47 protein-coding genes and 1 tRNA gene (1 of these 48 only partly in view) are annotated in these 57465 nt (G+C 68.9%); 19 read left to right on the top strand and 29 right to left on the bottom strand.

The features are described 5' to 3' along the window. A protein-coding gene (locus N177_RS13590; protein WP_160170932.1) for an ATP-binding protein crosses the window boundary here: on the bottom strand, positions 1-1503 show its 5' portion. The gene continues 951 nt to the left of window position 1, outside the view; the window shows 1503 of its 2454 coding nt (coding positions 1-1503); the start codon lies at positions 1501-1503; its stop codon lies beyond the left edge, outside the window. Positions 1504-1555: 52 nt separating this feature from the next. Beyond that, positions 1556-3706 (bottom strand): putative bifunctional diguanylate cyclase/phosphodiesterase, encoded by a 2151-nt coding sequence (locus N177_RS13585; protein WP_023432934.1) that lies wholly within the window; start codon positions 3704-3706, stop codon positions 1556-1558. Positions 3707-4001: 295 nt separating this feature from the next. Between N177_RS13585 and N177_RS13580 the strand changes: the two genes are divergently transcribed. Then, positions 4002-4403 carry a response regulator gene (locus tag N177_RS13580; RefSeq protein WP_040485816.1) on the top strand — a complete coding sequence of 134 codons (402 nt, stop codon included), beginning with the start codon at positions 4002-4004 and terminating at the stop codon, positions 4401-4403. Here N177_RS13580 and N177_RS13575 read toward each other — a convergent pair. The 4 genes from N177_RS13575 to N177_RS13560 are packed head-to-tail and all read right to left on the bottom strand — an operon-like array spanning position 4384 to position 8723. Next, positions 4384-5397, bottom strand: coding sequence for a sensor histidine kinase (locus N177_RS13575; RefSeq protein ID WP_040485815.1), 1014 nt, complete (start codon positions 5395-5397; stop codon positions 4384-4386). The genes N177_RS13580 and N177_RS13575 overlap by 20 nt on opposite strands. Positions 5398-5432: 35 nt before the next feature. After that, positions 5433-5888 carry a response regulator gene (locus N177_RS13570; RefSeq protein ID WP_023432931.1) on the bottom strand — a complete coding sequence of 152 codons (456 nt, stop codon included), beginning with the start codon at positions 5886-5888 and terminating at the stop codon, positions 5433-5435. Further along, the gene (locus N177_RS13565; protein ID WP_023432930.1) at positions 5881-8100 is read right to left on the bottom strand and encodes an ATP-binding protein; all 2220 of its coding nucleotides are present in this window, start codon (positions 8098-8100) and stop codon (positions 5881-5883) included. The genes N177_RS13570 and N177_RS13565 overlap by 8 nt, the downstream gene beginning before the upstream one ends. After that, positions 8097-8723: a biliverdin-producing heme oxygenase gene (locus N177_RS13560; RefSeq protein WP_023432929.1), complete on the bottom strand. Its 627-nt coding sequence runs from the start codon at positions 8721-8723 to the stop codon at positions 8097-8099. Before N177_RS13560 ends, N177_RS13565 begins: the two co-directional genes overlap by 4 nt. A 187-nt stretch (positions 8724-8910) precedes the next feature. Here N177_RS13560 and N177_RS13555 point away from each other — a divergent pair, with 187 nt between their 5' ends. Both N177_RS13555 and ligD read left to right on the top strand, forming a co-directional pair. Then, the gene (locus N177_RS13555; protein WP_051402394.1) at positions 8911-9915 is read left to right on the top strand and encodes an ATP-dependent DNA ligase; all 1005 of its coding nucleotides are present in this window, start codon (positions 8911-8913) and stop codon (positions 9913-9915) included. Next, the gene (gene ligD, locus N177_RS13550; protein WP_023432927.1) at positions 9912-10805 is read left to right on the top strand and encodes a non-homologous end-joining DNA ligase; all 894 of its coding nucleotides are present in this window, start codon (positions 9912-9914) and stop codon (positions 10803-10805) included. The genes N177_RS13555 and ligD overlap by 4 nt, the downstream gene beginning before the upstream one ends. A gap of 25 nt (positions 10806-10830) precedes the next feature. Here the strand turns inward: ligD and N177_RS13545 are convergent, their stop codons facing one another. Further along, positions 10831-12642 (bottom strand): ABC-F family ATP-binding cassette domain-containing protein, encoded by a 1812-nt coding sequence (locus N177_RS13545; RefSeq protein WP_023432926.1) that lies wholly within the window; start codon positions 12640-12642, stop codon positions 10831-10833. 143 nt (positions 12643-12785) lie between these two features. On the opposite strand from N177_RS13545, the gene copM reads away from it, so the two are divergent. Further along, entirely contained in the window at positions 12786-13238 is a 453-nt protein-coding gene (gene copM, locus N177_RS21895) for a CopM family metallochaperone (RefSeq protein ID WP_023432925.1), read from the top strand. Between the two features lie 23 nt (positions 13239-13261). Here the strand turns inward: copM and N177_RS13535 are convergent, their stop codons facing one another. From N177_RS13535 to N177_RS13505, 7 genes are all read right to left on the bottom strand, one after another. Further along, positions 13262-15106, bottom strand: a complete 1845-nt coding sequence (locus N177_RS13535) for an acetyl-CoA hydrolase/transferase C-terminal domain-containing protein (RefSeq protein WP_023432924.1) — start codon at positions 15104-15106, stop codon at positions 13262-13264. 17 nt (positions 15107-15123) lie between these two features. Next, positions 15124-17271, bottom strand: a complete 2148-nt coding sequence (locus N177_RS13530) for a 3-hydroxyacyl-CoA dehydrogenase NAD-binding domain-containing protein (RefSeq protein WP_023432923.1) — start codon at positions 17269-17271, stop codon at positions 15124-15126. 11 nt (positions 17272-17282) lie between these two features. Next, positions 17283-18587: an acetyl-CoA C-acetyltransferase gene (locus N177_RS13525; protein WP_023432922.1), complete on the bottom strand. Its 1305-nt coding sequence runs from the start codon at positions 18585-18587 to the stop codon at positions 17283-17285. A 50-nt stretch (positions 18588-18637) separates the two neighbouring features. Then, complete coding sequence (locus N177_RS13520; protein ID WP_023432921.1) at positions 18638-20881, bottom strand: acyl-CoA dehydrogenase; 2244 nt, start codon at positions 20879-20881, stop codon at positions 18638-18640. 369 nt (positions 20882-21250) lie between these two features. Then, a complete protein-coding gene (locus N177_RS13515; protein WP_023432920.1) occupies positions 21251-22309 on the bottom strand; it encodes a sulfotransferase family 2 domain-containing protein in 1059 nt (352 codons plus the stop codon). 4 nt (positions 22310-22313) lie between these two features. Continuing rightward, complete coding sequence (locus N177_RS13510) at positions 22314-23423, bottom strand: sulfotransferase family protein (protein ID WP_023432919.1); 1110 nt, start codon at positions 23421-23423, stop codon at positions 22314-22316. A 289-nt stretch (positions 23424-23712) separates the two neighbouring features. Further along, complete coding sequence (locus tag N177_RS13505; RefSeq protein WP_023432918.1) at positions 23713-24999, bottom strand: NAD(P)/FAD-dependent oxidoreductase; 1287 nt, start codon at positions 24997-24999, stop codon at positions 23713-23715. A gap of 250 nt (positions 25000-25249) precedes the next feature. Here N177_RS13505 and N177_RS13500 point away from each other — a divergent pair, with 250 nt between their 5' ends. From N177_RS13500 to phnN, 3 genes are read left to right on the top strand one after another with little or no spacing between them, the layout of a single operon-like run. Next, positions 25250-25966 carry a DUF1045 domain-containing protein gene (locus N177_RS13500; protein WP_023432917.1) on the top strand — a complete coding sequence of 239 codons (717 nt, stop codon included), beginning with the start codon at positions 25250-25252 and terminating at the stop codon, positions 25964-25966. A 5-nt stretch (positions 25967-25971) separates the two neighbouring features. Next, on the top strand, positions 25972-27114 hold the full coding sequence (locus N177_RS13495; protein ID WP_040485814.1) for an alpha-D-ribose 1-methylphosphonate 5-triphosphate diphosphatase: 1143 nt from the start codon (positions 25972-25974) through the stop codon (positions 27112-27114). Next, a complete protein-coding gene (gene phnN, locus N177_RS13490) occupies positions 27111-27665 on the top strand; it encodes a phosphonate metabolism protein/1,5-bisphosphokinase (PRPP-forming) PhnN (RefSeq protein ID WP_023432915.1) in 555 nt (184 codons plus the stop codon). Before N177_RS13495 ends, phnN begins: the two co-directional genes overlap by 4 nt. Here the strand turns inward: phnN and N177_RS13485 are convergent. Beyond that, positions 27662-28618 (bottom strand): ring-cleaving dioxygenase, encoded by a 957-nt coding sequence (locus N177_RS13485; RefSeq protein ID WP_040485826.1) that lies wholly within the window; start codon positions 28616-28618, stop codon positions 27662-27664. The two genes, phnN and N177_RS13485, sit on opposite strands and share 4 nt — an antisense overlap. 330 nt (positions 28619-28948) lie before the next feature. On the opposite strand from N177_RS13485, the gene N177_RS13480 reads away from it, so the two are divergent. Then, positions 28949-29038: transfer RNA gene (locus N177_RS13480), tRNA-Ser, on the top strand. Between the two features lie 109 nt (positions 29039-29147). Here the strand turns inward: N177_RS13480 and N177_RS13475 are convergent. Genes N177_RS13475 through N177_RS13455 form a run of 5 tightly spaced genes read right to left on the bottom strand, consistent with a single transcriptional unit; the run spans position 29148 to position 34316 of the window. Further along, positions 29148-29981 carry a PPC domain-containing DNA-binding protein gene (locus N177_RS13475; protein ID WP_023432913.1) on the bottom strand — a complete coding sequence of 278 codons (834 nt, stop codon included), beginning with the start codon at positions 29979-29981 and terminating at the stop codon, positions 29148-29150. A 5-nt stretch (positions 29982-29986) separates the two neighbouring features. Further along, on the bottom strand, positions 29987-30736 hold the full coding sequence (locus N177_RS13470; RefSeq protein WP_023432912.1) for an SDR family NAD(P)-dependent oxidoreductase: 750 nt from the start codon (positions 30734-30736) through the stop codon (positions 29987-29989). A gap of 3 nt (positions 30737-30739) precedes the next feature. Continuing rightward, the gene (locus N177_RS13465) at positions 30740-32371 is read right to left on the bottom strand and encodes an acyl-CoA synthetase (protein ID WP_040485812.1); all 1632 of its coding nucleotides are present in this window, start codon (positions 32369-32371) and stop codon (positions 30740-30742) included. Next, positions 32368-33537, bottom strand: a complete 1170-nt coding sequence (locus tag N177_RS13460) for an acetyl-CoA acetyltransferase (protein ID WP_023432910.1) — start codon at positions 33535-33537, stop codon at positions 32368-32370. The genes N177_RS13465 and N177_RS13460 overlap by 4 nt, the downstream gene beginning before the upstream one ends. Beyond that, a complete protein-coding gene (locus N177_RS13455) occupies positions 33534-34316 on the bottom strand; it encodes an IclR family transcriptional regulator (protein WP_244444286.1) in 783 nt (260 codons plus the stop codon). Before N177_RS13455 ends, N177_RS13460 begins: the two co-directional genes overlap by 4 nt. Positions 34317-34594: 278 nt before the next feature. Between N177_RS13455 and N177_RS13450 the strand changes: the two genes are divergently transcribed. The 4 genes from N177_RS13450 to N177_RS13435 all read left to right on the top strand — a co-directional run bounded on the left by N177_RS13450 (position 34595) and on the right by N177_RS13435 (position 38915). Beyond that, a complete protein-coding gene (locus N177_RS13450) occupies positions 34595-35596 on the top strand; it encodes a DctP family TRAP transporter solute-binding subunit (protein ID WP_023432908.1) in 1002 nt (333 codons plus the stop codon). A 66-nt stretch (positions 35597-35662) separates the two neighbouring features. After that, complete coding sequence (locus N177_RS13445) at positions 35663-36148, top strand: TRAP transporter small permease (RefSeq protein WP_023432907.1); 486 nt, start codon at positions 35663-35665, stop codon at positions 36146-36148. After that, positions 36141-37463, top strand: a complete 1323-nt coding sequence (locus N177_RS13440; RefSeq protein ID WP_023432906.1) for a TRAP transporter large permease — start codon at positions 36141-36143, stop codon at positions 37461-37463. Before N177_RS13445 ends, N177_RS13440 begins: the two co-directional genes overlap by 8 nt. A 45-nt stretch (positions 37464-37508) precedes the next feature. Continuing rightward, positions 37509-38915 carry an amidase gene (locus tag N177_RS13435; RefSeq protein WP_023432905.1) on the top strand — a complete coding sequence of 469 codons (1407 nt, stop codon included), beginning with the start codon at positions 37509-37511 and terminating at the stop codon, positions 38913-38915. Between the two features lie 264 nt (positions 38916-39179). Here the strand turns inward: N177_RS13435 and N177_RS13430 are convergent, their stop codons facing one another. The 6 genes from N177_RS13430 to hutI are packed head-to-tail and all read right to left on the bottom strand — an operon-like array spanning position 39180 to position 46843. Beyond that, positions 39180-40730, bottom strand: coding sequence for a TRAP transporter large permease (locus N177_RS13430; RefSeq protein ID WP_023432904.1), 1551 nt, complete (start codon positions 40728-40730; stop codon positions 39180-39182). Continuing rightward, on the bottom strand, positions 40727-41230 hold the full coding sequence (locus N177_RS13425; RefSeq protein WP_040485823.1) for a TRAP transporter small permease subunit: 504 nt from the start codon (positions 41228-41230) through the stop codon (positions 40727-40729). Before N177_RS13425 ends, N177_RS13430 begins: the two co-directional genes overlap by 4 nt. A gap of 56 nt (positions 41231-41286) precedes the next feature. Next, positions 41287-42378: a TRAP transporter substrate-binding protein gene (locus N177_RS13420; RefSeq protein ID WP_023432902.1), complete on the bottom strand. Its 1092-nt coding sequence runs from the start codon at positions 42376-42378 to the stop codon at positions 41287-41289. 31 nt (positions 42379-42409) lie between these two features. Further along, positions 42410-44092, bottom strand: a complete 1683-nt coding sequence (gene hutU / locus N177_RS13415) for a urocanate hydratase (RefSeq protein ID WP_023432901.1) — start codon at positions 44090-44092, stop codon at positions 42410-42412. A gap of 31 nt (positions 44093-44123) precedes the next feature. Next, the gene (gene hutH / locus N177_RS13410) at positions 44124-45650 is read right to left on the bottom strand and encodes a histidine ammonia-lyase (protein ID WP_023432900.1); all 1527 of its coding nucleotides are present in this window, start codon (positions 45648-45650) and stop codon (positions 44124-44126) included. Further along, complete coding sequence (gene hutI, locus N177_RS13405; protein ID WP_040485811.1) at positions 45647-46843, bottom strand: imidazolonepropionase; 1197 nt, start codon at positions 46841-46843, stop codon at positions 45647-45649. The genes hutH and hutI overlap by 4 nt, the downstream gene beginning before the upstream one ends. 113 nt (positions 46844-46956) lie before the next feature. Between hutI and N177_RS13400 the strand changes: the two genes are divergently transcribed. Next, complete coding sequence (locus N177_RS13400; RefSeq protein ID WP_023432898.1) at positions 46957-48318, top strand: formimidoylglutamate deiminase; 1362 nt, start codon at positions 46957-46959, stop codon at positions 48316-48318. Beyond that, positions 48308-49018, top strand: coding sequence for a GntR family transcriptional regulator (locus N177_RS13395; RefSeq protein ID WP_040485810.1), 711 nt, complete (start codon positions 48308-48310; stop codon positions 49016-49018). The genes N177_RS13400 and N177_RS13395 overlap by 11 nt, the downstream gene beginning before the upstream one ends. 10 nt (positions 49019-49028) lie before the next feature. On the opposite strand, the gene N177_RS13390 is transcribed toward N177_RS13395, so the two are convergent. Continuing rightward, on the bottom strand, positions 49029-49916 hold the full coding sequence (locus N177_RS13390) for a LysR family transcriptional regulator (protein ID WP_040485809.1): 888 nt from the start codon (positions 49914-49916) through the stop codon (positions 49029-49031). Between the two features lie 107 nt (positions 49917-50023). Here N177_RS13390 and N177_RS13385 point away from each other — a divergent pair, with 107 nt between their 5' ends. Beyond that, positions 50024-51523 (top strand): CoA-acylating methylmalonate-semialdehyde dehydrogenase, encoded by a 1500-nt coding sequence (locus tag N177_RS13385; protein ID WP_023432895.1) that lies wholly within the window; start codon positions 50024-50026, stop codon positions 51521-51523. Positions 51524-51570: 47 nt separating this feature from the next. On the opposite strand, the gene N177_RS13380 is transcribed toward N177_RS13385, so the two are convergent. Then, entirely contained in the window at positions 51571-52608 is a 1038-nt protein-coding gene (locus N177_RS13380) for a DUF475 domain-containing protein (RefSeq protein ID WP_023432894.1), read from the bottom strand. A 295-nt stretch (positions 52609-52903) separates the two neighbouring features. Between N177_RS13380 and N177_RS13375 the strand changes: the two genes are divergently transcribed. From N177_RS13375 to N177_RS13360, 4 genes are all read left to right on the top strand, one after another. Next, positions 52904-53908, top strand: coding sequence for a 2-hydroxyacid dehydrogenase (locus N177_RS13375; RefSeq protein ID WP_023432893.1), 1005 nt, complete (start codon positions 52904-52906; stop codon positions 53906-53908). Between the two features lie 16 nt (positions 53909-53924). After that, positions 53925-55430 carry an L-lactate permease gene (locus N177_RS13370; protein WP_023432892.1) on the top strand — a complete coding sequence of 502 codons (1506 nt, stop codon included), beginning with the start codon at positions 53925-53927 and terminating at the stop codon, positions 55428-55430. Positions 55431-55571: 141 nt separating this feature from the next. Further along, a complete protein-coding gene (locus tag N177_RS13365) occupies positions 55572-55898 on the top strand; it encodes an ArsR/SmtB family transcription factor (protein ID WP_023432891.1) in 327 nt (108 codons plus the stop codon). Positions 55899-56000: 102 nt separating this feature from the next. Next, entirely contained in the window at positions 56001-57248 is a 1248-nt protein-coding gene (locus N177_RS13360; RefSeq protein ID WP_023432890.1) for an MFS transporter, read from the top strand. Positions 57249-57272: 24 nt separating this feature from the next. On the opposite strand, the gene N177_RS21700 is transcribed toward N177_RS13360, so the two are convergent. After that, a partial coding sequence (locus N177_RS21700) for a hypothetical protein (RefSeq protein WP_040485808.1) occupies positions 57273-57465 on the bottom strand: 193 nt, incomplete at its 5' end.

Raw genomic sequence — 57465 nt, 5'->3', positions numbered from 1 at the left:
GAGGCTGAAGCGCCCCCCGTCGGGGCCCGTCGCGAGGATGCCCGCGACGCGGTCGGGATCGAGAGTGACGTCGCCGGCAAACTCCTCCTCGACGAGCGCCACGGCTCCGTCGGGGCCGATGCTGTCGAGGCACCGCTGCGCCGCGACTGGAACGGAGAAGAGCCGTGCGTTCGGCGCGACCATCTCCACGAGATCGAGCAGGCGCTCGTCCCGGCTGACCACGACGATCTCGGCGCCCTCCGGCAGCGGCATTCTCTCGTGCTCGATCGTCGGCAGCGGAAGCTCGAACCAGAACGTGCTGCCTTCTCCGGGTGAGGAGTCGAGGCCGATGCTGCCACCCATCATCTCGACGAGCTGCTTGCATATGGAGAGGCCGAGGCCGGTCCCGCCGAACCGGTCGATGATCGTCTCGTCGGCCTGGGTGAAGCTCTCGAAGACCTTCTTCTGCGCGTCCGGCGCGATCCCGATGCCCGTGTCGCTCACCTCGAAGCGCAGGACCGAGCTCTCCTTCTCGACCGACAGCGCCTGGAGCGTGATGCGCACCTGGCCCTCATCGGTGAACTTCACCGCGTTCGAGGTGAGGTTGACGAGGATCTCCTCGAGGTGCCGGGCATCCGCCATGACCCAGCGCGGCGTGCCGGCGGAGACGGTCGTGCAGAGGGCCAGATCCTTCTGGTCGGCCTGCACCTTCAGGATGCTCCTGACCCGCGCGAGAAGGTCGTAGAGGTCGAGCTCGGTCGGGTTCGAGGGCATCCGGCCCGCCTCGAGGCGCGAGAAGTCGAGAAGCTCGTCGATCATCTCGAGCAGGTGTCGGCCGGACTTGCCGATCGCGCCGATCATCTCGGCGTCCTTCCTGTCCCGCTTCGTGTCGTCGAGGAGATCGCTCAGGCCGATGATGGCGTTGAGCGGCGTCCGCAGCTCGTGGCTGACGCTTGCGAGGAACAGGCTCTTGGCCTTATTGGCCTCCTCGGCCTGCCGCTTCGCCTCCTGCAGGCGACGGATCAGGAGCGAGGCGTAGAGCGGCAGGATCAAGAGCGTCAGGTCGAGCGCCACCGCGAGGCCGGGATGATCCCACCAGTAGCCGGTCGCGAACAGGACGGCCGTGAAGCACACGAACGAGATGCCCATCGACGCGTACAGGTAGGGCAGCCCGAAGCGAAAGCCGTTGCCGAAGATCGCCCACAGGAAGACGGGATAGAAGAAGCCCGTCTCCGGGCCGCCCGCGGCGGCGGCGTAGGCGACCATCCCGATGTCGTGGAAGGCCGACAGGACGCGGCGGGCTGGCGATACGCCCGGAAACACGAGTATGTGGGCGAAGATGGCGAAGGACGTGAGATAGAAGACGGCAAAGAATATCGCCGTCCTTTCCAGCATCTCCCGCCCCAGCTCCGGGTCGATCACCTCCGCGCCGAGGACGAAGAGTAGAAGGAACGTGCCGATCGCGAGCCGGTTGAGCGTGATCTCGTGCTCGGTGTCGGGGCGCTCGCGGAGGCGCCGACGCACCCAGCCTATCGCTGTGGATAGCCGCATCATGTTGAAGCGGGCGCCGGCCACCTCACATCCCCGCCGCCAGCTTGAGGCCTTTCTCGCGTAACAGCTGCGAAATCTCCTCCGGCGGCATCGGTTTCCCGAAGTAATAGCCCTGTGCCTCGTCGCAGCCCTCGCTGCGCAGGTGCTCGAACTGCTCCTTCGTCTCCACCCCTTCAGCTATCACCTGCAGGTTCAGGGTCTGGCCGAGATGGATGATGGCGCGCACGATGGCGCAGTCGCTGGGGTCGGTCTTGATGTCGCGGATGAAGGACTGGTCGATCTTCAAGCGGTCGACGGGAAAGCGCTTCACGTAGCTCAGCGACGAGAAGCCGGTCCCGAAATCGTCGATGGAGATCTGCACGCCGAGTTCGCGCAGCTGGTGCAGCTGGCCCGCGACGGCGTCGGCGTCCTGCATCATGATGCTCTCCGTCAGCTCCAGATCCAACAACCCCGCCTCGATTCCGGACTCGGAGACGGCGCGGGCGACGACGGCGGGCAGGGTTTGGCTGCGGAACTGGACGGGACTGAGGTTGATGCCGACCCGGAGCGGCGGCAGCCCCTCCCGCCGCCAGAGCATCGACTGACGGCACGCCTCGCGCAGCACCCAGTCGCTGATCGGCACGATCAGGCCGTTCTCCTCCGCCCTCGGCAGGAAGCCGTAAGGGGGCACCATCGTGCCATCCTGCTTGCGCCAGCGGATCAGCGCCTCCACGCCGACCATTTCGCCGGTCCGCATCGAGACCTGCGGCTGGTAGTGGAGGAGGAACTCCTCCCGCTCGAGGGCGTCGCGAAGCTCGGCATCGAGGACGGCGTTGCCGAGCTGGGGCACGTCGAGCTCCGCCGCGTAGAAGCGGTGCTGATTGCCGCCGGCACGCTTCGCCGCATACATCGCGAGGTCTGCATTCCGGAGCAGCTCCTCGACGTCGGCGCCGTCGGCGGGATGGACGGCGATGCCGATCGACGTCGTGCTCGAGATCCTCTGGCCTGCGATCAGCGTGGGCTCCGTCACGAGGCCGGCGATCCGCTCGGCGAGCGCGACCGAACTCTCCTCCGTCGCGTTGATCTCGAGGATGGCGAACTCGTCTCCCCCGAGCCGGGTGACCATGTGGCCCTCCTGCTCGATCGGCCGCAGCCGGCGCGCCACCGCGACGAGGAACTTGTCGCCCGCCGAATGGCCCAGCACGTCGTTGACGCTCTTGAAGCTGTCGAGGTCGATCAGGTGGAGCGCCACGCGGCGATCACCACGACGCGCCCGCACCACCTCGCGCCGCAGCCGCTCGCGCAGCATCGCCCGGTTGGGCAGGCCGGTAAGGGCGTCATGGTGGGCGATGTAGTGGAGGTGCCGCTCGCTGGCCTTGCGCTCGGTGATGTCGAGCGCGCTCGTGACCACGCCGACGATGCGGTCGTGCGAATCCTTCAACGGCGATTTCGTCGTCAGGAAGACCCGGCGCCGACCCGAGCGGTCGACGATCTCTTCCTCGAAGGCGCTCACCGCGCGGCCGCTCTCGAAGATCAGACGGTCGAGCGCCCGATTGCGCGTGCCGTGCTCCTCGCCGAAGAGCTCTTCGGCCGTCCGGCCCGTCATCTCCACCGGCTCGACGCCCATGACCTCGCCCTGATAGGCGTTCATGAAGATGAAGCGATGCTCCCGGTCGGTCGCGCAGATCAGGGCCGGCACGGCGTCGATCACCTGGCCCAGCCTCTCGCTTGAGTCGCGAACGGCCTCCTCGAGCGAACGCTCGCTGTGCGCCAGCCGCTTCTCCAGGGAGACGGCGCGGTCGGCGAGCATGAGCTGCTGCTTGCGCAGCTTGAGCAGGTTGCGGGCGCGCGTCACGAACTCCTGGTGGTCGACGGGACTTTGCAGGAAGTCGGTCGCCCCGGCGTCGAGCGCGCGCAGCCTGAAGCTGCGCTCCTCGAACACGGTGATCACGACCACGGGCACGTCCTCGAGCTCGGGAAGCATGCGCAGGCGCTTGATGAAGGCGGCCCCGTTCATGCCCGGCATCTTGTAGTCCGTGATCACGAGATCCGGCGTGTGGCCGTCGGCGATCCACGCCAGAGCCACCTCGGGATCTCCGAACGTCTGCACCCGAATGTCCTCGCTGATCGACGCCGCGATCTTGGCGAAGATGTGCTGGTTCGTGACCTGATCGTCCAGGATGATGACGAGGGGCATCAGCTTTTTGCCTGGTCTTCTATGGCCGCGCTGCCACGGGACTGGAGATTCTTCATCGCCTCCAGTCTCTCAAGCGGGCCTTAAGATTCTCTATCTCATCCAGTTGGTGCGCTTCCCTACCGGAAGCGTTGCATTTTGATCTCGCAATGGAATTACCGTGTTCCTTTGCCCGGCGCCGGGGCAATGTCGTTTGACGCGGGGACGCCGCTCGCTATGCTCCAGCGAAGCAGCGGGTCTAGCTCGTTCTTGTTCTGGCTTCGGCGGCGGAGACCGCCTAGAGGGGTCACTGACGCGGGTGGAAAGCCAAGAGCTGGCGGGGGTGCGCGTGCTCGTCATCGAGGATGAGCTGCTGGTGGCGCTCAATTTGGAGACGGTGCTTCTCGAGGCGGGCTGCGAGGTCATCGGCCCGATTGCGAGTCTGCAGGCGGCGCTGAAGGCGAGTGCCAGCGAAGAGGCCGACCTGGCCATCCTCGACATCAACCTGCGCGGCGAAGAGGTCTTCCCGGCGGCACACATTCTGCGCGAGCGCGGAATCCCGCTGATCTTCTGTAGCGGCTACAGCGACGCCCAGACCCTTCCAGAGCCGTTCCGTAGCTTTCAAAAGCTCGGCAAGCCCTACGGTGCGACGGAGGTGCGGGACGCTATGCGCCGGGTTCTGACGGCGCGCGAGAAGGGCCTCACCTCAACGGGAAGCTGATGTCGCACGCCACCCCGTCGGCGTGGTAGGAGAGGCGGGAGGTTCCGTCGAGCTCGTAGGCGGCGCCGCGCTCGATGAGCGTCCGGCCGAAGCCTCTGCGCGTCGGCGGCGCGACGGTGGGACCATCCCTCTCGCGCCACTTCAGGCTGACGAGGTTGCTCCCGTCCTCCTGCTGCGTCACGTCCCAGCCGAGATGGACATAGCCGCCTTCGCTCGAGAGCGCTCCATACTTCGCCGCGTTCGTCGCCAACTCGTGGAGCACGAGGCTGATCGTCACGGCCGAGCGGGGAGGGATCATGATCGACGGTCCCTCCAGCCGCAGTCCGATCCCGGGCCGCGCCTCGAACGGCTGGAGGGTGCGCTCGAGAACCTTGCGGAGATCGGTCCTGCCCCAGTTCGCCTGGAACAGGAGATCGTGCGCGTCCGAGAGCACCTGAAGCCGGCCGAGGAAAGCCTCCTGGAACTCCTCCAGGGTGGCGCTGCGCGACAGGGTCTGGTGCGCGATGGAGGAGACGGTGGCGAGCGTGTTCTTCACCCGGTGGCTGAGTTCGCCCACCAACAGTTTCAGATGCTCCTCCGCGCGGCGGCGCTCCTTCCGCTCGTTCGCTTCGGCAAGAGCGCGCGAGACCGCCGAAGGCAGCCGATCCATGCGCTGCTTCAGCACATAGTCGGTCGCACCCTCGTTGATGGAGTCGATAGCGACTTCCTCGCCGAGCACGCCCGACACGAGGATGAACGGCAGGTCGGGCCTCCGCTCGCGTGTCAGGCGGAGCGCGGTTCGTCCGTCGAATGAAGGGAGCGAGTAGTCGGCGAGGACGAGGTCGAAGCTCCCGTCGTCCAGGGCACGCTCGAACTCCTCGCGCCCGGCGGTGTGGGTCACCTCGTAGACCCCGCCGCCGCGCCTCAGGTGAGCGATGATCAGCTCGTAGTCCTGGCGGCTGTCCTCGAGGAGAAGGACCCGAACAGGATCATTCTGCTGACGGGAATCGGACACGGCGGAGGGTTGCAGCGGCATTTCCACGTGCTGGCTCACGACGGGGTGCGGATGACATGAGGAGGGGGTTCGTTGAGGATTCCCCAGAAGACCCCGAGCTCCTGAATGGCCCGGAAGAACTCCTGGAAGTCCACTGGCTTCACGACGAAAGCGTTCACCCCGAGCTTGTAGCTCCGCAGGAGATCGCTCTCCTCGCGCGACGAGGTCAGCATGACGATCGGGACGTGGCGCAGATGCTCGTCCGATTTCACTTTTTCGAGCACCTCGAGGCCGTCGACCTTCGGCAGCTTCAGGTCGAGCAGGACGACGGAAGGGTCCCCCAGCGGGCGATTGTGATAGCCCCCCTCGCCGCGGAGGTAGTCGAGCGCCTCGGCGCCGTCGCGGGTCACGACGATGTCGTTCGCGAGCTGGCACTTCGCCAGCGCTGCGAGCGTCAGCTCCACGTCCTTAGGGTTGTCTTCGACCAGCAGAATTGGGCGCAGATCACTCATCTTCGGTTCCCTTCGCGTCCGGCAGCACCAGCGTGAATCGGGCCCCGGTGCCGAGCTCGGCCTCGGCCAGGATCCGGCCGCCGTGTCGTTCGAGTATCCTGCGCACGATGGCGAGCCCGATGCCGGTGCCCTCGAAGTCCTCGGCATGGTGCAGCCGTTGGAAGACGCCAAACAGCTTGTGAACGTATGCCATGTCGAAGCCGACGCCGTTGTCGGCTATGCGGACATGGGTTTCGTTGCCATCGCGCCAGCCCGAGATCTCGATCCGCGGGCTCTGCGTCTGCCGAGTGTACTTGATGGCGTTCGACAAGAGATTGTAGAAGACTTGGCGGATGAGCGCCGCGTCTCCGATGGCCTCCGGCAGCCTGCCGATCTGAAGATCGATCTGCCGATCGCCGATCTCCTCCTCGAGCGTGCGCAGGGACTCCTGAACCACCTTGTCGAGATTGACCGGCATCCGTTGCAGGCTCGTGCGGCCGAGCTGCGAGAAGCGCAGGAGATCGTCGACCAGTCGGCCGGCCGAGACGGCCGATTCCGTGATCGTGTCGAGGTAGCGGGTCGCCTGCTCGTCGAGGTCCGGAACCTGTGCCCGAAGGAGCTCCGCGTAGCCCACGATGTGCCGGAACGGTGCCCTGAGATCGTGGGATATCGAGTAGGAGAAGGACTCGAGCTCCTTGTTCGTGGCCTCGAGCTGACCCGTCAGCCGGGCACGCTCCTCCGCCTGCCGCAGGACGATCGTGATGATGGCGCTGCGAAGCTCTGCCGCCGCCTCGATCTGGGTCTGCTTCCACGGCGCGGATGTGTTCCGCACCTGCTCCTTCCAGGCTTCGAACGACGTGCGGGGATGGAGCCTGTCGGGGCCGGCCGTGGTCGGCTTGTGCGGGTCGCCACCCCACTCGACGGATCGCACGACTTCGGCCCGGAACCACATGAGGTAGCTCGGATGCAGCGACGAGATCGACGCCGCAAGAAGGCCGCTCGCCTTGTCGGCGAAGCGCTCGGTGCCGGGAATGAGCGAGGAGAGTTCATCGGTGGCGAACACGTCCTCCCGGACGTTCTCCTGCATCCAGGCGAGGATGCGCGCGATATCCTCTTCAGCCGGGGCGGACCCGATCCGGACGATCCGGCCATCGTAGGCGATGGCGGCCGAATCGGCATCCGTCTGTGCAAGGAGATCGATCGGTTGCGCCGCCAGCGCCTGTGCGAAATCGGGGCCTTTCGCCATGTGCCCGAGCAGGCGGGAGAGGATCGTCTTCTGCGCGACGCGCTCGTCGGCTTCCTTGCCGCGCTCGTTCATCGCGATCTGTATCGAGAGGATCTGCGCGATGAACTGGATCGCGTTCCGGATCTGCATCGGCACCCGTTTCGGGACCGAGTTGTGGCAGGAGATGAGCCCCCAGAGGTCGTTGTCGACGACGATTGACGCCGACATCGATGCGCCCGTGCCCATGTTGCGCATGTACTCCACATGCACCGGGGATACGCTGCGGAGAACCGACTGCGAGAGGTCGAAAGGCTCTCCCGTCGCCGGATGGCGGTCTGGTTCGATCGCCACGGGGGTGTAGAAGGCATCCGGGATGATCCGCAGCCGGTTTCGGCGGTAGAGCTCGCGCGCCTGGGCGGGGATGTCGGAGGCGGGAAAGCGCCGGCCGAGATAGGCGGGCAGGATCCCGTTACCGTCTTCGGCGATCACGGTCCCGTGGAGGTCCCGGTCGAAGCGATATGCCAGGACCCGGTCGTATCCGGACATCTGGCGGATCTTCTCGGCAGCGAGGCGGCACAGATCCGCCGGTTCGCTGAGCCGTCGCATCTGGTCTACGAACGAGCCGATGTCGGAATAGAGCATTTCGAGATCGAGATGCTCGCCTTCCGGCACCGGCTCGAGCTCGATGATCGTGAGGCCGTCCGCCCGGTGGAGATGGCCGTCGAAATCGCCGCCGTTCACCCCGAGGCGCACCTGCGCGGACGGAGAAGGGCCCGCCCCCCACGAGGCCATCGTTGAGCGCAGCGCTTCGGCTCCCTCTTCGAGGAGGTCCGGCATCCTCCGGGACAGCGGCGGTGCGCCCAGCTGATCCGCGGCGTTCGCGCTGGCCGCGACGACCATCTCGTCGGCCGGATCGATCACGAGAAGCACCCCGTGCGGCTGCACGCTGCCGGGAATATGGATCGGCTCGCGCGCGCAGGCATCAAGATCCGGGGTCAATGCAGTCACGTCCCAACCCTTCCCGCCTCAATGAACGGCGCCAACCACGCGTGGAGCGCCGAGAACACGGCACAGGCTGCCGCAACGGCCTCCGGCCGATCCCCCGGAGCGACCTCCCGCTCCAGGATCGCGCAGGTGTCTCGCCACATCGGACCAGCCCGGCGCCCGCGCCCGGCGAAATACGACTTGGCCTCCCGCGGCAGATCACCTGAACAGGCGAGATGCCGCGCGATCACTTGGCCGCCGAGGGTCGCTCCCTCGAACACGTAGAGGCAGCCAAGTCCGCCGGCCCGGGAGCCTATCGGCGGCACTTCCGCACACGGCAGGTCCGTTAGGTCCGTCTCCGTACGCCCTAGAAGACGCAGATCATGCACGATCGGTTCCAGCCGGCGCCGCGGCGGCCAGAACTCGTCACCGGCGAACAGCCGATCGAGCATCGGCTCGTGCATGCGGTGGAACCCGTAGAAGAGACCGAGGAGCTGTGCGTAACTGTCGCGCGTCAGGGCCCTCGACGTCAGCGAGAGGTCGTCCTCGAGATCGCGGTGATGGAACCTGGTGGCAGCCCGCAAATCGTGCAGGAGGGACGGCGCCGGCAGGGGGGAACCCACGCCCGGCGGGGCTTCTGGGATCATGCGTGATCTTTGGAGGGTCATTCAGGTCGCTGGTCTTGCGGAGATCAACACGAAACGCGGATGAAGGCCAGCGCGACCGGCGAGGGCCACGATGGAAACGGAGCAGGAGGCCCGGGAGTTTCCTTCCGGAGAAGGTGTTCACCCGGAGACGCCGGTGTCGTCCAATAGCACGTTCGTGACCGAGCCCATGGAGGCCAAGCGGGTGCAGGCGCTCCCCGATGGGGCGGGCTGGCAGTTCGAGCCGAAGTGGGACGGCTTTCGCTGCCTCGCCTTCCGGCAGGCCGGTGCGGTGGAGCTCCGCGCCAAGTCGGGCAAGGACCTGGCGCGGTACTTCCCGGAGATCGTTGCCGAACTCTTGGCGCTCGCGCCGGACGTCTTTGCCGTGGACGGGGAACTGGTCGTGCCGCAGGGCGAAACTCTGTCCTTCGACGCGTTGCAGATGCGGCTGCACCCGGCCGAGAGCCGCGTCAGGAGGTTGTCCGCCGAGACGCCCGCGCGCTTCATCCTCTTCGACATGCTGATGGACGTGGACGGAGCATCGCTCCTGGAGCGGCCGCTCATCGAGCGCCGGGAGCGCCTCGAGGCGTTCTGCGGCGCCGTCCGGTCGGAGCTTCTCGACCTCTCACCCTACACCCGGGAGCGCGACGTCGCCTGCAGGTGGCTCGAGCACACGGGAGCGGCGCTGGATGGCGTGGTGGCGAAGCCCCTCGAGGGGCCGTACGAGGCGGGGGAGCGCGCGATGTACAAGGTGAAGGTCGAGCGAACGGCCGACTGCGTGGTCGGCGGCTTTCGCTACGGCACGAACTCCGCGCAAGCCGGTTCGCTCCTTCTCGGCCTCCACGATGAGGAGGGAAAGCTCGATCACGTCGGCTTCTGCCCCGTGGCGGCTGGCGATCGGGATACGCTGACGAAGAGGCTCGAGAAGCTCGTCGAGCCGCCGGGCTTCACCGGGAAGGCGCCCGGCGGGCCTTCGCGCTGGTCGAACGGCCGCTCCGCGGAGTGGCAGCCGCTGAGGCCGGAGCTCGTCGTCGAGGTGCGCTACGACCAGGTCACGGGCGGTCGTTTCCGGCACGGCACGAAGCTGATGCGGTGGCGGCCGGACAAGGCGCCTCGCCAATGCACGATGGAGCAGCTCGTCCAGGAGGCGGAGCCGGCGCGTCTGATCGACGACCTCGAGGGAGCCCGTCCATGAGCGAGGAGACCGAACTGGCCGGCGTCCGGCTGACGAGCCCGGAGAAGGTCCTCTATCCCGACCAGGGCGTCACGAAGCGGGCGCTGGCGGAGTACTATGTCGAGATCGCCGGCGTGATGCTGCCGCACGTGAAGGACAGGCCGATCACGCTCGTCCGCTGCCCCGCCGGGCAGGAGAAGAAGTGCTTCTACCAGCGGCACCCGGGTTCCGGCGTGCCGAAGGAGCTTGCGGAGTTCCTCGTGCCGGGCTTCGAGGATAGCGGCCCCTATCTCTACGTCCAGAATGTGCAGGGGCTCGTGGCGCTCGTGCAGATGGGCGTGCTCGAGATCCATCCATGGAACATGAGGATCGACCGGCCCGACCGTCCGGACATGATCGTGATGGATCTCGATCCGGGAGAGGGGACCCCGCTCGCGGCGGTCGTGCGCGCGGCTCACGAGGTCCGCGCCATGATGATGGGCCTGAAGCTCCAGTCGTTCTGCAAGACGTCCGGCGGCAAGGGGCTGCACGTGGTCGTGCCGTTCGAACGGCGCACGGAGTGGAAGGAGGCGAAGGCCTTCGCGAAGGCGATCGCCGACCGCATGACGGCCGTGGCGCCGGACCGTTACCTGGCGAAGTCGTCGATCGCGGCGCGCCGGGGCAAGATCTTCGTCGACTATTTCCGGAACGACCAGACCTCGACCTCGGTCGCCCCCTATTCCTCCCGCGCCCGTGAGGGTGCGACGGTCGCCACGCCGCTCCACTGGGACGAGGTGACGGACGAGCTCGACCCCCGGAGCTTCACGATCGCGACCGTCCCGGAGCGCATAGAGCGCCTCGGCGGAGATCCCTGGTCGGAGATGCTTGAGGTGCGGCAGCGCCTGCCGGCGGCGTCGGCGCTCGAGGAGTGAGGCAGGTGCAGGGGGTCGCGGAAGGCTATCCTTCCATCTCCTCGCGCAGCATCTCGAGCCGGAGCCACTCCTCCTCGGCGTGCTCGAGGTCGGCTTGCGCCTTCTCGAGCTTCCTGCTCGCCTCGGCGAACCTGTCCGGTTGCTTCGAGAAGAGGTTCGGGTCGGCCAGCGTCTTCGAGAGCGTGTCCACGTCCTGCTGGAGCGCTTCCATCCGTTTCGGAAGCGTTTCGAGCGCGTGCTTGTCCTTGAAGCTGAGCTTGCCCTTCTTCTTCTCGGCTTGCGGCTTCGGCTCGGCCTTCTTCGGCTTGTCGGCCTTCTCCTTCTCGCGGAGGTGGCGGGCGCCGACGCCGTGGCCGCGCTGGGCCACCATGTCGGAATAGCCGCCGGCATAGGCCTGCCACCGGCCCTTGCCCTCGGCCGCGATCACGAAGGTCGAGACGCGGTCGAGGAAGTCGCGGTCGTGGCTGACGAGGATCACGGTTCCCTCGTAGTCCGCGACCATCTCTTCCAGGAGGTCGAGCGTCTCGAGGTCGAGGTCGTTCGTCGGCTCGTCGAGCACGAGCACGTTCGAGGGCGTCGCGAGCGCCTTTGCCAGCATCAGCCGTCCCCGCTCGCCGCCCGACAGGGCGGTCACCGCCGTGCGGGCCTGCTCGGGCGAGAACAGGAAGTCCTTCATGTAGCCGACGACGTGACGCTCGCGACCGCCGACGATGACCTTGTCGCCGACGCCGCCCGTCAGCACGTGCTGCAGGGTGGCCTCCGGCTGCAGGCTCTCCCGCTTCTGGTCGAGCGTCGCGATCTCGAGGTTCGCGCCGAGCCGGACGGAACCGGAATCGGGCTCGATCTGTCCCGTCAGCATGCGAAGGAGCGTCGTCTTGCCGGCCCCGTTCGGCCCGATGATGCCCACGCAGTCGCCGCGCAGGATGCGGACGGAGAAATCGTCGACCACGGTGACGTCGCCGAAGCGCTTCGAGATCGACTTGGCCTCCACGACCATCTTGCCCGAATTCTGCGCCTCGCTCGCCTCCAGCGTCACGTTGCCCTGGACGCCGCGGTAGTCTCGCTGCTGCTGCCTCAGGGCATGGAGATCGCCGAGGCGGCGGACGTTGCGCTTGCGGCGGGCGGTCACGCCGTAGCGCAGCCAGTGCTCCTCCATCGCGATCTTGCGGGCGAGCTTCTGCTGGTCGCGCTCCTCCTCCTCGAGAAGCTTGTCGCGCCACGCCTCGAACGCGCCGAAGCCGGCGTCGAGCCGGTTCGTCTTCCCGCGGTCGAGCCAGACCGTGACCCGCGAGAGGTTCTGCAGGAAGCGCCGGTCGTGGCTGATCAGCACGAGAGCGGATTTTCTGGAGGCGAGCTCGCCCTCGAGCCACTCGATGACGGGGAGGTCGAGATGGTTCGTCGGCTCGTCGAGCATCAATATGTCGGGCTCCGGCGCGAGCACCCGCGCCAGCGCGGCGCGGCGTGCCTCCCCGCCCGAGAGCACCTTCGGGTCCTCGTCGCCGGCGAGACCGAGCTCGGAGAGGAGATACTGCGCCCGGTAGGGCTCGTCGGCCGGACCGAGCCCCGCCTCGACATATTGCAGCGTCGTCTCGTAGCCCGAGAAATCCGGCTCCTGCGGCAGGTAGCGCACCGTGGCGTCGGGCTGCAGGAAGCGCTCTCCCCGGTCTGCCTCCACCATGCCCGCCGCGATCTTGAGGAGCGTGGACTTGCCGGAGCCGTTGCGGCCGACGAGGCAGACGCGCTCGCCCGGACTCACGCTGAGCTCGGCGCCGGTCAGGAGCGGCGTGCCGCCGAAGGTCAGGTGGATGTCGCGGAGCTGGAGCAGCGGTGGAGCCATGGTCGGCGGAGATCCTTCCAACAATCGTCCGGCGTTCTATCTCACGGGCGGAGGTAATGTCATGCTTCCCGCATCTCCACCCTCGGACAGGAGCGGGGCACGTCGCCCGCGGCAGGCCTGTCCGATTGAAGAAGGTCCCATCGATGACGATTGTCAGATCCTCCGCCGTCCTCTTCCTGCTCTGCGTTGCCTCCCTGCCGGCGCAGGCCCAGCATGCGCATGACGGCCACGGCGCCGCGACCGAAACGGCGATCGAGCTGCCGCCGATCTGCGAGGCGCGGACGAACGAGGCCGGATCGCACACGATGGTGTCGGCTGGGGAGGCCCGGCCGACGGACCTGAGCCCCGGCCATCAGGCTCTCTTCGATTCGATGGGCGACATGCACGATGTGATGATGTCCGCCATGTCCGCGGAGGACATCGATGTCGCGTTCGTGTGCGGCATGATCCCGCACCACCAGGGCGCGGTCGCGATGGCCCGTGCCGTCATCGAGCACGGCGACGACCCGTGGACGAAGGAGCTCGCCGAGCAGGTGATCGCCACCCAGGAGCAGGAGATCGCCGACATGCTGGAGTGGCTGCGCGCGCGGATGTGAACAAAAAGGCAGAGAGCCTCTCTCTACCCCCTGAGCGCCCCGAGGAGGACCGCCCTGTACAGACGGTCGCTCGACGACTTCGGCTTGGCATAGCCCATTCGCTCCAGCGCCTCGGCCTCTTCCGCCGAGGGTTTCTTGCCGCGCCAGCCCTTCCAGGCGAGCCCCATCAGCTCCCTCTTCGAGCCGCTCGCCTCGCGCATCCGGCCGAGCGCCGGCATCAGGCGCTGCTCGACCTCGGTGAAGTCGGTGCCGAAGGGGAAGAGCGGTAGCTTATCCCGGTGCGGTTCGAGCGCCTTCCGGATGCGCTCGGGCGTATTGCGGCGATGCGCCTCGGGAATGCGGTAGTCCCGGCCGATCTTGCCGGCGCTCTTCGCCTTTTCGAGAAGTTCGTCCTGGAACCGCGCGTCGGTGACGGACAGCATGGCAGCGATCGTGTCCGCATCCGTCCGCCCCCGCAGGTCCGCCACGCCGTACTCGGTCACGAGGATGTCGCGCAGGTGCCGCGGGATCGTCGTGTGGCCGTAGCTCCAACGTATGTTCGAGACGGTCTGGCCCTTGTCCTTGCGGGTCGAGCGCAGCGTGATGATCGACCGCGCGTCCCGCAGCGCGAAGGCCTGGGCGACGAAGTTGTACTGGCCGCCGACACCGCTGACGACGCGCCCGTCCTCGAGCTGGTCGGAGACGACCGCGCCCATCAGCGTCGCCATCATCGCGTTGTTGCAGAACCGGGCACCGGCGCGCGCCTGCCGCTTCTTCTCCTCCTCGCCGTAGAGCTCGTTGATCCAGGATATCGCCCGCATCCGGAAGCGGTCGCGCTCCTCCTGGCTCATCGCCTTCAGCCGGTCGTAGAGGGAGCGGGGGCCGACGAAGAAGCCCGAATGGACGAGCGCGCCGTCGACCTCCCGCGACACGACCCCCGCCTCGACCAGGTCGAGGAACGAGTCGACGAGCATCTCGCTGCACCCGTAGAGGCCCTTGGCGAAGGGCTCCTCATGCACCTCGCCCGGCTTCCCCCGCGCGTCGAGGGCCAGCGCAGCCTGCCGGAAGACCTTGTTGTCCCTGTGCCGCAGAATGAGGGCGTGCGCCACTGCGTCGCCCATCGAGCCGATTCCGATCTGCAGCGTGCCGCCGTCCGGCACGAGCCTCGCGACGTGAAGGGCGATCGCGTGATCGGTGAGGCTGACGGGCTCCTTCGGCGGGGCGAAGAGCGAAAATCCCTCGCCCGTGTCGAGCACGTCCGTGAACACCTCCTCGCCGATCTCGGCGTCCCCACCCATGAACGGCAGTTCATCGTTCACTTCACCGACGAGGATAAGCCCGGTCTCGCCGGCCCTCCGCGCCGCCAGGAGGTCGAGCGTGATGTCGGCGTTGCAGGAGACGCTGTAGCGCCTTCCGTCCGGCGCCTCCCGCTTCGCCACGGCCTGCGCGAAGACGTTGACGCCCTGCTCCAGGGCGTAACGGGCGGCATGGGTATAGTTCGCGGAGATGTAGTGCTGCTGCATTGCCGGGCAGCCGAGCCAGCGGCCGGCCTGCACGAAGAACTCGTTCACCTTGACGTTCGGCGGGAGCGAACGATCGTGCAGCGCCCGGGCGTAGAGGAGATCGGGATACTCGCCCATCATGCGCTCGATCACGGGATCGAGAAACCGCTTCTCGATCTCGTTTCGTCCCCACGGCTTCTCCAGCGTCAGGGCCGTGAAGATCGTCAGGCGGATGGAAGGATCCCCGACCGCCCGCAGGTAGAGTGCGTTCGCGATCGTGTTCGCCTTGCCGAGGCCGAGCGGCAGGCCGAGCACGATCTCCTTGCCGACGGTGTCGATGATCGCATCGACGACGCGCTCGGCGTCGTCGTGCCGTCTCGTCTGCATGGCGGCGGGAGGCTCCGTCAGGCTTCTTCGGTCTCGGCGCGAGGCACCGGGGTCCCCTCTTCGTTCAGGGAGGCCCTTTCCAGATCCGGCCATCCCGGATCCGGCGCGAACCGTGCACCGTGCTGCTTCTCCAGGCGCTTCAGGCTGGCGATGACGTCCGTGATCCGGCGGTCATGCGCGTATTTGATCGGCCCTCCGCGGAAGGGCGCGAAGCCCGTGCCGAAGATCATGGCGCCGTCGAGCGTGTCGAGGTCGTCGATCACGCCCGTCCGGTAGCACGTCACGCAGGCGTTGAGCATCGGCAGGATCAGCCGGTCGGTGATGCCGCGATCGTAGGAGCCGCCCTTGTCGTTCTTCTGGACCTTGCCGTCCTTCCAGTCGTAGAGGCCCTTCCCGGTCTTCCGGCCGAGCTCGCCGTTCTCGACCTTCTCGCGGAGCCATGCCGGCGTTTGGGGAAGCTCGGCGTCGAGATTGGCCCGCAGCATGTCCGCGACGTCGAGGCAGATGTCGAGACCCACCTGGTCGGCGAGCTCGATCGGGCCCATCGGCATGCCGAACTCCTCGGCCGCCCGGTCGATGACCTCCTTCGGCGTGCCCTCGTCGAGCATCAGGAGGCCTTCCATGAGGTAGGGCATCAGCGCCCGGTTCACGAGGAAGCCTGGCGCGCTCTTCACGGGGGCCGGCAGGCGGTCGATCGAGGTCGTGAACCGTTCGAGCTTCTTCAGCGTCTCCTCGCTCGCCTGGTCGTGGCTGACGACCTCGACGAGCTGCATGCGCGAGACGGGGTTGAAGAAGTGCAGGCCTGCGAAGCGGGAGGGATCCTTCAGGTGCCCGCGGAGCTCCTCCAGGCGGATCGAGGACGTGTTCGTCGCGAGGATCGCACCCGGCTTCAGGAGCGGCTCGACCTGTTCGTAGACCTTGCGCTTGATGTCGACCTTCTCGGGCACCGCCTCGATCACGATGTCCGCGTGGCGGATGCCGTGGCCGTTGATGCCCGGGATCAGGCGGTCCATCGCGTCGCGGATCTTCGCCCCGTCCTTGGCGACCTTCTCGTAGAGCCTGTGAGCGTTCCGGATCGCCTTCCCGAGGACCTCGGGCTTCATGTCGGCGAGAGTCACGGTCAGGCCCCTGAGCGCGCACCACGCGGCGATCTCGCCGCCCATCGCGCCGGCGCCGACCACGTGCACGTGGCCGAATGTCGTCTTGCCCTTGCCGATCGCCTTCATGTGCTCGCGCAGGAAGAAGACGCGGATCAGGTTCTGTGCGGTGTCGGTGACGAGCAGCCGGGCGAAGGACTTGATCTCCTCGGCCTTCATCTGGTCGTAGTCGCCGCCATGCTCTTCCCACAGCGCGATCAGTGCGTGCGGTGCGGGGTAATGCTCGGCCGGTGCCTTGCTCTCCGTCTCGCCGCGCATGCGGCCGGCCGCGAACCGCCGGCCGGGGCCGCTCGACAGGGCGCGGTCGCGGAAGGAGCGGTCGCGGCTCTTGCTGCCGCCGGATACCGCAGCCTTGACGGCTGCGAGCACGTGGCGCTCCTCGATGACCTCGTCGATCAACCCCATCCGCTTGGCGCGCCTGGCTGGGTGCGACTTGCCCGTCAGCATCATCGTCATGGCCTGGACGGGGTCCATGAGGAAGGTCGAGCGGACGGTGCCGCCCAAGCCCGGGTGCAGGCCGAGCAGAACCTCGGGGAAGCCGAGCTTCGTCTCGGGCAGCGCCAGACGGCGGTCGCAGGCGAGTGCGATCTCGAGGCCGCCACCGAGCGCGTAGCCGTGCATGATCGCCACCGTCGGGATGTCGAGCCGATCGAGCCGGTCGACCACGCGGTTCGCCTCCGAGATCTTCTCCTCGACGACCTTCGGGTCGCGGATGCCGCGAAACTCCGTGATGTCGGCGCCGGCGATGAATCCCGACTTCTTCGCCGAGCGGATGACGAGCCCCTTCGGCCGGTCGCGCTCGATCTCCTCGAGCGCCCGGTCGAGCTCTGCCAGAACGTCGGCCGAGAGCGTGTTCGCGCTCGCGCCTTCCTTGTCGATCACCAGCCAGGCGACGTTGTCCTCGTCGCGCGCGAGCCGCCAGTGGCGGAAGCGGTCGTCCTTCAGGTCGGAAGCGGGTCCGAGCTCGAGGTTGCGGTCCTTGAGGGCGCCCCAAACGATACCAGTCATTCCAGCCTCCCTCACACGGTCTCGATCAGCATGGCGCCGCCCTGGCCGCCGCCGATGCACTCGGTGGCGATGCCGCGCTTGTTGCCCCGCCGCCTCATCGCGTTGACGAGATGGAGCACGAGGCGATTTCCGCTCGTGCCGACGGGATGGCCGAGGCTGATCGCGCCGCCGTCGACGTTCAGGCGTTCGCGGTTGAGTGTGCCCATTGCCCCCTCTTCGCCGAGCACGTCGCGGCAGAACTCGTCGTCCGCCCACGCTCTGAGGCAGCCGAGCACCTGGGCGGCAAATGCCTCGTTCAGCTCCCACAGATCGACATCCTGGAGGCTCATCCCGTGGCGCTTGAGGATCGGGGTCGAGCACATCACCGGCCCGAGCCCCATGATGGATGGATCGAGCGCCGCCCACTCGCTGTCGCGGATGACCGCCTTCGGCTCCAGTCCGTGTTTCTCCACCGCCTCCTCGGAGGCGAGGATGATCCACGACGCGCCGTCGGTGATCTGGGAGGAATTTCCGGGGGTCACCTTGCCGTAGGGCCGCTCGAACACCGGCTTAAGCTTGCGCAGCCGGTCCATCGAGGAGTCGCGCCGCACGCCGTCGTCGTGATCGTAGACCGTGCCCTCGCGCGCGAAGGAGGGCTCGATCTCGTCCTTGAGCCAGCCTTCGTCCTGCGCATAGGCGAGCCGGTGGTGGCTCTCGACGGCGTAACGGTCGGCCTCCTCGCGGGAGATGTCGAAGAGATGGGCGACGAGCTCGGCCGTCTGGCCCATGTTCATCTCGACGATCGGGTCCGTGAGCCCGCGCTCGAGGCCGATCACCGGCTTCAGCATGCCCGGCCGGAAGCCGGCCGCGGCCTTGGCGCGCTCCGCGGCGCTACGCGAATTGTTGAGCTCGGCGAACCAGCCCACGGCGTCGCGCGAGAAGACGAGCGGGGAGTGCGACAGCGCCTCGGTGCCGCCGGCCAGGATCAGGTCCGCGTTGCCTTCGCGTATGTAGCGAAAGCCGGTATCGACCGACTGCATGCCGGAGCCGCAGTTTATCTGCACGGTGAAGGCCGGCATGTTCTCGCCCATGCCGAGCCTCAGGGCTGCGACACGCGCCGGGTTCATCTCGTCGGCGACGACGTTCACGCAGCCGAGGATCACCTGGTCGAAAGCCGTTGCCGGCATCGGCTGCCGCAGAAGGAGCGGCCGGCCGCACTGCACGGCGAGGTCGACCGGTGTGAACGGCCCCGGTTCGCCGCGCGCCTTGATGAAGGGCGTTCGGGCCCCGTCGACGATGTAGACGGGGCGACCGGTGTCGGACTTCTTGTCTGGCACTGTCCTCGGACTCCTTGGCGTCTTCTCGATGTCGCTGTCGCTGTCGCGGGCTATTCGGCCGCCTGCACGATGGTCGAGCGCGGCCGCGCGCCCTTGGATAGCTCTCCGGGCGGGAAGTCGTCGACCGTGCAGACCTCGGCGATCGCGGCTTCCGCGGCCTCGACCTTGCGGGCCTCCTCCTCGGTGATGACCCGCTTCTCGAGGCCCTGCCGCCAGCTCAGGCGTTCCTTCCTGAGCTTCTGGCGGATCGGCTCGACCGCCACGACGAGCTTCAGCGTATGTTCCAGCCGGCCGACCTCGGTGTCTTCGCCGCCGACATAGAGCCCGCTGCCGAGGCGGTCACGCGTGGCGTTCGGCTCGAGGATCAGCTCGGCACAGGCTTGGGTCACCTTGTCGCGCGGTCCCTTCGACCTCACGCCGTACGGCAGGGTCACGAGCCGAAGGAGCACGGCTGCCCATCGTGCAGGTAGGTTGATGTAGATCTCGTCCAGCCGCTGCTCGATCCGCGCCGAGCCCATCTCCATGCACCACTGGACGAGCGGCAGGTCGGCCTCCTGCCGGCCCTCGTCCTCCCAGCGCTTCAGGACCCCCGAGAGAAGATACAGCTCGGAGAGCACGTCGCCGAGCCGCGCGGACAGGGCCTCCTTCCGCTTCAGCGCGCCGCCGAGCGTCAGGAGCGCCATGTCGGCGGCGAGGGCGAATGCGGCGGAGTAGCGTCCGAGCCTCGCGTAGTGGTGGGAGACCGCCCCCGCGTCGGGCCTCGGCGCGAAGCGGCCGCCGGTCAGGGCGCGGCCCCAGGCGCGGAAGAACGTCTTCGCGGAATGCCCGACATGGCCCCAGAACGCCCTGTCGAAGGCGTCGAGCGCCTCCTTGCGGTCTTCGATCTGAAGCGCGTTCATCTCCTTGATCAGCCAGGGGTGCGCCCGGATCGAGCCCTGCCCGAAGATGATCAGGTTGCGCGTCAGGATGTTCGCGCCCTCGACCGTGATGCCGACGGGGATGGCGCGGTAGAAGTTGCCGAGATAGTTCCTCGGCCCGTCGATGACCGTCTTGCCGCCATGGATATCCATCGCATCCGTCATCACGTCGCGCATGCGGTAGGTGGCGTGCGCCTTCATGATGGCGGAGATCACGGCCGGATGGTGGCCCTTGTCGAGGCCGGCGCAGGTCAGGCGGCGTGCGCCGTCGATGAGATAGGCATTTCCGGCGATCGCGCCGAGCCGATCCTGGACACCCTCGAACCTGCCGACGGGAATGCCGAACTGGCTGCGGATCCGGGCGTAGGCGCCGGTGTAGCGGGCCGAGGCCGCGGCCGCCGCGGCGGCCTGCGACGGCAGCGAGATGCCGCGGCCCGCCGCGAGCGCCGACATCAGCATCTTCCAGCCCTTCCCGACCTGCTTCTCGCCGCCGATGATGTGGTCGAGCGGGATGAAGACGTCGTGGCCCTCGGTCGGCCCGTTCTGGAAGAACTGCATCGCCGCGAGATGGCGCCGGCCCGTCTCCACCCCCGGCAGATCCGTCGGGATCAGGGCGACGGTGATGCCGCGCTCGACCTCGGGACCCAGAATGTGCTCGGGATCGTAGAGCTTGAAGGCGAGCCCGAGCACCGTCGCGATCGGCGCGAGCGTGATGTAGCGCTTCTTCCAGTTGAGGCGGAGGCCGACCACCTCCTCGCCGTCGAACACGTCGCGGCACACGACGCCCGAATCGACCATCGAGGCGGCGTCGGAGCCGGCCTCGAGGCTCGTGAGGCCGAAGCACGGCACTTCGCGGCCGTCCGCGAGGCGCGGCAGCCAGTGATCGCGCTGCTCCTTCGTGCCGAACTGCATCAGCAGTTCGCCCGGCCCGAGCGAGTTCGGCACCATCACGCTGACCGCCGCGGCGACGGAGCGGGTGGAGATCTTGCGGACGATCTCGGAATGGGCGAAGGCGGAGAAGCCCAGGCCGCCGTATTCCTTCGGGATGATCATCCCGAAAAACCTGTTCCTCTTCAGGAAGTCCCACGCCTCGCGCGGCAGGTCCCCGTCTTCCCAGGTGATCTGCCAGTCGTCGATCATGGCGCAGAACTCGTCGACTGGACCGTCGACGAAGGCCTGCTCCTCGGCGGAAAGTGCCGCCTGCGGGGTGTCGAGAAGCGTCTTCCAGTCGGGGTTGCCGGTGAAGAGCTCGGCGTCCCACCAGACGTCGCCGGCCTCGATCGCCTCGCGCTCGGTCTCCGACATGCTGGGCAGCGCCTTCTGCGCCCAGCGGAAGATCGGCTTGGTCAGGTAGTCGCGACGGATCGTACGCAGCATGGCCGGGAACCCCTCCCTGGTAGGCGAAACCACACAGCTCTCGCCCGGTTCCACGGTGCGTTCCGGTCGGGCTCCGAAGCTGCCTTGTGGAGAAGATATAGGGGTTACGCCCGCGGCAGGAAATCATCACGTAGCGTAAGACATGACGTTGACGTAAACGTCAGCCGCTGCCGGGGTGGCGACCCCTGCTTTGTCGACGAGCCCATCCCCTCGCTCCAAGCCGAGACCGTGGAGCCGCGTCGGCGGCCTGATCGAGGAGCGCCGGGCGGCTGCGCGATCCACGGGATTTTCACGACGCGCGCCTCCGCGAGCGGCTTTCGGTGCTCGAGATCGATGTCGCGAGCTTCGCCGCGGCGGCCGCCGCGTGAGCTAGCGCCGCACGAACACGCCTTTCACGGCGGAGGTGAGTGTGGTGAGAAGCCGCCCGGGGGGAGGGGTGGCCACGAGGTCTTGCACCTGACGATAGAAGATGCGGCTTTCCGCGATCATGGCGGCATGCTCGGACGCCGCCGCGTCGATCTCCTCTTGCGGCACGAGGAGGCTGCGGCTGGCCGTCCTGTTGTGGCGGCCGAGCTCGGTGCCATCGAGGCGCAGACTGTGCCCGTGTCGTGCGAGGAAGAGCGGCAGCTGCTCGACGAGCCCGACATGGATGCTCTCGCACACGTCGCGGACTTGGGCACGGGCGGGCTTCCGGCTGCCGCAGAGAATGTCGGCCTGCGCGAAGAGCTCGTAGATTCCCTCCTCGCTGCGCAGCACCTCCCGCAGGGGCGTCGTACGGAACATCTGCATCTTCGGGCCGAGCTGCTGCGGGGTCATCTCCGGCCGCCTGGCATGGCCGACCAGCGAGACGAGACGTTGGAAGGGATCGCGGATCAGGGTGAAGATCGTCGGGTCCTCGAGCCGCGCCTTCCTCACCGTGGCGAGATCCACGTGCCCTCCGACAAGGTCGTGAGCATCGAAGTGATCGGTGGCCCGCTCGAACCACTGCTTCGTCACCACGTAGAGGGGGCGGACGAACCGCGGCTCGAGCGCGTTCCTGAGCGATGTGCCGGCCGTCTTGGGGATGTGTAGGAACACCGTTTGCCTCCCGCGGAAGCGGTGGGCATGCAAGTCCTGGAGATACTGCCGAACCGGTTCCACGTGCAGGTCCTCGGCGCGCGTGCCGGTATCCCGGTCGGCGAAGAGCACGAACACCTCGTTGGCGAAGACGGCGTGGCGGTCGAGTTGGCCTTCAAGCCGGGCCACCGACACCTCGTGCATCTTCCCCTTGTTCAGGAGCAGGCCCTCGCTGGGCTGGCCGTAGCCGACGGATTTCGCGAGCACGCGTCTGAACTCCGGAGGCACGGCTATCGGGCCGATGTCGAGCTCCCGCGCGGCCGCCGCCGCGTCTTGCCACATCGGGTCGTCGAAGGGGGGCGTGGACGTCATGCGTTCAGTGCGGATCGAGGATGATGCGGGCGGCCCGCCGGCCGAAGCGTTGCAGGAGCCGCAGTGCCCGGACCCCCTGATCCATCCTGAGGGACGAAGCGGGTCTGTCGGGCATGATCCCGCTCTCGACCCTGTCTCGCATGCCGCGATAGAAGTCCCGGCTTCGTTCAATCTGTCTGGAGTGCATCGCGTAGGCCGTGGCGATCTCCTCGGACGAAACGAGCGCGCAGCGGTTGGAGGTCGCGTTGTGACGGCCGATGGCCGCCCGACCGAGCCCAAAGGCGGCGCCATGCTGATCGAGGAACAGATCCATCCTTTCCACCAGCCCGATGCGGATCGTCCGTGCGAGGTGGTCCTGCTGGTCCGCCGTGGGGTGCCACGAGCCGCAGAGCAGGCGCTCCTGCATGAAGAGCTCCTTCTGGCCCTGATGCAGTTGGAGAATCTCCGAAAGAGGGAGCTCCCTCCAGAGCCGCATGACCCAGTTCAGCGTCTTCGCTTCGATGTCCGGTCGCCTTGCGTGCGCAACCGCCGAGATCAACCGCTCGTAGGGGTCCCGGATCAGGGTGAAGGTGTGCGGGCGATAGAGCGACGTGCGCAAGGCCAGCATGTTGAAATGCCCTGCAACGAAATCGAAGGCGTCGAGACTGCCACGCGCCCGCCACAGCTCTCCATTGTCCATGAAATAGACCGGCCTCTGATAGCGGGCGTCCAGTGCGTGGCGCAGCGAGGTGCCGGCGGTCTTGGGGATGTGCAGGAAGACGGTCTGGCGTCCCCGGAAGCGCCGTTCCTCGGCATCACGCACGAAACTCCGGACGGCCTCGACATGCGGGTCGAGCGGCCCGGGATGGGCGGGACGTTGCGTGAAGAGGACGAAGACCGGGTTCGCGAACGCGACCTCGCGCGTCAGGAGCTGCCGCAGCCTCTCCAGCGGAAGGAGGTGCATCTGCCCCTTGTTCAGGAGAAGCGCCGCAGCCCTCGCCTGATACCCCACGCTGCGGGGCACTTTCGAGCGGAACTCTTGTGGGACCGCGACACGCCCCTTGCCGATGCTCCTCGCCGCCAGGAGGGCCTCGAGCCAAAGGGGATCGTCGAATTCCGGCGGGGGCGAAGCCATCGGGTGTCAGCTGTCGATATGCGGCAACGAGGACGGCGTCAGACGCGTGCGGGAGCGGCACTGGATCGGCGGAAAGCGCCGGCGCTCCTCGCAAGTGCCCGGCGGCCTTGGCATTCGAGGCCCCCGGCGGCGCGGAAGGACCGGCTCACCCACTAGCCCGGAACGTCGGGGCGGGCAAGCGCGTCTTCGTCGCGGGACGGGCTGCGGAGCCCGCGACTCCTGTTGGCGCGCTAGAGCCACTCGTCCTTCAGCCGCAGCCCCGCATAGGCCGCCTTCAGGTAGAGCGGCCTCAGCGCGGGGAACGGAAAGCGGGGAGGGGGCGCGCCACGACCGCCGGCAGGTCGCCGGCCCCGGCGGCTCCCGCGGCAAGGCGCGCGGCGGCGCGGCCGGACCAGGTTCCCATCGCGACGCCGTTGCCGTGATAGGCGAGGGCGTGGATGACGCTGTCGTCATCGGCCAGTCGCCCGACATGAGGCGTCAGGTCGTAGGCCATGCAGACGAAGCCGCGCCAGGAATGGGTGATCTCCACCTCCTTCCAGGCGGGGAACAGCATGCCGAGTCGACGCCGCATCTCCGCCCTTCTCGCTTCCATGTTCGCGGGATCGGCCGAGGTGCCGCCGCGTGCGCCGAGCAGCATCCGCCCCTCGGGCAGGAGGCGGAAATAGTGCAGCAGGTTACGCGTGTCGGACGCCATCACCGGGCTCGTCCAGCCTTGCGCAGAGAGCTCCTCCTGCGTCAGCGGGCGAGTCGTGACGACGCTCGACAGGGCCGGGAGGACCGCGCCGGCGAGGGCGGGGTGCAGGTCCTCCGCCGTGTAGCCGTTCGTGGCGACGACGACCCTCTTCGCGCGAAGGCGCCCGCCCGGCGTGTGAAGCCGATGCTCCGAACCGACCTTCTCCCATCGCTCCACGGGAGTGCGGGCATGAATGACGGCACCCGCCCGCGCGGCCGCGGCGGCCAGGCCCCGGGCATAGCGCAGCGGGTGCAGGCCGAAGCCGATCGGCGTGTGGAGCCCCGCGTGCGCCCCGTGCATCCGCAGGCCGTGCTCGGCGAGCTCCTCCTTCCGGTAGAAGCGCGCGTCGACACCGAGCACCGCCCGAAGGAGATCGCGCTGTTCGCGCAGCCCGTCGACCTGCGAGGCCCGGTGGGCGATCTCGACGTCTCCCGAGCCGCTGCGCTCGACATCGATCCCCTCCGCCTCCGTCAGCGCGGCCACGAGCTCCGTCGCCTCCCGCTGCGCGTGATAGAAGCGCACCGCCTCCTCGCGGCCGTAGCGTTTCGCCAGCGTCGCGAAGGAGAGCTTGCTCGACCCCAGGCAGCAGAAGCCGCCATTGCGGCCCGAGGCGCCCCAGCCGGGCTCTCCGCGCTCGAGCACCCGCACGTCCACGCCATGCGCGGTGGCCAGGTGGTAGGCGGCGGACAGACCGGTGTAGCCGGCTCCGATCACCGCCACCTCGCAGGTCGCCTCTCCGTCGAGAGCCGGGGTCGTGATGGCCGGCGCGGGAGCGGTGGACGCCCAGTAGCTTTCGACGGGCACGGCGGGGTCGCTTGCCGCCGGGTGGTACAGGTGGCGCATCGCCGGTCTTGATCCTGTCGCGATCTGGTGGGGCCGGCAGAGATGAGCCTTCCGCCGAGGCACCGTCAAGCGGCACAGGTCGACGGCCACGGGAGACGCGCAAGGTTCATGGAACCGACAGGTGCTCTTTGTATAGACCCGGGGCTTCCTCTATGCAGGGACGGCCGCGATCATCCCGGTCGTCGCCAGGGTGTCGGCCTCGACATCGTCCCACAGCAGCTGCGCAAGCCCGCGATCCGAAAGCCTCCCGATGCGACATGCCGTCTATTTCGCCCCCGACCCGCAGGAGCCGCTGCACGCGCTGGCCGCGAGCTGGCTCGGCCGGGACCCGGTGACCGGCGAGACGCTGGCGCCGCCGGACCTCCTTGCACGCGACGAACACGAGGCGCTCGTCGCGGCGCCCCGACGCTACGGCTTTCACGCCACGCTGAAGGCACCCTTCCGCCTGGCCGAAGGCGCCACTCCGGAGGGCCTGGACGAGGCGTTGGAGGGTCTTGCGGGGCGCGTCGGCGCCGTCCGCATCCCTGTCCTGTCGCTTCAGCGCCTGGGACCGTTCTTCGCCCTGGTACCGGCATTGCCGATCCCCGCGCTCGACGATTTCGCCGCATCCATCGTGAAGGAGCTCGACCCGTTTCGGGCCCAGCCGGCATCCGAAGAGCTGGCAAGGCGGCGCGAGGCCGGCCTCACGGAGCGGCAGGCAGAGCTGCTCGAGCGCTGGGGCTACCCATACGTGCTCGACGAGTTCCGCTTCCACATGACCCTGACCGGTCCGGTGCCCGAGGATCGCGCCCCGGTGGTGGAGAAGGCACTGACCACCCACTTCGAGAAGGCGATCGGCCGCTCCCTCACCGTCGACCGGCTGTGCCGCTTCGTGGAGCCTTTGTCCGGCGAGGACTTTCAACTGGTCCGCACGCACCCGATCCGGCGGCCGCTGGGGGCGGGCGTCGTCCGCGTGGAGCTTCATTGAGCGAGATGGGCGAGTTCACGATCCGCAATGCCCGCCTCGTCCTCGCAGACGAGGTGATCGAGGGCGACCTCCATGTCCGGGACGGGATGATCCACGCGGTCGACCATCAAGGCGCCGTGCCGGCGGGCGCGGAGGATTTCGCGGGCGACTACCTTTTGCCCGGCCTCGTCGAGCTGCACACCGACCATCTCGAGAACCATTTCGCGCCGCGGCCCGGCGTGCAGTGGAACCCGCTCGCGGCCGTCCAGGCGCATGACGCGCAGGTGGCGGGCAGCGGCATCACCACCGTCTTCGATGCGCTGCGCGCGGGGACCGACGAGGATGCCGGCAGGCTCGGCCGCGACATGCAGAGCCTCGCCGGGGCGATCGCGCGCGGCCGTTCGGAGGATCGTCTCCGTGCCGACCACTATATCCACCTGCGCTGCGAGATCTCGAGCCGCGACGTGGTGGACGAGATCGAGCCCTATCTCGGCGACCCGATCGTCCGGCTGATCTCGCTGATGGACCACACGCCCGGCCAGCGCCAGTTCGCGAGCCTCGACACGTACCGCCGGTACTATCAGGGCCGGTTCGGGATGAGCGACGAGGCAATGGCGCGCTTCATCGAGGAGAGGCTCGAGAACCACCGGCTCTATGCCGCGACGAGCCGCGCCGCCGTCGTCGAGCGCTGCCGCGGCACGGGCCTCACGCTGGCGAGCCACGACGACGCGACCAGAGAGCATGTCGCGGAGGCGGTGGAGGCCGGCGTCGTCATCTCCGAGTTCCCGACCACGCTCGAGGCGGCGGAGGCCGCCCGGGCGGCGGGCTTCAGGGTGCTGATGGGCGCGCCGAACGTCGTGCGCGGCGGCTCCCACTCCGGCAACGTCGCCGCCACGAGCCTCGCGGAGAGCGGGCTCCTCGACGTCCTGTCCTCCGACTACGTGCCGTTCAGCCTGCTGACGGCCGCCTTCCTGCTGCCGGAGCGCGTGCCGGGAATGAGCCTTCCGCGCGCCGTCGCGCTGGTGACCCGGGAGCCGGCGGACGCGGTCGGGATGTCCGACCGGGGCGAGATCGCGCATGGGCGGCGGGCGGACTTCGTCCGGGTGCGCCACGACGGGGATCTGCCGGCCGTGCGGGGCGTGTGGCGCGAGGGGAGGCGGGTCGCGTGACGGCCCGCGGCGGCGCGTTCGTCGCCGTCGTCGGCCCGTCCGGCGCCGGCAAGGACACGCTCATCGGCCTCGCGCGCCGGGAGCTTCAGAGCGACGGCCGGTTCCTGTTCGTGCGCCGCCTCGTGACGCGCAGCGCCGACCCGCGGATCGAGGACCACGACGTGCTGTCGGCCGATGCCTTCTCCCGCAGGCTCGAGGCCGGCGGGTTCTCGCTCAACTGGCAGGCGCACGGGCTCTCCTACGCGCTTCCCGCCTCGGTCGACGAGGCGGTCCGCGAGGGCAGGTTGGCGGTCGCGAACGTCTCCCGCAGCGTGCTCGGCGTGGCCGCGGAGCGGTTCGCCCGCCTGCGCGTGGTGAACGTCTCGGCCTCGCCGCAGGCGCGGCTCGCCCGGATCGTTGCGCGTGGTCGCGAGGACATGCCCGCGGCGGCGTCCCGCGTCGCGCGGGAGGTCCGGCTGCCGGCCGATCTCGACGTCGTCACGATCGACAATGACGGCCGCCCGGAAGAGGCGGCCGCCAGGCTCGTCGCCGTCCTCGCGGAGATGATCTAGCCGGTCGCCAGAGGCTTGAGACCCGCCTCGATCTCGGCCCGGCGCGGCTCCAGGAAGGGCGGCAGGGCCAGTCGCTCGCCCATCGTCTCGGCGGGCTCGTCGGCATCGAAGCCCGGCCCGTCCGTCGCGATCTCGAAGAGCACGCCGTTCGGCTCGCGGAAATAGAGGCTCCGGAAGTAGAAGCGGTCGATCTTGCCGCTCGAGGGCACGCGGGTCTCCTTCAGGCGCTCCGCCCAGCCGTCGTAGTCGGCGTCGTCGGAGCGGAAGGCGACGTGGTGGACGCCGCCGGCGCCCGGTCGCGCCGGCTCGAGGTCCGGCCGCACCGCGACGTGGAGCTCGGCCGCCGGTCCGCCCTCGCCCATCTCGAAGACCTGGACCATGTGCTCCGGCGCCTCGGGATCGGGATAGGTGCCGGCTGCGCGCATGAACATGAGCTCCTTCACGACCACGTCCGTGGGATCGAGCGCCGGCACGGTCATGGTGATCGGCCCGAGGCCCTTGATCTGGTGCTCGGCCGGCACCGGGCTCTTGTCCCACGGATGGGCCTCGTAGCGCCCGCCGTCGTCGACGAGCGACAGGCGCTGCCCCTCGAAATCCTCGAAGTCGAGCACCTGGCGGCCGTGGCGCTCGACGATGCCGCCACGCGCGACGCCGTGTTCGGCGAAGCGCTTTTCCCACCAGGCGAGGCTCTCGGGGCTGCCGACGCGGAAAGCGGTGCGCGTGACGGTCCGGCTGCCGCGCCGTTCGCGGGCGGCGAGGCCGAAATCGAAGAAGGTGATGTCGCTGCCGGGCGACCCCGCGCCGTCGCCGTAGAAGAGGTGGTAGGCGGTGACGTCATCCTGGTTGACCGTCTTCTTCACGAGCCGCATGCCGAGCGTGCGGGTGTAGAAGGCGAAGTTCGCCCCGGCATCCGCCGTGACGGCGGTCAGGTGGTGTATGCCCTTCAGCTGCATCGTCTTGCTCCTCGTGGTGCGGCGGCGGCCCGCGGACGGCGCGGAGGCCTCCTGGCCGCATGCGTTGTGCCAGATATCGGCCTCCGCCGCCCTCCTGTCGACGGCCGCCGCGGACAACAGATCGTTCGCGGCCGCGCGACGATTGCGTCGCGGCGGCGGGCTCGTGCTCGCCCGATACACGGGCGGGGTTGTCGCCACCGGGCGCCAGCGTGACCCCGCGGCGCTCACGGACACCGCGCCACGTTCTGCACCGGCGAAGAAGCCCTCTTGTGTCCGGCGGCGTTACCGATTAGGTAGGGCGCGCCCCCGACAGGCATGGTGTCGAACGACGGAGAGGTGCCGGAGTGGTCGAACGGGGCGGTCTCGAAAACCGTTGAGCGCGCAAGCGTTCCGAGGGTTCGAATCCCTCCCTCTCCGCCATTCCTTAACCGATTGGTCCTCCTGCCCGGATCGGCCTGTGCCACGCGTTTCGGTCATTCAGCGGGTCAGGACCGATCTCGGAAGAGGGCGGTTCCGCTTGCAGCGCGTCTCAGCCTTGCCCGAGGATCAGGAGCTCGAACGTCACGCAGACGGGGTTGCGACGCCTGGCGAGGCGGCCCTCGGAGATCTTCCCGTCCATGCCGACGATCGCGACGTCGAGGGCGCAGCCCTCCGGCGTGACGCGGCCATTTCGGACGAGAACCTCCGTGGCGTAGGACTCTACCGGAGGGCGGTCCTCGAACTCTGCGCCGACGAGGCTTCCGATGCCGCAGATCTCCGCCCTCGCGATGCCATGGTGCCTTAAGATCCCTTCGATCGCCGAACCGATCTCCTCGTTCGGACGGACCGTGGCCAGAAGGGCAGGGCGTCCGTCCGTCGCCTCCTCCGTCGGCTGGGGCGAGAACAGCCGGAACCGCGTCTCGGGGTCGTCGTGAACCTCCAGCATGGCGCCCGAGACGCCCCAGCCCCGCGCGTCGACGGCCTCGTGAAGCACCGATTCCGCCGGCAGGAGGTGCCCCATCCGGCGGCCCTCCGGCGTGCGCCAGATGCCGTGGCAGTGGACGAACGGTTCGCCGTCGCGCCGGCCGACGAACATGACCGCCTCCTCGACCTCGCACGGAGCGTCGAACGCGAAGGTCTCGCTGTACCAGGCGGCATGGCCGTCGCCGGGAGCCCCGGCCGGGATGACGTAGCGCAGCGGCGCCATCCGCGCAGGCCCGATCCTCACATAGCCGCCCTCGCAGCCCTCCGCCCGGAGCGCCTCGTGCGCCGCCGCGAGGACGCTCGGTCCCGCAGGGAGCCGCAGCGTCAGGGGCTTCGCCCGGCACGGCACGCTGCGCGTGCGCTCAGGGATGGCCGGGCCGGGATGAACGAGCCTCCGCATGGCGCTCAGGTCAGGCCGGCGGCGAGGAAGCCGCCGTCGACGCCGAGGATCTGGCCGTTCACGTAGCTCGCGTCCTCGGACAACAGGAACGCGACCGCGCCCGCCACCTCGCGGGTCGTGCCGTAGCGTGCCAGCGGCACGCGCTCGTCCCACTGTCGCCGCACGTCGTCGGTGTGGACGGCGCGCGCGAGGGGCGTGTCGATCGGGCCCGGCGCGACCGCGTTGACGCGGATGCCGTGGCGGCCGAGCTCGGCGGCCATGACGAGCGTCATCTGGTTCACGGCGGCCTTGGAGGCGCCATAGGCCACGCGCCCCTTGTTGCCGCGTATGCCGGAGATCGAGCTGATGTTGACGATCGCGCCCGGCCGGCCTGTCTCGAGCCAGTGTCTCGCAGCCGTCCGCGACACGACGAAGCTGCCGATCAGGTTGACGTCGAGGATGCGGCGAAAGTCGGCAACCTCCGTCTCGACGGCCGGACGATCCGTGCCGATCCCGGCGCAGTTCACGACGGCGGCGAGACTGGCGCGCCGCGTCACGTCCGCCACCGCCGCGGCGCAGGCTTCCTCGTCCGCGACGTTGCACGCCATGCCGCGACGGTCTTCGACGCCGAGCTCGCGGCAGGCGGCCCTGAGCGCATCCTGGTCGAGGTCGAGGAGGTGGACCTCCCAGCCGCGCCCGGCGAGCACCCTCGCCGTCTCCAGGCCGATGCCCGAGGCGCCGCCGGTGACGATGACGGCCTTGTCTTCCCCCGCCATGGGTCAGTCCGGCCGCTTCTCTTCGCCGTCCGGCATCTCGCCGCGCCGCTGAAGCTCCTCGCGAACGAGCTTCTTGGTGATCTTGCCGTAGCCCGACTTCGGGATCTCCTCCCAGAAGATGAACCGCTTGGGCAGCTTGTAGCGCGCCGTCTTGTCCTCGAGCCACGCCTCGAGGTCGATCGAGGTGGCGTCCGCGCCGGGACGGGCGACGCAGACGGCATAGCCGACCTCGCCCCAGACGGGGTCGGGCACGCCGAGCACGGCCGTCTCGCTGATGTCGGGGTGAAGCAGGATCTTCTCCTCGATCTCGCGGGGATAGATGTTCGAGCCGCCCGAGATGTACATGTCGGACGAGCGGCCGGTGATGTAGACGAAGCCGTTCTCGTCCATGTGCCCGAGATCCCCGGTGCGGAACCAGCCGTCGCGGAAAGCCTTGGCGTTGGCCTCGGGGTTCTCGTAGTAGCCCGCGAAGACCGCAGGACCGATCACGCAGATCTCGCCGGTCGCACCGGGCGGCACCTCGTTGCCCTCGTCGTTTTGGATCTCGACCTGCATGCCGGTGCGCGCGAAGCCGCAGGTGCCGAGGCGCGCGCCGGGGCCGTCCTCCATGTCGTGCAGGGCAGGGGGCAGCACGGTGATGTTGCCCGTCACCTCGCCGAGCCCGAAATACTGCACGAGCACGGGCCCGAGCTTCCGGAGCGCCTTGATCTGGTCTGCCCGGTACATCGGGGCGCCGGCATAGATCACGTATCGCAGCGAGGAATGGTCGTACCGGTCGACGGATGGATCCTCGACGAGCATCTTCAGGATCGTCGGGACGGTGAAGGCGTTCGTCACGCGCCACGTCTCGACGAGCGACCAGACCGAAGGCACGTCGAGCTTCTCGGTCGCCGGCAGGATCGTCTTCACCCCGTGCGCGACCTGCGCCACCTGGTGTATGCCGGCGCCGTGCGACAGCGGCGCGACCACGATCGAGGCGTCGTCCGGCCCGGTGGCCGGCATCAGGTCGCAGAGATGGTTCGTCACGACGAAGGCCATCTGGCCGTGCGTCAGGACCGCGGCCTTGGGCCGGCCGGTCGTGCCCGACGTGAAGAAGAACCAGCACGGGTCGTCGCGCTCGACGCCCGCCTCCTTCGTCTTCCGCCCGATATGGCGCTCCACGACCGCCTCGTAGTCCTCGCCGAAGCCGCTCTCGCCGATCGAGATCGCGAAGTCGATGTCGGGTGCCGCCTCGCGGCAGGCGGCGGCATGGCCCGCGAACCGGGCGCCGCAGATCATGCCCCGCGCGCCGCTCGCCTTGGCGAGCCACGCGACCTCGTCCGGCGACTGGCGATAGTTGGCCGGCACCCAGACGGCGCCGGCGCGGAAGGCGGCCCACATCGATTCGAACATCTGGTTGCAGTTCGCCGACTGGACGAGGATCCGGTCACCCTTCTTCACGCCGAACTCGGAGACGAGCGCCGACGCCATGGCGTCGACCCGCGCCTCCATCTCGGCCCAGCTCCAGGTCCGCTCGCCCCAGACGAAGCCGATGCCGTCCGGGTGCCGGCGGGCGGTCTGCGTCAGGAAGTGGGCGAGGTTCATCACCCTCGTGGTGCAGGGGGAGAGGCCTCCCCGCGGCGCGCCGGCCGTCACTTCACGCGCTCCATCAGCGACACGTAGTTCGCGACCGCCGCGCCCCCCATGTTGAAGACGCCGGCGAGCTCGGCCCCGGGGATCTGCATGTCGCCGGCCTCGCCCGCGAGTTGCATCGCGGCCAGCACATGCATCGAGACGCCGGTCGCGCCGATCGGGTGGCCCTTCGCCTTCAGGCCGCCGGAGGGGTTAACCGGCAGCCTGCCGTCCTTCCTCGTCGCGCCGTCCCGGACGAGCTTGTGGCCCTCCCCGGGCTTCGCGAGGCCCATCGCCTCGTATTCGAGAAGCTCCGCGATCGTGAAACAGTCATGCGTCTCGACGAAGGAGAGGTCGTCGAGGGCGAGGCCCGCTTCCTCCAGAGCGCCGGCCCAAGCGCGGCGGGCGCCGTCGAAGGCGAGCACGTCGCGACGGCTGAGCGCCATGATGTCGTTGACGTGCTTGCGGGCGCGGAAGCCGATCGCGCGCTTCAGCGTCCGGGCGGTCTCCTCGTCCGCGAGCACGAGCGCGGCAGCACCATCGGAGATCAGCGAGCAGTCCGTGCGCCGCAGGGGCGCCGCGACGTAAGGGTTCTTGTCCGACACCGTGTTGCAGAACTCGAAGCCGAAGTCCTTGCGCATGTGCGCGTAAGGGTTCGACATGCCGTTCTCGTGGTTCTTCGCCGCGATCATGGCGAGCTCCTCCGAGCGGTCGCCGTAGCGCTGGAAGTAGCTCTGCGCGATGCGGCCGAAGAGGCCGGCGAAGCCGCCATCGATGTCCGCCTCCTCCTTGCGGTAGCTCGCGCCCAGGAGGATGTCGCCGACCTCCGAGGTTGGCGTCGCCGTCATCTTCTCCGCACCGACGACGAGCGCGATCCGGCCCCGGCCGGCTTCGATGAAGTCCATGGCGCAGTTGATCGCGGCCGAGCCGGTGGCGCAGGCGTTCTCCATCCGCACCGCGGGGACGTTCGCCAGGTCCTCGTTCCGCATGGCGACGAGGGCGCCCTGGAAATCCTGCTTGGAAAAGCCGTTGTTCATGACGCCGACGAAGATGCCGTCGACGTCATTCGCCTCGATCTCCGCGTGGGCGAGGGCTGGGCCGGTGACCGACGCCATCAACTCCTCGGTGTCCGCGGCTTCCGACTTGCCGAAGGGCGAATGCGCCCAGCCGACGATCTGTGCCTTCGTCATCGCGTGGATCTCCTCGCGGGTCTTCGCGCAGGGCTGCCTTCGGCCTGCGCGGCAATGGAACCGAACATCCGGTCGAGCTTCTTTTCGATGCGGGACGCTTCGTCCCGCAGGAGGGCGGCGATCTCCTCCCGCCGCGGCGGCTGCATCCGGCTGTCGATCGCCGCGATGCTGAGAGCGCCGGCGGGGCGTCCGTCGGGAAAGCGGACGGCCACGCCCATTCCCCAGGAATTCGCGACGATGAGCCCCGGGTTCAAGGAGAAGCCGCGCGTGCGCGTCTCGCGAACGTCCTGTCTCAACCGGTCGGGCATGCACATCGGATAGCGATCCCGCAGGATCGGCTCGTTCGCCGCCAGGATCGACTCCACTTCCTGGTCGCGCAGCGCCGACAGGAGCGCAAGCGAGCCTGCGCCGCAGCCCAGCGGATGCTCCATGCCGGCCTGCAGCACGTGGGTGCGGATCGGAAAGCTGCCTTCCTCGCGGTGCAGGCACACCGAATGCGTGTCGCGGCGGATCGACAGGAAGCTCGTGTCCTGCGTCTGCTTCGAGAGGCGGATGAGGCTGTCGCGCGAGATCTCGAGGAGCCCGAAGCGCCTGGAGGCGAGACTCCCGAGCACGTACGCGCCTTCGCCGAGATAGTAGCGCCGGCTGTCCCCGTCCTGCTCCACGAGGCCCCCGCGGATGAGCGCCAGCAGGAGCCGCCGTGTCGTAGGCTTGTTGAGCCCCGCCTCCTCGACGAGGCCCGACAGCGTGACGCCCCTGTCGCCATGCCGGCCCACCATGGTGAGCAGGCCGAGCGCACGATCGACGCTCTGGGAGCCGTTGAGGGCGACGGGCGCTGTCACGAGCGGGTCCGGGTCCATACTGTAGACCCGAAAATGCTATCAACCGCCCTGCCGCAAGTAAAGGATCGCGGGATCCGCGTTTGCAATGCTCGCACCATCTCTTATTGTGCCGCAGGACGACCACGTCGCAATAGATCCATAATATGGACCGCCTGCCGGCCTTCGCTTAGTCGAGCTTGGCCGCCGGCCCAAAATGAGGACGGGAGGAAACGAGAATGAGAGCTTCGAAGATCGCGCTGACCGCGCTCGCGACCCTGATGGCGGCCGCCGTCGCGTTGCCGGCCTCGGCGGAGACCTACCGCCTGTCGCACAATACGAGCGACACGACGACGTGGCACAGGGGCGCCGAGAAGTTCAACGAGCTTCTCAAGGAGGCGACCGACGGGGAGATGGACATCCGCATCTTCCCGAACGCGCAGCTCTCGGGCGGGGACCAGATGAAGCAGGCCGAGATGGTCGGGCGCGGCGCGCTCGACTTCGTCGCGACCTCGGCGATCAACGTCACGCCGCTCGTGCCGGAGATGGCCGTGTTCTCGCTGCCTTACCTCTACTCCGACTATGACGACGTCGACGCCACGACCAGCGGCGCGCCAGGCGACCGGATGGAAGAGATCATGGCCGAGCACGGCATCATCGTGCTCGCCTGGGGCGAGAACGGCTTCCGCGAGGTGACGAACAGCGTCCGCCCGATCAAGACGCCCGAGGACATGAAGGGCCTCAAGATGCGCGTCGCCGGCCCGATGTATATCGACGTGATGAACGCGCTCGGCGCGAACCCGCAGCAGATGCAGTGGACGGAGACGTTCTCGGCCCTGCAGCAGGGCGTGGTCGACGGGCAGGAGAATCCGATCGGCGCCGTCATCATTCCGCAGCGTGTCTACGAAGTGCAGAGCTATCTCACGACCTGGCACTACTCCTACGACCCGATCTTCCTGGGCGTCAGCCAGAAGCTGTGGGAGTCCTGGGACGAGGAGACGCAGAACAAGGTGAGGGCCGCCGCCGAAGAGGCGATGGAGTACCAGAAGCGGATCAGCCGCGAGGACACCGAGACGGGCGTCGCGTTCCTGCGCGAGAAGGGGATGGACGTCTACGAGCCGACGGCCGACGAGATCGCCGCCTTCCGGGAGGCGACGAAGCCGGCCTTCGACACCTGGGCCGAGAAGGTCGGGCAGGACCTCGTGAAGAGCTTCCAGGACACCGTCGCCCAGTCCAACTGAGGCTGGTACAAGACACCTGTCGAGGGGAGCGGCGGCGCCGCTCCCTTTTTCGGGCGGGGAGGCCTCATGTCGTTCGTCCTGCGCGACGCCGAGAAGATCGTCTGCGCCGTCATCCTCCTGGCGATGACGCTTCTGGGTTTCGCGAACGTCGTCGTTCGCTACCTCACGAACTACTCGCTGGCGGCCACCGAGGAGCTGCTGACGAACGGCTTCCTGCTGCTCACGATCTTCGGGGCCGCGATAGCCGCGCGCAAGGGGGAGCATCTGGCGGTGACGATCGTCTACGATCTCTCGCCTCCGCGGGCGCGCAAGGCGATCCTGATCGTCGCCAACGTCCTGTCGGTTGTTCTTCTTCTTCTCGCAGCCTGGTTCTGCTGGCAGCTCGCGATGAACGAGTACAGGAGCGGCCTGCGCTCCTACGGCCTGCAGCTGCCCGCGTGGTACTACAGCGCGGGCCTGCCGCTCGGCTTCCTTCTCGTGATGGTGCGCTTCGTCCAGCATGCCGTCGACACCTGGCGCGGCGTGGGAGACGAGGTGCAGCCCGATGTTTGACATCGACGCCGGCACGCAGATGCTGATCGTCTTCTTCGTGCTCCTCTTCCTGCGGGTGCCCGTCGCCTTCGCCCTGGGGCTGTCCTCGGCCTATGCGATGTGGGTCATCGGCTTCGGTCTCGACATGGCCGGCGACCTCATCTCCAGCGGCATCGCAAAGTACTCGCTGCTCGCCATCCCGTTCTTCATCCTCGCCGGGACGCTGATGGGCTCGCTCGGCATCGCGGGACGGATGATCGCCTTCTTCCGCGTGCTCGTCGGCAAGCTGCCGGGTGGCATGGGCCTCGTCGGCACCGTCGTCTGCCTCTTCTGGGGCGCGGTCTCGGGCTCGGGCCCCGCCTCGGTCGCCGCGATCGGGCCGCTCATCATCAAGGGCATGGCCGACGACGGCTATCCCAGGGCCTTCGCCGCCGGCCTCGTCTGCACGGGCGCGGCGCTGTCGATCGTCATCCCGCCGTCGATCGGGCTCGTCATCTACGGCGTCATCGCCGAGGTCTCGATCTCCGAACTGTTCATCGCCGCCATCATACCGGGCCTCTTCATGGGGCTTCTGATGCTGGCCACGCTTCCGCTCGCGGAGAAGGGCGGCGACACGAAGGGCTTCCCGAGCATCGAGCGGCTGATGCCGCAGCCTTACGCCGAGCTGCCCTACGGGGCGCGCCTGTGGCGCTCGTTCCTCGACTCGTTCTGGGGGCTGATGACGCCGGTCGTCATTCTCGGTGGCATCTACTCCGGCATGTTCACGCCCACCGAGGCGGCGATCGTCGCCACGGTCTATGCTCTCTTCGTCGGCGGGTTCATCTACCGCACCCTGACGTTCCGCAGTCTCTATGACGCGCTCGTGGGTGCCAGCGCCTCCTCGGCGGTCGTGATGCTGGTCGTGGCCTTCGCGAGTCTGTTCGGGTGGGTTGTCACGGTCGACGACCTCATCGGCAAGTACTCGTCCGTTCTCCTGGGTCTGAGCGACAGCCAGTGGGTGATACTCGCCGTCGTCATGATGATACTGCTGATCGCCGGCATGTTCATGGATGCGATCACCATCATGTTCATCAGCCTGCCGATCTTCCTTCCCGTCGCCCGCGAGCTTCAGTGGGACCTCGTCTGGTTCGGCGTGCTCGTGATGATCAATCTCGCCATCGGGCTCTTCACGCCACCCGTCGGCATCAACCTTTACGTGGCAGCCAATCTCACGCGGCTGCCGCTCGAGCGCATCGCGCGCGGCGCGATCCCCTTCCTCGTCACGAGCCTGATAGGTCTCGCCGGCGTCGCCGCCTTCCCGCAGATGTCCCGATTCCTCGTCGAGGCGATGAAGTAGCGCCGATGCCCGCTCGCCCGGGCACCGGACGGAGCTGAACCAGAAATGACCGAACTCGTACGGCTGACCGCGTGTGACATCGTCGACCGCCTGAGGGCGGAGGCGCTGACGCCGCTCGACCTCCTCGACGCGCTCGAGGCGCGCATTGCCGCGGTCGACGGGACCGTCAACGCCCTGCCCACTCTCTGCTTCGACCGCGCCCGCAGCCACGCGCGATCGCTGATGGAGAAGCCTGTGGCGGATCGCGGGCGCCTGGCGGGGCTGCCCGTTCCGATCAAGGACCTGGCCGAGGTCGCGGGTGTGCGCACGACCTTCGGCTCGCCCATCTACCGGGACCACGTGCCCGACCGATCCGACATCCTCGTCGAGCATCTGGAGGCCGAAGGCGGCATCGTCTACGCGAAGTCGGCCACGCCGGAGTTCGGCGCCGGAGCGAACACGTTCAACGAGGTGTTCGGCGCGACGCTCAACCCGTGGGACACGACGCGCTCGGCGGCGGGGTCGAGCGGCGGCGCGGCCGTTGCGCTCGCCACCGGAATGGCCTGGGTCGCCCATGGCAGCGACCTCGGCGGGTCGCTCAGGAACCCCGCCAGCTTCTGCGGCATCGTCGGGCTGCGGCCGAGCCCGGGTCGGGTGGCCCACGATCCGGGCGTGGTGGCGGACGACCTGCTGGGCGTCGACGGCCCGATGGCGCGGACGGTCGAGGACGTGGCGCTTTTGCTCGACGCGATGGCGGGGGAGGATCCGCGCGATCCTGTCTCGCTTCCGCGCGAGCCGGACTCCTACCGGGACGCCGTTCGGAGGCCGGGTCGGCTGCGCCGCGTCGCCTTCAGCGCCGATCTCGGCATCACGCCCGTCGACCCGGAAGTCGCGGAGATCTGCCGGCGCGCCGCCCACCGCTTCGCCGAGCTCGGCGTCGAGGTCGTGGAGGCCCATCCGGACCTGAGCGAGGCGCCGGAGACCTTCCAGACGCTGCGAGCCGCGGGCTACGCCGCATCGCATCTGGCGAAGCTGGAGGCCCATAGGGACCTCCTGAAGCCCGAGGTCGTGTGGAACATCGAGAAGGGCCTGCAACTCTCCATGCGCGAACTGATCGCTGCGGAGGAGGCGCGCGGCCGGCTGATCGCGCAGGCGAACGCCTTCTTCGACGACCACGATCTGCTCATGACGCCAGCCACCATCGTCCCCCCGTTCCCGGTGGAGGAGCGCTACGTCGCGGAGTGCGCCGGCAAGACCTTCGACACCTATATCGACTGGCTCGCCATCGCGTTCTCCATCACGCTCACGACGTGCCCGGCCCTGAGTCTGCCCTGCGGCTTCACGTCGAAGGGGCTGCCGGTGGGACTTCAGGTCGTTGCGCGGCCGCGGGGCGAGGCGCGGCTCCTGGGCGGCGCGGCGCAGCTGGAGTGCCTCCTGGGCCTGAGGGATGAGACCCCGATCGATCCCCGCTGAGGCTCGTGTGCTGCTGCCTGCGTCGTCGCCCGTCGGCCGGGCCAGCGTCGGTCATGTGCCCGACCTGGGGAACGGACTACTCTATGCGTTGAAAGCGCGCATCGTTGCGCCGGGCCCTCGCGAGGAGGCTGCCGCCTGACGTCGAGGTTGCCAAGACCGTGTTCTGCCGGTCGGTCGCGAGGGGTGGCCAATGCGTCGCCCGCGGCCCCGCCGGGGCACGGTCCGTGGCCCGGGATCGGGAGCGGCCGCCGGTCGGGGCATCTCTCAGAAGACCGCGCGCGGCAGCCAGGTGGCCAGGGCCGGAAACGCCCAGATGATGCCGATGCCGACCATCTGGAGCGCGATGAACGGCACGACGCCGCGATAGATCTGTCCAGTCGTGATCTCGGGCGGGACGGCGCCGCGAAGGTAGAAGAGAGAGAACCCGAAGGGTGGTGTCAGGAACGAGGTCTGGAGGTTGACCGCGATCAGGACGGTCAGCCAGACGGGATCGTGCCCCATCAGGATGAGCGGCGGCACGAGGAGCGGCAGCAGGATCACGGCGATCTCGACGAAGTCGAGGAAGAAGCCGAGCACGAAGATGAAGGCCATGGCGAAGAGCAGCGCCCCGAACGCTCCGCCCGGCAGCGCCTCGAGGATCTGCGCCACCCGGTGCTCGCCGCCGAGGCCCACGAAGACGAGCGAGAAGAAGCTCGCCATCAGGATCGTCGCGAAGATCATCGAGGTCACGACGAGCGTCGTCGTGAGCGTCGCGGTCAGGATGCCGCCGCGCGCGATCCGCCAGATCGCGGCGGCGACGGCAAGGAGCCCCGCGAGCGCGAGTGCCGCGTAGAAGGCGGCGAGGCCGAACTCCAGAAGGCCAGCGTCGGAGCGCTGAATGCGGACGGGGAACAGCCCCGCGGCGACCGCGAGAAGGAGGAGCGCGGCGACACCGCCCAGGAACTGCCAGTGCGGCAGGCCGGCCCTCTGGCCCGCCATCAGGATGGCGCCGACGGCTCCGACGGCCGCGGCCTCGGCCGGAGAGGCGATGCCGGCGAGGATCGCGCCGAGCACCGCGACGATCAGCACGATCGGCGGCACGATCGAGCCTGCGATTGCCCGCAGACCCGGTCGCTCCACCGCCTCGCGCATGGCGGGCGCGTCGCCCGGCTTCAGCCAGGCCCGGATCAGGATGTAGAGGATGTAGAGGCCGACGAGCACGAGGCCCGGCACGAGGGCCGCGGCGAAGACCTGGCCGACCGAGACCGTCTCGATCGAGAACCTGCCCTGCTTGTATTGCGCCTGCTGGAAGGCCGAGGACATGACGTCGGCCATGATGATGAGGAGCGTCGAGGGCGGGATGATCTGGCCGAGCGTGCCCGACGTGCAGACCATGCCGGAGGCGAGCGCGGGGCTGTAGCCGTTGCGCAGCATGGCGGGCAGGGCGATCATGCCCATGGCGACGACCGTCGCGCCGACGATGCCGGTCGACGCGGCCAGGAGCGCGCCCACGAGCATCACCGAGACGCCCAGTCCGCCGCGCATGCGGCCGAAGAGACGGCCCATCGTCTCGAGGAGCTCCTCGGCGATCCGGCTCTTCTCCAGGACGACGCCCATCAGGACGAAGAGCGGAATCGCGATCAGCACCGGGTTCGTCATCACGCCGAAGAAGCGCTGTCCGAGCGCGCCCATCAGGCCGATGTTGAACTGGCCCGTCGCCGTGCCGAGGAGGGCGAAGGCGGTGGCGACGCCCGCGATGGTGAAGGCGACGGGATAGCCGAGCAGGATGAACCCGATCAGCGCGCCGAACATGATGAGGTCGAGGGGAAGGCTCACTCCGCCCGGCCCCTCAGACGCAACAGATCGCGAAGAAGCACGGCAACACCCTGGATCAGGAGGAGGACGGCGAAGGCCGGGATGAGGGACTTGAGGAGGAACGACGCCGGGATCCCTCCCACCGAGATCGCGCCCTCGTAGATCGCCCAGGCGCGGCGCACGGTCGGCCAGGAGTAGTAGAGGAGGACGAGAAGCCCCGGCGCCAGGAGCGCGAGGTGGCCGAAGACGTCGACGAGCGCCCGGCCCCTCGTGTCGAGCTTGGAATAGAAGATGTCGACCCGGACGTGGCCCCCGACGAGGAGCGTGTAGCCGGCACCGAGCATGAAGATCGTCGCGTGGAGGTAGAGCACGCCCTCGCCGAGGAAGACGGAGCTGAAGCCGAACACGTAGCGCAGGAGCACGATCACGAACTGGAGGAGCACCATGGCGACGGCGAGCCAGCGCACGACCTGGCCGGCGCGCAGGTTCACGAGGTCGAGCCCGTTCGCCAGCCGCTCCATCGTGATGCCCTCCCCGGACGGAAGGAAGCCGGGGCGCACGCGCCCCGGCTCCGGTGTCACTGGTACTTGTAGTCGAGCCCGCGGGCGATCATCTGGCCGCTGTCGGCGTAGGGCATGTATTCCACCATCAGCTGGCGATAGTCGAGGAAGCTCTCCACGATCCGGGTCACGAGCTCGTCGCCGCCGCCGCGGAGATCGGCGAGGACCTCGCCCATCGCGTTGCCCATCGCGACCACGATCTCGTCCGGCACCTTCTTCACCTGCACGCCGTGCTCGGAAACGAGCTCGCGGAGGGCGAGAGCGTGCTTGGTGTTGTACTCCGTCAGGACCGGGTTGTAGAGGCTCTCGCAGGCATAGGAGACGGCGGCCTTCAGGTCGTCCTCGAGCTCCTCGTAGGCCGACATGTTGATGGCGCATTCCTCGGCGGAGGAGGGCTCGCCGACGCCCGGCCAGTAGTAGTTCTTCGCGACCTGCTGCAGGCCGAGGGCGGAATCCGACCACGGCCCGATGAACTCGCCCGCGTCGAGCGCGCCCGACTGGAGCGCCTGGAACATCGCGGGGCCGCCCATCGCCTCGACCGCCATGCCGAGCCTCGAGCAGACCTCGGAGTTCAGGCCTGTGGTGCGGTATTTCAGGCCGCGGAGGTCATCGAGGCTGTTGATCTCGTTGCGGAACCAGCCGAACCACTGCGGCCCGGAATTGCCGCAAAGGAAGGGCTTCAGGCCGAAGCCGGCATAGAGCTCGTCGTAGAGCTCCTGACCGCCGCCCTGCAGCAGCCAGCCGTGCTGCTCCATCGCCGTGAGGCCCAGAGGCTGCGAGCCGAACAGGAGGAAGCCCTTCGACTTCGAGCCCCAGTAGGCGGGCACCGCGTGGTAGAGCTCGGCCGTCCCCTCGGCCACCGCCTCGAACACGCCCGGACCGGGAACCACCTCGCCCGCCCCGAAGAGCTCGACCTCGATCCGGCCACCCGACAGCGCGGTGATGCGGTCGGCGAGCATCTGCGCCGCGACGCCGGGCCCGGGCAGGTTGCGCGGCCACGCGGTGACCATGCGCCACTGGCGGACCCCCTGCGCCAGGGCGGGTGCCGCCAGGCTCGTCGAGGCGACCGCACCGACACCGGCCGCCTTGAGAAAGTCACGTCTCTTCATCCCTCGCTCCTCCGCTTCACGCTTGCTCATCTCACCCCTTGAGGATGGCAGGCAGGTTCAACCCATGTTCCCGCGCGCACTCGACCGCGCTCTCGTAGCCCGCATCGGCGTGCCGCATCACGCCCGTCGCCGGATCGTTCCACAGGACGCGGGCGATCCGCGCATCTGCCGCTTCCGTGCCGTCGCAGCAGATCACCATGCCCGAATGCTGCGAGAAGCCCATGCCCACGCCGCCTCCATGGTGCAGGCTGACCCAGGTTGCCCCCGAAGCGCAATTGAGGAGTGCGTTCAGGAGCGGCCAGTCGCTCACCGCGTCGGACCCGTCGCGCATCGCCTCCGTCTCGCGATTGGGCGAGGCGACAGAGCCGCTGTCCAGATGGTCTCGGCCGATCACGATCGGCGCCTTCAACTCGCCGTTTCGCACCATCTCGTTGAAGGCGAGGCCGAGCTTGTCGCGCTGGCCGAGGCCCACCCAGCAGATGCGCGCGGGCAGGCCCTGGAAGGCGATGCGCTCGCGGGCCATGTCGAGCCAGTTGTGCAGGTGCGGATCGTCGATCAGCTCCTTCACCTTCGCGTCCGTGCGGTAGATGTCCTCGGGGTCGCCGGAGAGTGCGCACCAGCGGAACGGCCCGACGCCGCGGCAGAAGAGGGGCCGGATATAGGCCGGGACGAAGCCCGGGAAGGCGAAGGCGTTGTCGAGCCCTTCCTCCTTGGCGACCTGACGGATGTTGTTGCCGTAGTCGAGCGTCGGCACGCCGGCGTTCCAGAAGTCGACCATCGCCGCGACGTGCTGCTTCATGCTCGCGCGCGCGGCGGCCTCGACCGCCTTCGGGTCGCTCTCCTGGCGCTCGCGCCACTCCGCGACGCTCCACCCGAGCGGCAGGTAGCCGTGGACCGGATCGTGGGCGCTCGTCTGGTCGGTCACCATGTCGGGGCGCGGCCCACCGTCATTCATCCGGCGCATGAGCTCGGGGAAGACCTCGGCAGCATTGCCGATCAGCGCGACGGACTTCGCCTCGCCGGCCTTCGTCCAGCGCTCGATCATCGCGAGCGCCTCGTCGAGGCTCGAGGTCTTCTCGTCGCAGTAGCGGGTGCGGATGCGGAAGTCGGCGCGCGTCTCGTCGCACTCGACGGCAAGGCAGCAGGCGCTCGCCATGACGGCGGCGAGCGGCTGCGCGCCGCCCATGCCGCCGAGGCCGGCAGTGAGGATCCAGCGGCCCGTCAGGTCGCCGCCGTAGTGCTGGCGACCGGCTTCCGCGAAGGTCTCGTAGGTGCCCTGCACGATGCCCTGCGTGCCGATATAGATCCAGCTGCCGGCCGTCATCTGGCCGTACATGGCGAGCCCCTTGCGGTCGAGCTCGCTGAAATGGTCCCAGGTCGCCCAGTGGGGCACGAGGTTCGAATTCGCGATCAGGACGCGCGGCGCGTCTTCATGGGTACGGAAGACGCCGACTGGCTTGCCGGACTGGACGAGCAGCGTCTCGTCCGCCTCGAGCTCCCGCAGGCTCGCGACGATGCGGTCGAAATCGTCCCAGGTGCGCGCCGCTCGGCCGATGCCGCCATAGACGACGAGCTCGTGCGGGTTCTCCGCCACGTCCGGGTGCAGGTTGTTCATCAGCATGCGGAGCGGGGCTTCCGTCAGCCAGCTCTTCGCGCTGATCTCGGTGCCGGTCGGCGGGTAGACGTCGCGGAGGTTGTGGCGCGGGTTGTTCATCTTCCACCTCTGGAACGTGAGTCGTCGGCCGTCACGGCCGGAAATCCTCGAGTTCGGCCGCCCGGACGAGGGCGCCATCCACGACCATGGACGCCGCGCGCTCGATGTCGGGCGCCAGGTAGCGGTCCTCGTCCAGAGCCGGCACCTGCGCGCGCAGCGCGGCCATCACTGCCTGCAGGCGGGAGGAGGTGCGCAGTGGTGCCCGCATCTCGATGCCCTGCGCCGCGCACATCGCCTCGACGCCGAGGATGACCGCCAGATTGTCGTTCATCCGGCCGAGCCGCCGCGCACCGTGCGCGGCCATCGAAACGTGGTCTTCCTGGTTCGCGCTCGTGGGCGTGCTGTCCGTCGAGCATGGGTTCGCGAGATGCTTGTTCTCGCTCATCAGCGCGGCGGTCGTGACCTCGGCGATCATGAAGCCCGAGTTCAGGCCCGGCTGCCTCGTGAGGAAGGGCGGAAGGTCGTGGCTGAGCGTCGGGTCGACCATCAGCGCCACCCGGCGCTGCGCGATCGCGCCGATTTCCGCCACGGCGAGCGCGATCTGGTCGGCGGCGAGCGCGACGGGCTCGGCATGGAAGTTGCCGCCCGAGACGATGCGGCCGTCGCTCAGGACGAGCGGGTTGTCGGTGACGGCGTTCGCCTCGGTCTCGAGCGTCGCTCCGGCGAAGCGCAGTATGTCCATCGCCGCGCCCGCGACCTGCGGCTGGCAGCGGATGCAGTAGGGATCCTGCACGCGCGGATCGCCCTCGCGGTGGCTCTCGCGGATTTCGGATCCCGCCATCAGCTTCGCCATCGCCGCGGCCACCTCGATCTGTCCCCGGTGGCCGCGGAGCCTGTGGATCTCGGGCTCGAGCGGATCGGTCGATCCCATGATCGCGTCGGTCGAAAGCGAGGCGGTGACGAGCGATGTCACGCTGCTGCGCCAGGCTCGGAAGAAGCCGACGAGCGCAAGCGCGGTGGAGAACTGCGTGCCGTTGATGAGCGCGAGCCCTTCCTTCGCGCCGAGCTCGATCGGCGAGAGGCCCGCGCGCCGCAGCGCTTCGCCACCGTCGAGGCGCTCCCCCTCATGAAAGGCCTCGCCGGCGCCGATCATCACGGCGGCCATGTGCGCGAGCGGCGCGAGGTCGCCCGACGCGCCGACGGAGCCCTGGACGGGGATGACCGGCACGACGCCCGCCGCCAGCATGTCCTCGATCAGCCTCACGACCTCCCAGCGCACGCCCGAGGCGCCGCGGCCGAGGCTGAGGAGCTTCAGCGCCATCATCAGGCGCGTCGCGTGGCGGTCGAGCGGCTCGCCGACGCCGCAGCAATGGGAGAGGACGAGGTTGCGCTGGAGGGTGGCGGTGTCCTCGGCCGGGATCTTCACCGAGGCGAGCTTTCCGAAGCCCGTGTTGACGCCGTAGATCGCGGCGGTACCCCGCGCGGCCTCGCTCACCCTTGCCGCGCCGATCTCGACCAACTCTCGTGCGGATGGATCGAGCCGCGCGGCCCCCGGCTCCCGCCACAGCCGCTCGAGCGTCGACAGCGTCGCGGCGCCGGGGGTGAGGACGACGCTCATGCGACGCCCCCGAAGATCCGCTCGCGCAGCGGGTTGAAGCCGATGCGCCAGGCGAGCTCCGCCGGCTCCGCGACGTCCCAGACCGCGAGGTCCGCCCGCAGGCCGACGGCGATGCGGCCGCAGTCCGAGAGGCCGAGCGCGCGGGCGGCGTGCTCCGTGACGCCCCGCAGCGCCTCCTCCGGCGTCAGGCGGAAGAGCGTGCAGCCCATGTTCATCGCGAGAAGCAGCGACGTCATGGGCGAGGTGCCGGGATTGCAGTCCGTGGCGAGTGCCATCTTCACGCCGTGGGCGCGGAAGGCCGCGATCGGCGGCGCCTGCGTCTCGTGCAGCGTGTAGTAGGCCCCTGGCAGCAGCACCGCGACGGTTCCCGACGCCGCCATCGCGGCGGCGTCTTCCTCGGTGGCATATTCCACGTGGTCGGCCGACAGGGCGCCGTAGCGCGCGGCGAGCGCGGTGCCGCCCTGGTGTGACAGCTGCTCGGCATGGAGCTTCACCGGCAGGCCGAGCTCTCTCGCGCGGTCGAAGACCCGCGCGATCTGCTCCGGCGAGAAGGCGATGCCCTCGCAGAATCCGTCGACCGCGTCGACGAGCCCCTCTTCATGCGCCGCGTCGAGCGCCGGCAGGCACACCTCTGCGAGGTAGTCGTCGGGGCGCCCCGCGAACTCCGGCGGACAGGCATGCGCACCGAGGAAGGTCGTGCGGACCCGGACCGGGCGCTCGCTCGCGATCCGGCGGGCCGCGCGCAGCATCTTCAGTTCCGCTTCCACGTCGAGGCCATAGCCTGACTTCACCTCGATCGTCGTCACGCCTTCCGTCAGGAACGCGTCGACCCGGGGCAGGGCTGCGGCCAGCAGGCCGGCTTCCGAGGCTTCGCGCGTGGCGGCGACGGTCGAGAGGATCCCGCCGCCGGCGCGTGCGATCTCCTCGTAGCTCGCGCCCTGAAGGCGCATCTCGAACTCGCGGGCGCGGCTGCCGCCGAACACGATATGGGTGTGGCAGTCGATGAAAGCGGGCGTCACGAGGCGCCCCTGGAGGTCGCGGCGGGCCCAGCCGGCGAAGGCGGCCGGGACGTCGGCCGCCGGCCCGACCCAGGCAATTCGCCCGGCATCGACCGCCACCGCGGCATCCCGCACGAGCCCGTAGTCGGGCCCCTCGAGCGTCGCCACCTGGGCGTTGTGCAGAAGCTCTGGCATTCGAGCGTCCCCGGCATTCGCGAGAGTGGGCGTCTTGCCCCGCACGCCCATGGGAGGCAATATGTCTGCACATAATAAAGCGTGTCAACATTGTCCGGAGCGACCGCCGCAACATGCAGATCCTGTGGGCCGAGACGGCGCTGACCCCCTTGGGCTGGGCAGAGGGCGTGCGGGTGACGATCGGGGAAGACGGCCGCATCGCGTCCGTCGAGAGCGGCACCGAGCCCGCGGGCGACCGGGTCGGCGTGCTTCTGCCGGCGCCGGCGAACCTCCACTCCCACGCCTTCCAGCGCGCCATGGCCGGGTTGACGGAGCGGCGGGGGCCGGATCCCCGCGACACGTTCTGGACGTGGCGCAAGCTCATGTACCGCTTCCTCGACCGGCTGACGCCCGAGGACGTCCTCGCCATCGCGGCCTTCGTCCAGATGGAGATGCTCGAGGCAGGCTATGCCGCCGTGGCGGAGTTCCACTACCTCCACCACCGGCCGGGCGGCGAGCCCTATGGCGACGTGGCGGAGATGTCGGTGCGCATCGTCGAGGCGGCCACGGAGACAGGCATCGGGCTGACCCTGCTGCCCGTCCTCTACGAACATGGCGGCTGCGACGGGCGGCCGCTCGGTCCGGGCCAGATCCGGTTCGGCAACGACATGGAGCGGTTCGTCCGGCTCTTCGAGGCGGCAGGTGCCGGGCTGAAGGCCCTCGGTCCCGACGCGGGCATGGGCGTGGCGCCGCACAGCCTCAGGGCCGTGTCGCGGGAGGCGCTGGCGGAGGTGGTTCGCCTGACGGACGGGCCCGTCCACATGCACCTCGCCGAACAGGTGGCCGAGGTCGAGGAGGTCGTCTCCGCCTGGGGTGATCGGCCCGCGCGCTGGCTCCTCGACAATGCGGAGGTCGACGACCGCTGGTGCCTCATCCACTGCACGCAGATGGAGCCGGACGAGACGGAACGGCTGGCGGCGACGGGCGCGGTGGCGGGACTCTGTCCGATCACCGAGTCGTCACTCGGAGACGGCATCTTCGACGGCGTCCGCTATCTCGGTGCCGGCGGGCGCTTCGGCATCGGCTCCGACAGCAACATCCGGATTTCACTCGCCGAGGAACTGCGCACGCTCGAATATTCGCAGCGTCTTCGCGACAGGTCGCGGGCCGCGCTGGCACGTCCGGACGCGTCGACGGGCCGCGTTCTCTTCGACGGTGCGGTGCGGGGTGGGGCCCGGGCAGCCGAGCGCGACGGCGGGAGCCTTGAAGAAGGCCGGTGGGCCGACCTCCTGGCGCTCGACGGCAGCGCGATCGACCTCATCGGCCGGAGCGGCGACACGATCCTCGACACGTGGATCTTCGCGGGCGACGACCGTCTCGTGCGCGATGTATGGGCGGCCGGCCGGCACGTGGTGACGGAGGGCCGGCACAGGGCGCGTGAGACGATCGCTGCCCGCTATGCCGATACGATGCGGCGGCTGCGGGATGCCATCTGAAGCCCCGGAAGGGCCGTTTTCCTGGAAGCACATCCATCGGGAGGTGCTGTGGCGGATACAGTCGCGCGAGTGGCCGCCGGGCGCGATGATTCCGAACGAGGTCGATCTCGCGGAGGAGTTCGGCTGCGCGCGCGCCACGGTGAACCGGGCGCTTCGCGAGCTGGCGCGCTCCGGCGTGATCGACCGGCGGCGCAAGGCCGGCACGAGGGTGGCCCTCAATCCCGTCCGCAGGGCGACCCTCGAGATCCCGGTGATCCGGCAGGAAGTCGAGGGCAGGGGCGGCACCTACGGCTACGCTCTCCTGTCGCGGGAGATAGTCTCGTCGCCCGCGGACATGAGTGACCTCGCAGCCTGGCCGGAGGACGCGCACGTCCTGCACGTACGCGCTCTCCACCTCTCCGACGGCCGCCCCTATGCCCACGAGGATCGGTGGGTCAACCTGGAGGTGGCCCCGGAGATCGAAGGCGCCGATCTCGGCGAGGTCAGCGCCAATGAATGGCTCGTGCGCAACGTGTCCTACTCGCGGGGCCGTATCGTCCTGTCGGCCGGGGCGGCCGACGCGCGGATCGCCGAGGTCCTGGGGTGCGAGTCCGGTGCGCCGGTCTTCCAGATCGAGCGGACCACCTGGCTGCACGAAACTCCCATCACCTGGGTCCGGCTGAGCTACCCCGCCTCCCACCGCCTGAGCACGAGCATCTGACGGCCGCAGGTCACTCCACGGCGAAGTCGTTGCGCGATGCCCGCATGCGGCTGGTGATGAAGCTCGCGACCTCGGCGACGCGCCGGGTGTCGCGCGTGTCGGGATGGCTCAGGAGCCAGTAGCTGCGGGTGAAGCGGTGCTGCGGCAGGATGCGCACGAGCTCCGGGAAGCGCCGGGCGGCGTAGTCGTGGAGCACGCCTATGCCGTGGCCGGCCCGCACCGCCTCCATCTGGCCCAGCACGCTCCCGCATTCGAAGCGGCGGTCGCTGAGACGGGCGATCGCCTCGCCGTAGTCGAGGGCCCGGCTGTAGACGAGATCCTCGACCTGCGTGACGACCAGCCGGCCCCTAACGTCCTCGTCCCGGAGGATGGGGCCGTGGAGGGTCAGGTAGCTCTCGGCGGCATAGACGCTCAGCGTGTAGTCGGTGAGCTTCTTCACGATCAGCCGGCCCTGGCGGGGCTCCTCGAGCGTGATCGCGAGATCCGCCTCGCGCCGCGACAGGGAGAAGGTGCGCGGCAGCGGCACGAGCTGGATCGTGAGGCCCGGATGCAGCGCGGCGAGGCCGCTCAGCTCTCCCGCCAGGAAGTAGTTGCCGAGACCGTCGGGCGCGCCGACACGGACGGTGCCGCTGACCTCCTGCGCCACGCCGGAGATCTCGTCTCCGACCGTCAGGAACTCCGTCTCGGCCCGCTCGGCCGCGGCAACCAGGGCCTCGCCTGCCGCTGTCAGCACGGAGCCCGTCGTGCGTCGCTCGACCAGCTTCGCGCCGAGCTCCGCCTCGAGCGCCGTCAGCTGGCGCGCGACCGTCGCGTGGTTGATGCCCAGTCGCCTCGCCGCCGCCAGGATCTGGCCGCTGCGGGCGACGGAGAGGAAGATGCGGATGCGGTCCCAGTTCATCGACGGCTCTGATTTTCGCACAACGGATGCGCAGTTCTGCCGGTTGTTGTGCGCCTGCGTCATCCTGTAGAGGTTCGCAAAGATCGCAACAAGGAGGGCCGAGGATCATGGCGCGCGAGATCGGACACTTCATCGGCGGCCGGAACGTCGGAGGCGGGAGCGGCCGCACGGCGCCGGTCTATGATCCGTCGACCGGTGAAGAGGCAGGGCGGGTGGCGCTCGCGAGCGAGGCGGATGTGCGGTCGGCCGTCGCGGCGGCCCGCGATGCCTTCCCGGACTGGGCGGCCACGACCCCCCTGCGGCGCGCGCGCATCCTCAACCGTTTCCTGCGGATCCTGGAGGAGCGCATCGACGATCTCGCGGCCGTCATCACGGCCGAGCACGGCAAGACGCTGTCGGACGCGAAGGGGGAGATCGAGCGCGGCATGGAGGTCGTCGAGTTCGCGACCGCGGCGCCGCAGCTCCTGAAGGGCGAGGTCACGGAGAATGTCGGCACCAGGATCGACAGCCACTCCCTGAGGCAGCCGCTCGGCGTCGTCGCCGGCATCACGCCGTTCAACTTCCCGGCGATGGTTCCGATGTGGATGTTTCCGGTGGCGCTCGCCTGCGGCAACACCTTCGTCCTGAAGCCCTCGGAGCGCGATCCCTCCGCCTCGATCGTCATCGCGGAATGGCTGAAGGAGGCGGGCGTGCCGGACGGCGTGTTCAACGTCGTCCACGGCGACAAGGAGGCGGTCGACGCGATCCTCACCGATCCCGACGTCCAGGCCGTGAGCTTCGTCGGCTCGACGCCGATCGCGCGCTACATCTACGAGACGGCCGCCAAGACCGGCAAGCGGTGCCAGGCGCTGGGCGGCGCGAAGAACCACATGATCGTCATGCCCGACGCCGACCTCGACCAGGCGGCGGACGCGCTGATGGGTGCGGCCTACGGCTCGGCCGGCGAGCGATGCATGGCCGTGTCGGTCGCCGTGCCCGTGGGCGAGAAGACGGCCGATGCGCTGGTCGCGAAGCTCAAGCCGCGGGTCGAGGCGCTGAAGGTCGGCCCCGGCACCGACCCGCAGTCGGAGATGGGGCCGCTGGTCACGAAGCAGCACCGTGACCGCGTGCTCTCCTATATCGACTCAGGCGTCGAGGCGGGGGCGGAGCTCGTCGTCGACGGGCGCGGCCTGAAGCTGCAGGGCTACGATAACGGCTACTATGTCGGCGGCACGCTGTTCGACCGCGTGACCACCGACATGAAGATCTACCGCGAGGAGATCTTCGGCCCGGTCCTCTGCGTGGCGCGCGCCGGGGATTTCGAGACGGCCGCCAAGTGGATCAACGAGCACGAGTTCGGCAACGGCACCGCGATCTTCACGCGCGACGGCGACGCGGCCCGCGAGTTCGCGCACCGTATCCAGGTCGGCATGGTCGGCATCAACGTGCCGATCCCGGTGCCGATGGCCTTCCACTCCTTCGGCGGCTGGAAGTCGTCGCTGTTCGGTGACCACCACATGCACGGGCCGGAAGGCGTGCGCTTCTACACGCGGCTGAAGACGATCACGAGCCGCTGGCCGACCGGCATCCGCGCCGGCGCCGACTTCGTCATGCCGACGATGCGATGAAGCTGGAGGCGGCCCTCCCGGGCCGCCCCGCTCGCTCCGCGAAGCCGCTAGTCCGCCTCGGCGCGGCGGTTGTAGCGGATCGACGACCACAGGGCGGTGCCGATGACCGCCGCACCCCCGAGTCCCGTCAGCACCTCGGGGACGTGCACGATCGCCTGCGCGTACATGATCACCGAGAGCGCGAGGATGGCGTAGAAGGCGCCGTGCTCGAGGTAGCGGTACTGCGTCAGCGTGCCCCGCTCGACCAGCATGATCGTCATCGACCGCACATACATCGCCCCGATCCCGAGGCCGATCGCGATGACGACGAGGTTCTGCGTCAGCGCGAACGCGCCGATGACGCCGTCGAAGGAGAAGCTGGCGTCGAGGACCTCGAGGTAGAGGAACGCGCCGAGCCCGCCCTTCGCGGCGCCGGCGAGCGCCTCGCCCGACTTGTCGAGGACATTGCCTAGGAGGTCGACGAGGAGGAACGTCAGGAGCCCCCAGACCGCCGAGCCGAGGAAGGTGAGCTTCTCCTGCGGGGCGACGAGATGGGCGAACAGGATCATCAGCACGAGCACGAAGGTGATCTCGACGCCCCGGACGCTGGCATAGCGCGAGACGCGCTCCTCGATCGCGTGGACCCAGTGGATCTCCTTGTGCTCGTCGAAGAAGAAGCTGAGCGCCACCATCATGAGGAACGTGCCCCCGAATGCCGCGATCGACAGGTGGGCGTCGAGCATGATGCGGAAATATTCGTCAGGCTCCCGCAGGGCGAGCTGCATGGCCGCGAAAGGTCCGATGCTGGCGGCGATCGCGACGATGGCGAGCGGGAAGATCACCCGCATGCCGAAGACTGCGATGATGATGCCCCAGGTCAGGAAGCGACGCTGCCATTTCGGCGTCATCTCCTTGAGCTTGTTCGCGTTCACGATCGCGTTGTCGAAGGAGAGGGAGATCTCGAGGACCGCGAGAACGGCGCAGATCAGGAAGACGGAGAACGCTCCGCCGAGCGTGCCGGCGGTGTGCCAGCCGAACCAGGCGCCCAGCGCCAGGCCCGTGATCGTGACGATGAAGGACCACTTGAAATAGCCGAGGGTGGCCATGGAGACTCCGGATGGTGGCGGGTAGCGAACCGGCCGCGCGGCCCCCGGTGGGGACGCTCTGGAGGCCGGCGGAAGCGTAAGGTGCGGCAGGGGCCGTCGGCGCGAGGGATACCATAATCGGGTACGGCAGGTGCAGCAGGAGAAACGCGGCGGCCACCTCCCCGGTTGCGACACGCACCACGGAGGTGGAGCTGCCAAGCCGGCGCACATGGATGCTCATTGCAGGTTGAGCCGCCCGGCCGTCTCTCTATCCTCCTGTCCTTGTAAGCAGGCCCCGGTGGAGCAGGTAAGCAGCATGAAAGTCGCCGTCTTCAGCACGAAGAGCTACGACCGCACCTTTCTCGAGGCCGCGAATGCGCGAGCCGGGCACGAGTTCAGTTACCTGACCCCGCACCTCTCCTCGGAAACGGCTCTGCTCGCCAAGGGTGCGGAAGCGGTCTGCATCTTCGTCAACGACAGCGCCGACGCCGACACGCTGGCCGAGCTGCACCGCCAGGGCGTGCGGTACGTGGCGTTGCGCTGTGCGGGGTTCAACAATGTCGACCTCGCGGCCGCCCGCCGCCTCGGCATCGCCGTCGCCCGCGTGCCCGCCTACTCGCCGCACGCCGTCGCCGAACACACGCTCGCGCTGATCCTCGCCCTCAACCGCAAGCTCTACCGGGCCTACAACCGGGTGCGCGAAGGCAATTTCGCGCTGGACGGTCTTCTCGGCTTCGACCTCTACGGCAAGACCGCCGGCGTCGTGGGGACCGGTGCGATCGGCGCCGTGGTGGTGCGTATCCTGACGGGATTCGGCTGCCGGGTCCTCGCCCACGATCCGCAGCGCGACGCGTCCCTGGAGGCGCTCGGCGCCAGCTACGTACCGCTCGACGAGCTCTTCGGCGAGAGCGACGTCGTGACGCTGCATTGTCCGCTGACGCCGGACACCCACCATCTCGTCGATGCCCGCCGCGTCGCCGCGATGAAGCCGGGCTCGATGCTGATCAACACGGGCCGAGGCGCCCTCGTCGACACGCCGGCGCTGATCGAGGGGCTGAAGAGCGGTCAGATCGGGAGCCTCGGTCTCGACGTCTACGAGGAGGAGGCGGACCTCTTCTTCGAGGACCTGTCGAACGAGATGCTGCACGACGACGTGTTCGCGAGGCTCCTCACCTTCCCGAACGTGCTCATCACCGGCCACCAGGCCTTCTTCACGCGGGAGGCGCTGACGGCCATCGCCCAGACGACGATCGCCAACCTCTCGGCGTTCGATAGAGGCGGGCGCGCCGAGCACGAGGTGTCGATCGAGCGGGTGGCCTGAGGGCCGCGGGCAAAGGATGCATGCCCTTCTGGCGCTCGCGCCCGTCCTTCTGATCCTCGGGCTCATGGTCGGCCTGCGGTGGCCGGCCGTCCATGCCGGGGCCCTCGGGCTGGCGCTCACCCTGGCGGTCGCCCTCTTCGGCTTCGACTACGGCGGGGGATCCGAGGGCTTCGCGCCGGCGGTCGGCGGCGCGCTTGCCGAGGCCGTGTTCGTCGCCGCGACGATCGCCTGGATCATCTTCCCGGCCCTCTGCATCTACGAGCTGCAGCTTCGCGGCGGGGCGTTCGACGTCCTGAAGGCGGCGCTCCTACGGATCACAGACGACCCTCGCATCCTGGTGCTGCTCGTCGCCTGGTTCTTCGGCCTCTTCATGGAGGGGGCGGCAGGGTTCGGCACGCCGGTCGCGCTCGCTGCGCCGCTTCTGGTGGGGCTCGGCTTCACGCCCGTTTCGGCCGTCACGCTCGTGATGATCGGACACGCGGCCGGCGTCTCGTTCGGGGCCGTCGGCACCCCGATCCTGCCCCAGATGGCGGCGACGGGGTTCTCGGGGCTTGAGCTTTCGCGCGCGACGGGGCTGCTGCACGGCCTGCTCGGCTGGATCCTGCTGCTGTTCGTCTTCGCCGTCGCGCGGCGCGCGGCGCCTCGGCCGGCCTCGGGCGCGGGATGGGGGGTGGCGGGCGCCGCGGCCGGCTGCTTCCTCGTGCCCTACCTGTCGATCGCATGGTTCGTCGGGCCGGAGCTCCCCACCCTCGGCGGCGCCCTCCTCGGCGCGGTCGCCTTCGTCGCCCTTCTGCATGTCGGCCGTGCCGACGCCTCGGCAGGCCCGGCCGCGGGCACGCCGGCCGAGCTCTGGCGCGCGTCGCTTCCCTACCTCGTGCTCCTCGTCCTCGTTCTTCTGACGCGCCTCGTGCCGCCGCTGCAGGCGGCAACACGCAGCGTCGAATGGACCTGGGCGCTGGAGGGCGGGTTCGCCGGCTCGTTCCAGCCGCTCTATCATCCGGGCACCATGCTGTTTCTCGGGTTCGTGCTCGGTGGCCTCCTCCAGGGGCGTCGCGCGGCCGAGCTTCGCGCCGCCGCCGGTGCCGCCGCGGCCCGCCTTCCGCTGGTGCTCCTGGCTCTCGTGGCGATGCTCGGCATCGCCAGGCTGATGGTTCACGCCGGCATGATCGGGTCGCTGGCCGAGGCGGCCGCCACCATGTTCGGCGGCGCGTGGCCCGCCCTCGCCCCCTCGGTCGGCGTTCTCGGCACCTTCGTGACGGGCTCGGCGACCGCCTCGAACATCCTGCTGACGGACTTTCAGGTGGCGACGGCCGAGCGGCTCGGCCTCGATGTTCTCTGGCTTGCCGCGGCGCAGGGCTTCGGAGCCGCGGTCGGCAACATCGTCTGCCCGCACAACGTCATCGCCGGCGGCGCGACGGTCGGCCTGCAGGGCAGGGAGGGAGAGGTCCTGCGCCGCACGGCCGTCGCATGCCTCGCCTATGCGCTGGCGGGCGGCGCGCTGGTGCTCCTGATCGTCGCCTGAGAGGGAGCGTGGCGAGGGTCCCGGTTCCGGCGGCGCAAGGCAGGGGGTGGCCCAGCTCCCCGAGGCAGTCGCACGCCGTTATTTCGAACGTCATGGAAATAACTCTTGATCCCGCTGATCCCTCGCCGCAAGGATCCTTCCATGGACATGGAAATAGCGGCCGGACAGCTCGAGGCGCTCGGCAACCGGACGCGGCTCGGGATCTACAGGACCCTCGTCCGCGCGGGCGAGGACGGGCTGCCCGTCGGACATCTGCAGGAGCGGATGGACATCGCGCTCTCCACGCTTTCGCACCACCTGAAGAGGCTGGTCGAGACAGGCCTCGTCACGCAGGAGAGGCAGGGGACGATGCTCATCTGCCGCGCGCACTATCCGGCCATGCACGCGCTCATCGGCTACCTCTCGGACGAGTGCTGCGCGGATGCCGGCGCCGTGCCCGGACAAGGAGCGGAGGAGACGGGATCGTGATCCGCTGTGCGACCGGATCCTGCGCCGGGAGCGTGAGTTCAGTCACGTGACTGCCGTTTCGACGAAGGGGGGACCTCTTCTCGTCCACGCCCGGGTGCCGGCGTGACGGCTGCGGGCCTCTCGACGGGCGGGCGCGGGTTCGGCGCCGGCACGCGCGGCCGGGTCATCTCCGCGCTGGGCGTGGGGCAGATCCTCGCATGGGGATCCTCCTATTACCTGCCGGCCGTGCTCGGCCACCCGATGGCGGCCGCCACCGGCTGGTCCTATGCCTGGGTGACGGGGGGCCTGTCGCTGGGGCTGCTCGTCTCGGGGCTGGCGGCGATCCATGTCGGGCGCGCGATCGACACCCATGGCGGCCGCCCCGTGCTCGTCGGCAGCTCCCTCCTGATGGGCGCCGGCCTTCTCCTCCTCGCGGCCGCCCCGAGCCTGCCTGTCTACATCGCCGCCTGGCTCGTCCTCGGCCTTGCGATGGGCAGCGGCCTCTACGATGCCGCCTTCTCGACGCTCGGCAGGCTCTATGGCCGCGACGCGCGCAGCGCGATCTCGAGCCTCACGCTCTGGGGCGGCTTCGCGAGCACGGTCTGCTGGCCGCTCTCGGCATTCCTCGTCGAAACGGTCGGCTGGCGCGGCACGTGCCTCGTCTACGCCGCGATCCACCTCTGCCTCGTCCTGCCGCTCCATTTCTTCGTCGTGCCGCGGGAGGCGCGGCGGGAAAGAGAAACCTTGCGCGCCGCAGAGACTCCGGCGGACGAGACGCGGATCGGGTCGACCCGGCGGCTCGTGCTCTTCGTGCTCGTTGCGGCGATCCTCACCTCGGGGAGCATGATCGCGGGCATGTGGTCCGTGCACATCATCACGATTCTACAGGCGAACGGGCTCGCCCTCGCCGCCGCGGTGGGGCTCGGGGCACTCGTCGGCCCCTCCCAGGTTGGCGCGAGGATCGTGGAAAGGCTCTTCGGCACCCGCCACCACCCGATCTGGACGCTGTCGGCCGCGGCAATCCTCGTCGGCGGCGGTCTCGTGCTCCTGCTCCTCGGGCCCCCCCTGCCGGCCGCCGCGCTGATCGCCTACGGGGCGGGCAACGGCATCTGGTCGATCGCGCGCGGCACCTTGCCACTCGCCGTCTTCGGGGCTTCGGGCTACGCCGCGCTGATGGGGCGGCTCGTGACGCCGAGCCTGATCGCCCAGGCCCTCTCGCCGTCGATCGGCGCCGTTCTGATGCAGGCGCACGGCGTGTCGGCGGCACTGTACGTTCTCGTCGGTCTCGGAGCCTTCAACATCGTCGGCGTCGTCGCGCTGTGGATCCTGCTGTGGCGCGCGATGCGGCAGGGCGGCGCGGAGGTCGGCTGAGAGCGGTTGCCGCCCTCCGCTCGGTCAGCGTGCCGGTGAGCGCAGCCGGGGCACGCAGCTCGCCCACCCGTCGATGATCCTGATGGCGAGCTGCGTGTCGTAAAGCCCGCTCAGCGCTTCCGCGGTGAGCGTTTCCGCCGTGCGGCCGAAGGCGGTGAGCTCGCCGTGCTTGATGAGAGCGGCGAGGTGGGTGCAGGCGAAGGCATGCTCGGGATGA

This window comes from Lutibaculum baratangense AMV1, assembly GCF_000496075.1.
Taxonomy (GTDB): Bacteria; Pseudomonadota; Alphaproteobacteria; order Rhizobiales; family Tepidamorphaceae; genus Lutibaculum; species Lutibaculum baratangense.
The sequence above is the reverse complement of the archived record's forward strand: the minus strand, read 5'-3'. Positions and strand labels throughout refer to the sequence as shown.

Excerpts from the sequence above, each read along its gene's own strand:
- N177_RS13535 (WP_023432924.1), bottom strand. The coding sequence starts at position 15,106 with ATGCAGACGAGACGGCACGACGACGCCGAGCGCGTCGTCGATGCGATC.
- N177_RS13385 (WP_023432895.1), top strand. The coding sequence starts at position 50,024 with ATGGCGCGCGAGATCGGACACTTCATCGGCGGCCGGAACGTCGGAGGC.
- N177_RS13425 (WP_040485823.1), bottom strand. The coding sequence starts at position 41,230 with ATGGAGCGGCTGGCGAACGGGCTCGACCTCGTGAACCTGCGCGCCGGC.
- ligD (WP_023432927.1), top strand. The coding sequence starts at position 9,912 with ATGAGCGAGGAGACCGAACTGGCCGGCGTCCGGCTGACGAGCCCGGAG.
- N177_RS13555 (WP_051402394.1), top strand. The coding sequence starts at position 8,911 with ATGGAGGCCAAGCGGGTGCAGGCGCTCCCCGATGGGGCGGGCTGGCAG.
- hutI (WP_040485811.1), bottom strand. The coding sequence starts at position 46,843 with ATGCCAGAGCTTCTGCACAACGCCCAGGTGGCGACGCTCGAGGGGCCC.
- N177_RS13585 (WP_023432934.1), bottom strand. The coding sequence starts at position 3,706 with ATGCCCCTCGTCATCATCCTGGACGATCAGGTCACGAACCAGCACATC.
- N177_RS13440 (WP_023432906.1), top strand. The coding sequence starts at position 36,141 with ATGTTTGACATCGACGCCGGCACGCAGATGCTGATCGTCTTCTTCGTG.
- N177_RS13475 (WP_023432913.1), bottom strand. The coding sequence starts at position 29,981 with ATGCGGAGGCTCGTTCATCCCGGCCCGGCCATCCCTGAGCGCACGCGC.
- N177_RS13395 (WP_040485810.1), top strand. The coding sequence starts at position 48,308 with ATGCCATCTGAAGCCCCGGAAGGGCCGTTTTCCTGGAAGCACATCCAT.
- N177_RS13460 (WP_023432910.1), bottom strand. The coding sequence starts at position 33,537 with ATGACGAAGGCACAGATCGTCGGCTGGGCGCATTCGCCCTTCGGCAAG.
- N177_RS13520 (WP_023432921.1), bottom strand. The coding sequence starts at position 20,881 with ATGCTGCGTACGATCCGTCGCGACTACCTGACCAAGCCGATCTTCCGC.
- N177_RS13470 (WP_023432912.1), bottom strand. The coding sequence starts at position 30,736 with ATGGCGGGGGAAGACAAGGCCGTCATCGTCACCGGCGGCGCCTCGGGC.
- N177_RS13400 (WP_023432898.1), top strand. The coding sequence starts at position 46,957 with ATGCAGATCCTGTGGGCCGAGACGGCGCTGACCCCCTTGGGCTGGGCA.
- N177_RS13455 (WP_244444286.1), bottom strand. The coding sequence starts at position 34,316 with ATGGTGGGCCGGCATGGCGACAGGGGCGTCACGCTGTCGGGCCTCGTC.
- N177_RS13390 (WP_040485809.1), bottom strand. The coding sequence starts at position 49,916 with ATGAACTGGGACCGCATCCGCATCTTCCTCTCCGTCGCCCGCAGCGGC.
- N177_RS13445 (WP_023432907.1), top strand. The coding sequence starts at position 35,663 with ATGTCGTTCGTCCTGCGCGACGCCGAGAAGATCGTCTGCGCCGTCATC.
- hutH (WP_023432900.1), bottom strand. The coding sequence starts at position 45,650 with ATGAGCGTCGTCCTCACCCCCGGCGCCGCGACGCTGTCGACGCTCGAG.
- N177_RS13450 (WP_023432908.1), top strand. The coding sequence starts at position 34,595 with ATGAGAGCTTCGAAGATCGCGCTGACCGCGCTCGCGACCCTGATGGCG.
- N177_RS13570 (WP_023432931.1), bottom strand. The coding sequence starts at position 5,888 with ATGAGTGATCTGCGCCCAATTCTGCTGGTCGAAGACAACCCTAAGGAC.
- N177_RS13495 (WP_040485814.1), top strand. The coding sequence starts at position 25,972 with ATGGGCGAGTTCACGATCCGCAATGCCCGCCTCGTCCTCGCAGACGAG.
- N177_RS13510 (WP_023432919.1), bottom strand. The coding sequence starts at position 23,423 with ATGGCTTCGCCCCCGCCGGAATTCGACGATCCCCTTTGGCTCGAGGCC.
- N177_RS13530 (WP_023432923.1), bottom strand. The coding sequence starts at position 17,271 with ATGACTGGTATCGTTTGGGGCGCCCTCAAGGACCGCAACCTCGAGCTC.
- hutU (WP_023432901.1), bottom strand. The coding sequence starts at position 44,092 with ATGAACAACCCGCGCCACAACCTCCGCGACGTCTACCCGCCGACCGGC.
- N177_RS13500 (WP_023432917.1), top strand. The coding sequence starts at position 25,250 with ATGCGACATGCCGTCTATTTCGCCCCCGACCCGCAGGAGCCGCTGCAC.
- N177_RS13545 (WP_023432926.1), bottom strand. The coding sequence starts at position 12,642 with ATGGCTCCACCGCTGCTCCAGCTCCGCGACATCCACCTGACCTTCGGC.
- N177_RS13365 (WP_023432891.1), top strand. The coding sequence starts at position 55,572 with ATGGACATGGAAATAGCGGCCGGACAGCTCGAGGCGCTCGGCAACCGG.
- N177_RS13505 (WP_023432918.1), bottom strand. The coding sequence starts at position 24,999 with ATGCGCCACCTGTACCACCCGGCGGCAAGCGACCCCGCCGTGCCCGTC.
- N177_RS13515 (WP_023432920.1), bottom strand. The coding sequence starts at position 22,309 with ATGACGTCCACGCCCCCCTTCGACGACCCGATGTGGCAAGACGCGGCG.
- N177_RS13485 (WP_040485826.1), bottom strand. The coding sequence starts at position 28,618 with ATGCAGCTGAAGGGCATACACCACCTGACCGCCGTCACGGCGGATGCC.
- N177_RS13435 (WP_023432905.1), top strand. The coding sequence starts at position 37,509 with ATGACCGAACTCGTACGGCTGACCGCGTGTGACATCGTCGACCGCCTG.
- N177_RS13560 (WP_023432929.1), bottom strand. The coding sequence starts at position 8,723 with ATGATCCCAGAAGCCCCGCCGGGCGTGGGTTCCCCCCTGCCGGCGCCG.
- copM (WP_023432925.1), top strand. The coding sequence starts at position 12,786 with ATGACGATTGTCAGATCCTCCGCCGTCCTCTTCCTGCTCTGCGTTGCC.
- N177_RS13375 (WP_023432893.1), top strand. The coding sequence starts at position 52,904 with ATGAAAGTCGCCGTCTTCAGCACGAAGAGCTACGACCGCACCTTTCTC.
- N177_RS13420 (WP_023432902.1), bottom strand. The coding sequence starts at position 42,378 with ATGAAGAGACGTGACTTTCTCAAGGCGGCCGGTGTCGGTGCGGTCGCC.
- N177_RS13380 (WP_023432894.1), bottom strand. The coding sequence starts at position 52,608 with ATGGCCACCCTCGGCTATTTCAAGTGGTCCTTCATCGTCACGATCACG.
- N177_RS13370 (WP_023432892.1), top strand. The coding sequence starts at position 53,925 with ATGCATGCCCTTCTGGCGCTCGCGCCCGTCCTTCTGATCCTCGGGCTC.